At 36.5% G+C, this 57,671-nt stretch carries 49 protein-coding genes and 1 pseudogene; 33 read left to right on the top strand and 17 right to left on the bottom strand.

Translation table 11 applies throughout. From position 1 onward, the window contains the following. The first annotated feature begins 84 nt into the window (after positions 1–84). From ACYIAJ_RS07210 to ACYIAJ_RS07200, 3 genes are read left to right on the top strand one after another with little or no spacing between them, the layout of a single operon-like run. On the top strand, positions 85–873 hold the full coding sequence (locus ACYIAJ_RS07210) for a lysine/arginine/ornithine ABC transporter substrate-binding protein (protein WP_483560645.1): 789 nt from the start codon (positions 85–87) through the stop codon (positions 871–873). A 3-nt stretch (positions 874–876) separates the two neighbouring features. Beyond that, the gene (locus ACYIAJ_RS07205; protein ID WP_483564578.1) at positions 877–1,560 is read left to right on the top strand and encodes an ABC transporter permease; all 684 of its coding nucleotides are present in this window, start codon (positions 877–879) and stop codon (positions 1,558–1,560) included. 6 nt (positions 1,561–1,566) lie between these two features. Then, the gene (locus ACYIAJ_RS07200; RefSeq protein ID WP_483564577.1) at positions 1,567–2,277 is read left to right on the top strand and encodes an ABC transporter permease; all 711 of its coding nucleotides are present in this window, start codon (positions 1,567–1,569) and stop codon (positions 2,275–2,277) included. Between the two features lie 145 nt (positions 2,278–2,422). Here ACYIAJ_RS07200 and ACYIAJ_RS07195 read toward each other — a convergent pair whose 3' ends face one another. Next, complete coding sequence (locus ACYIAJ_RS07195) at positions 2,423–2,812, bottom strand: hypothetical protein (RefSeq protein ID WP_483560648.1); 390 nt, start codon at positions 2,810–2,812, stop codon at positions 2,423–2,425. Between the two features lie 62 nt (positions 2,813–2,874). Next, positions 2,875–3,501: a transcriptional repressor LexA gene (lexA, locus tag ACYIAJ_RS07190; RefSeq protein ID WP_483560649.1), complete on the bottom strand. Its 627-nt coding sequence runs from the start codon at positions 3,499–3,501 to the stop codon at positions 2,875–2,877. A gap of 245 nt (positions 3,502–3,746) precedes the next feature. Here lexA and coaE point away from each other — a divergent pair, with 245 nt between their 5' ends. From coaE to tsaD, 4 genes are read left to right on the top strand one after another with little or no spacing between them, the layout of a single operon-like run. After that, positions 3,747–4,352, top strand: a complete 606-nt coding sequence (gene coaE, locus ACYIAJ_RS07185; protein WP_483564576.1) for a dephospho-CoA kinase — start codon at positions 3,747–3,749, stop codon at positions 4,350–4,352. A gap of 4 nt (positions 4,353–4,356) precedes the next feature. Continuing rightward, positions 4,357–5,094 carry a cell division protein ZapD gene (gene zapD / locus ACYIAJ_RS07180; protein ID WP_483560651.1) on the top strand — a complete coding sequence of 246 codons (738 nt, stop codon included), beginning with the start codon at positions 4,357–4,359 and terminating at the stop codon, positions 5,092–5,094. A gap of 37 nt (positions 5,095–5,131) precedes the next feature. Further along, on the top strand, positions 5,132–5,350 hold the full coding sequence (gene yacG, locus ACYIAJ_RS07175) for a DNA gyrase inhibitor YacG (RefSeq protein WP_483560652.1): 219 nt from the start codon (positions 5,132–5,134) through the stop codon (positions 5,348–5,350). Continuing rightward, positions 5,350–6,375: a tRNA (adenosine(37)-N6)-threonylcarbamoyltransferase complex transferase subunit TsaD gene (gene tsaD, locus ACYIAJ_RS07170; RefSeq protein WP_483564575.1), complete on the top strand. Its 1,026-nt coding sequence runs from the start codon at positions 5,350–5,352 to the stop codon at positions 6,373–6,375. Before yacG ends, tsaD begins: the two co-directional genes overlap by 1 nt. A 95-nt stretch (positions 6,376–6,470) precedes the next feature. On the opposite strand, the gene ACYIAJ_RS07165 is transcribed toward tsaD, so the two are convergent. After that, positions 6,471–6,827, bottom strand: coding sequence for a DUF4282 domain-containing protein (locus tag ACYIAJ_RS07165; RefSeq protein WP_483564574.1), 357 nt, complete (start codon positions 6,825–6,827; stop codon positions 6,471–6,473). A 127-nt stretch (positions 6,828–6,954) separates the two neighbouring features. Between ACYIAJ_RS07165 and ycaO the strand changes: the two genes are divergently transcribed. Beyond that, positions 6,955–8,721, top strand: coding sequence for a 30S ribosomal protein S12 methylthiotransferase accessory factor YcaO (ycaO, locus tag ACYIAJ_RS07160; protein ID WP_483564573.1), 1,767 nt, complete (start codon positions 6,955–6,957; stop codon positions 8,719–8,721). A 51-nt stretch (positions 8,722–8,772) separates the two neighbouring features. On the opposite strand, the gene ACYIAJ_RS07155 is transcribed toward ycaO, so the two are convergent. Then, complete coding sequence (locus tag ACYIAJ_RS07155) at positions 8,773–9,603, bottom strand: shikimate 5-dehydrogenase (RefSeq protein ID WP_483560656.1); 831 nt, start codon at positions 9,601–9,603, stop codon at positions 8,773–8,775. A gap of 71 nt (positions 9,604–9,674) precedes the next feature. On the opposite strand from ACYIAJ_RS07155, the gene ACYIAJ_RS07150 reads away from it, so the two are divergent. From ACYIAJ_RS07150 to mltG, 3 genes are all read left to right on the top strand, one after another. Next, complete coding sequence (locus ACYIAJ_RS07150) at positions 9,675–10,004, top strand: nitrous oxide-stimulated promoter family protein (protein WP_483560657.1); 330 nt, start codon at positions 9,675–9,677, stop codon at positions 10,002–10,004. A 208-nt stretch (positions 10,005–10,212) separates the two neighbouring features. Continuing rightward, positions 10,213–11,298 (top strand): alanine racemase, encoded by a 1,086-nt coding sequence (gene alr / locus ACYIAJ_RS07145; protein WP_483564572.1) that lies wholly within the window; start codon positions 10,213–10,215, stop codon positions 11,296–11,298. Between the two features lie 10 nt (positions 11,299–11,308). Continuing rightward, positions 11,309–12,328, top strand: coding sequence for an endolytic transglycosylase MltG (gene mltG, locus ACYIAJ_RS07140; RefSeq protein WP_483560667.1), 1,020 nt, complete (start codon positions 11,309–11,311; stop codon positions 12,326–12,328). A gap of 122 nt (positions 12,329–12,450) precedes the next feature. On the opposite strand, the gene ACYIAJ_RS07135 is transcribed toward mltG, so the two are convergent. Both ACYIAJ_RS07135 and ampD read right to left on the bottom strand, forming a co-directional pair. Beyond that, positions 12,451–12,774, bottom strand: coding sequence for a YqcC family protein (locus ACYIAJ_RS07135; RefSeq protein ID WP_483564586.1), 324 nt, complete (start codon positions 12,772–12,774; stop codon positions 12,451–12,453). After that, positions 12,757–13,302: pseudogene (gene ampD, locus ACYIAJ_RS07130) on the bottom strand (1,6-anhydro-N-acetylmuramyl-L-alanine amidase AmpD); the annotation flags it as partial. The gene ACYIAJ_RS07135 and the pseudogene ampD, both read right to left, overlap by 18 nt. Positions 13,303–13,502: 200 nt before the next feature. Between ampD and ppdD the strand changes: the two are divergent. The 5 genes from ppdD to ACYIAJ_RS07105 all read left to right on the top strand — a co-directional run bounded on the left by ppdD (position 13,503) and on the right by ACYIAJ_RS07105 (position 18,376). Continuing rightward, entirely contained in the window at positions 13,503–13,934 is a 432-nt protein-coding gene (gene ppdD / locus ACYIAJ_RS07125) for a prepilin peptidase-dependent pilin (protein ID WP_483560659.1), read from the top strand. A gap of 39 nt (positions 13,935–13,973) precedes the next feature. Further along, positions 13,974–15,083, top strand: coding sequence for an ATPase, T2SS/T4P/T4SS family (locus ACYIAJ_RS07120; protein WP_483564571.1), 1,110 nt, complete (start codon positions 13,974–13,976; stop codon positions 15,081–15,083). Continuing rightward, entirely contained in the window at positions 15,080–16,255 is a 1,176-nt protein-coding gene (hofC, locus tag ACYIAJ_RS07115) for a protein transport protein HofC (RefSeq protein ID WP_483564570.1), read from the top strand. Before ACYIAJ_RS07120 ends, hofC begins: the two co-directional genes overlap by 4 nt. After that, positions 16,255–17,004: a prepilin peptidase gene (locus tag ACYIAJ_RS07110; protein ID WP_483564569.1), complete on the top strand. Its 750-nt coding sequence runs from the start codon at positions 16,255–16,257 to the stop codon at positions 17,002–17,004. Before hofC ends, ACYIAJ_RS07110 begins: the two co-directional genes overlap by 1 nt. 214 nt (positions 17,005–17,218) lie before the next feature. Continuing rightward, positions 17,219–18,376 (top strand): M20 aminoacylase family protein, encoded by a 1,158-nt coding sequence (locus ACYIAJ_RS07105; RefSeq protein ID WP_483564568.1) that lies wholly within the window; start codon positions 17,219–17,221, stop codon positions 18,374–18,376. 67 nt (positions 18,377–18,443) lie between these two features. Here ACYIAJ_RS07105 and ygfZ read toward each other — a convergent pair whose 3' ends face one another. Beyond that, positions 18,444–19,319 carry a tRNA-modifying protein YgfZ gene (gene ygfZ, locus ACYIAJ_RS07100; RefSeq protein ID WP_483560663.1) on the bottom strand — a complete coding sequence of 292 codons (876 nt, stop codon included), beginning with the start codon at positions 19,317–19,319 and terminating at the stop codon, positions 18,444–18,446. Between the two features lie 283 nt (positions 19,320–19,602). Here ygfZ and ilvI point away from each other — a divergent pair, with 283 nt between their 5' ends. The 4 genes from ilvI to ACYIAJ_RS07080 all read left to right on the top strand — a co-directional run bounded on the left by ilvI (position 19,603) and on the right by ACYIAJ_RS07080 (position 26,781). Next, entirely contained in the window at positions 19,603–21,321 is a 1,719-nt protein-coding gene (gene ilvI / locus ACYIAJ_RS07095; RefSeq protein WP_483564567.1) for an acetolactate synthase 3 large subunit, read from the top strand. After that, positions 21,321–21,815, top strand: a complete 495-nt coding sequence (gene ilvN / locus ACYIAJ_RS07090) for an acetolactate synthase small subunit (protein WP_065586122.1) — start codon at positions 21,321–21,323, stop codon at positions 21,813–21,815. The genes ilvI and ilvN overlap by 1 nt, the downstream gene beginning before the upstream one ends. 97 nt (positions 21,816–21,912) lie before the next feature. After that, positions 21,913–24,108: an IgaA/UmoB family intracellular growth attenuator gene (locus ACYIAJ_RS07085; RefSeq protein ID WP_483564566.1), complete on the top strand. Its 2,196-nt coding sequence runs from the start codon at positions 21,913–21,915 to the stop codon at positions 24,106–24,108. Between the two features lie 114 nt (positions 24,109–24,222). After that, positions 24,223–26,781 carry an IgaA/UmoB family intracellular growth attenuator gene (locus ACYIAJ_RS07080; RefSeq protein WP_483564565.1) on the top strand — a complete coding sequence of 853 codons (2,559 nt, stop codon included), beginning with the start codon at positions 24,223–24,225 and terminating at the stop codon, positions 26,779–26,781. Positions 26,782–27,044: 263 nt separating this feature from the next. On the opposite strand, the gene ACYIAJ_RS07075 is transcribed toward ACYIAJ_RS07080, so the two are convergent. Next, positions 27,045–27,983, bottom strand: a complete 939-nt coding sequence (locus ACYIAJ_RS07075) for an IS30 family transposase (RefSeq protein WP_483564564.1) — start codon at positions 27,981–27,983, stop codon at positions 27,045–27,047. Between the two features lie 341 nt (positions 27,984–28,324). Between ACYIAJ_RS07075 and ACYIAJ_RS07070 the strand changes: the two genes are divergently transcribed. From ACYIAJ_RS07070 to ACYIAJ_RS07025, 10 genes are all read left to right on the top strand, one after another. Next, positions 28,325–29,980 (top strand): hypothetical protein, encoded by a 1,656-nt coding sequence (locus ACYIAJ_RS07070; protein WP_483564563.1) that lies wholly within the window; start codon positions 28,325–28,327, stop codon positions 29,978–29,980. A 782-nt stretch (positions 29,981–30,762) separates the two neighbouring features. Next, on the top strand, positions 30,763–31,470 hold the full coding sequence (gene deoD / locus ACYIAJ_RS07065; RefSeq protein ID WP_160402446.1) for a purine-nucleoside phosphorylase: 708 nt from the start codon (positions 30,763–30,765) through the stop codon (positions 31,468–31,470). 33 nt (positions 31,471–31,503) lie between these two features. Beyond that, the gene (gene tsgA, locus ACYIAJ_RS07060; RefSeq protein WP_483564562.1) at positions 31,504–32,673 is read left to right on the top strand and encodes an MFS transporter TsgA; all 1,170 of its coding nucleotides are present in this window, start codon (positions 31,504–31,506) and stop codon (positions 32,671–32,673) included. A gap of 50 nt (positions 32,674–32,723) precedes the next feature. Next, the gene (locus ACYIAJ_RS07055) at positions 32,724–33,518 is read left to right on the top strand and encodes a nucleoside-specific channel-forming Tsx family protein (protein WP_370516526.1); all 795 of its coding nucleotides are present in this window, start codon (positions 32,724–32,726) and stop codon (positions 33,516–33,518) included. Positions 33,519–33,587: 69 nt separating this feature from the next. After that, a complete protein-coding gene (locus ACYIAJ_RS07050; RefSeq protein WP_483564561.1) occupies positions 33,588–34,280 on the top strand; it encodes a Crp/Fnr family transcriptional regulator in 693 nt (230 codons plus the stop codon). A gap of 326 nt (positions 34,281–34,606) precedes the next feature. After that, the gene (gene pyrG, locus ACYIAJ_RS07045) at positions 34,607–36,244 is read left to right on the top strand and encodes a glutamine hydrolyzing CTP synthase (protein WP_160402450.1); all 1,638 of its coding nucleotides are present in this window, start codon (positions 34,607–34,609) and stop codon (positions 36,242–36,244) included. 47 nt (positions 36,245–36,291) lie between these two features. Beyond that, on the top strand, positions 36,292–37,593 hold the full coding sequence (eno, locus tag ACYIAJ_RS07040) for a phosphopyruvate hydratase (RefSeq protein WP_160402451.1): 1,302 nt from the start codon (positions 36,292–36,294) through the stop codon (positions 37,591–37,593). Between the two features lie 227 nt (positions 37,594–37,820). After that, positions 37,821–38,765, top strand: coding sequence for a VirK/YbjX family protein (locus ACYIAJ_RS07035; RefSeq protein WP_483560706.1), 945 nt, complete (start codon positions 37,821–37,823; stop codon positions 38,763–38,765). Between the two features lie 80 nt (positions 38,766–38,845). Further along, positions 38,846–39,760: a LysO family transporter gene (locus ACYIAJ_RS07030; protein WP_483560705.1), complete on the top strand. Its 915-nt coding sequence runs from the start codon at positions 38,846–38,848 to the stop codon at positions 39,758–39,760. A 42-nt stretch (positions 39,761–39,802) separates the two neighbouring features. Then, a complete protein-coding gene (locus ACYIAJ_RS07025; protein ID WP_483564560.1) occupies positions 39,803–40,693 on the top strand; it encodes a hypothetical protein in 891 nt (296 codons plus the stop codon). Between the two features lie 24 nt (positions 40,694–40,717). Here the strand turns inward: ACYIAJ_RS07025 and ACYIAJ_RS07020 are convergent, their stop codons facing one another. From ACYIAJ_RS07020 to ACYIAJ_RS06980, 9 genes are all read right to left on the bottom strand, one after another. Continuing rightward, positions 40,718–41,263: a methylated-DNA--[protein]-cysteine S-methyltransferase gene (locus tag ACYIAJ_RS07020; protein WP_483560703.1), complete on the bottom strand. Its 546-nt coding sequence runs from the start codon at positions 41,261–41,263 to the stop codon at positions 40,718–40,720. Positions 41,264–41,406: 143 nt separating this feature from the next. After that, entirely contained in the window at positions 41,407–42,174 is a 768-nt protein-coding gene (locus ACYIAJ_RS07015; RefSeq protein WP_160402456.1) for a histidine phosphatase family protein, read from the bottom strand. Positions 42,175–42,187: 13 nt separating this feature from the next. After that, complete coding sequence (locus ACYIAJ_RS07010) at positions 42,188–43,519, bottom strand: hypothetical protein (protein WP_483564559.1); 1,332 nt, start codon at positions 43,517–43,519, stop codon at positions 42,188–42,190. An 84-nt stretch (positions 43,520–43,603) separates the two neighbouring features. Next, positions 43,604–44,416 carry a histidine phosphatase family protein gene (locus tag ACYIAJ_RS07005; RefSeq protein WP_483560701.1) on the bottom strand — a complete coding sequence of 271 codons (813 nt, stop codon included), beginning with the start codon at positions 44,414–44,416 and terminating at the stop codon, positions 43,604–43,606. A 107-nt stretch (positions 44,417–44,523) separates the two neighbouring features. Beyond that, positions 44,524–45,915, bottom strand: coding sequence for a glycoside hydrolase family 1 protein (locus ACYIAJ_RS07000; RefSeq protein WP_483564558.1), 1,392 nt, complete (start codon positions 45,913–45,915; stop codon positions 44,524–44,526). Between the two features lie 3 nt (positions 45,916–45,918). Beyond that, positions 45,919–47,829, bottom strand: coding sequence for a beta-glucoside-specific PTS transporter subunit IIABC (locus ACYIAJ_RS06995; protein WP_483564557.1), 1,911 nt, complete (start codon positions 47,827–47,829; stop codon positions 45,919–45,921). Positions 47,830–48,013: 184 nt separating this feature from the next. Next, positions 48,014–48,856: a BglG family transcription antiterminator LicT gene (gene licT, locus ACYIAJ_RS06990; protein WP_483564556.1), complete on the bottom strand. Its 843-nt coding sequence runs from the start codon at positions 48,854–48,856 to the stop codon at positions 48,014–48,016. A 182-nt stretch (positions 48,857–49,038) separates the two neighbouring features. Beyond that, positions 49,039–50,913: a molecular chaperone HtpG gene (gene htpG, locus ACYIAJ_RS06985; RefSeq protein ID WP_483564555.1), complete on the bottom strand. Its 1,875-nt coding sequence runs from the start codon at positions 50,911–50,913 to the stop codon at positions 49,039–49,041. A 326-nt stretch (positions 50,914–51,239) separates the two neighbouring features. Beyond that, positions 51,240–52,601: a sodium-dependent transporter gene (locus ACYIAJ_RS06980; protein ID WP_483564554.1), complete on the bottom strand. Its 1,362-nt coding sequence runs from the start codon at positions 52,599–52,601 to the stop codon at positions 51,240–51,242. A 294-nt stretch (positions 52,602–52,895) separates the two neighbouring features. Between ACYIAJ_RS06980 and ubiG the strand changes: the two genes are divergently transcribed. The 3 genes from ubiG (at position 52,896) to ACYIAJ_RS06965 (ending at position 57,365) form a co-directional block, all read left to right on the top strand. After that, complete coding sequence (ubiG, locus tag ACYIAJ_RS06975) at positions 52,896–53,597, top strand: bifunctional 2-polyprenyl-6-hydroxyphenol methylase/3-demethylubiquinol 3-O-methyltransferase UbiG (RefSeq protein ID WP_483560695.1); 702 nt, start codon at positions 52,896–52,898, stop codon at positions 53,595–53,597. Positions 53,598–53,711: 114 nt separating this feature from the next. Then, the gene (guaB, locus tag ACYIAJ_RS06970; RefSeq protein WP_483564553.1) at positions 53,712–55,178 is read left to right on the top strand and encodes an IMP dehydrogenase; all 1,467 of its coding nucleotides are present in this window, start codon (positions 53,712–53,714) and stop codon (positions 55,176–55,178) included. Positions 55,179–55,604: 426 nt separating this feature from the next. Next, complete coding sequence (locus tag ACYIAJ_RS06965) at positions 55,605–57,365, top strand: hypothetical protein (RefSeq protein ID WP_483564552.1); 1,761 nt, start codon at positions 55,605–55,607, stop codon at positions 57,363–57,365. The last annotated feature ends 306 nt before the right edge of the window (positions 57,366–57,671 follow it).

Raw genomic sequence — 57,671 nt, 5'->3', positions numbered from 1 at the left:
AACAATAATAACTTTTTTTTATTATAAAAATACAGCATAACGCGCTATATTATCCCTTTAGCTAAAAACGAAGGAAGATAAATCATGAAGAATTTATTAAAAGTATTAGCCATTTTTGGGTGTTTAAGCTTATCTACAACAAGTTATGCCACGTTGCCTGAATCGATTAAAGTTGGGTCGGATACATCTTATGCACCTTTTGATTTTATTGATGCTAACGGTAATATTACAGGATTTAATATTGAAATTACTAAGGCTTTATGTGAAAAAGCTAACATTAAATGCACCTTCCAATCTACCGATTTTGATGCGTTAATTCCTTCGTTATTATCAAGAAAGATCGATATGATTTCCTCTTCGCTTATGATGACTGAAAAACGTAAAAAGCAGATTGCGTTTTCTGATGAAATCTTTATGACTTATTCGCGTTTGATTGTTAAGGAAGGTGCAAATTTAATGCCTAATGCCGAATCGCTAAAGGGTAAGCGTGTTGGTGTTGAGCAGGGGACATCGCAAGAACATTTTGCCAACGAGGTGTGGCGCCCTAATGGAGTGGTGATTGTTCCTTACCAAAATCAGTTGCAGGTGTTTTCGGATTTAGTGGCTGGTCGTTTAGATGCGGCATTGCAAGACGAAGTTACTGGTAGTTATGCCTTTTTAAAACAGCCACAAGGTAAAGGTTTTGTTTTTGCAGGCGATGAATTGAAAGATGCTAACTATTTTGATGTGGGGGTGGGGCTTGGTTTTCGTAAAAATGATAATGAATTACGCGAAGCCTTTAATCAAGCGTTAAAAGCGATTTTAGCTGATGGCACTTACCAAAAAATCAATGATAAGTACTTTGATTTTAATGTGTATGGTAATAAAAAATAAACCATGCAAGGTTATATTTCGTTAATTTGCCAAGGGGCATGGCTAACCATTATTTTAGCACTAGCATCGTTGCTGTTAGCTATGCTACTTGGCATTGTTTGTGCGCTGGGCAAGTTGGCTGATTCTAAAGTGTGTAATCTGCTTTGTCAGGCTTATACGTCGTTAATTCGTGGTGTGCCTGATTTAGTGCTGATGATGCTGATATTTTTTGGTTTGCAGTTTTTGGTTAATAATATTACCGATTATTTTAACGCCTCTTTTATTGAAGTGAATCCATTAATGGCCGGTATTTTTACCTTAGGCTTTATTTACGGCGCCTATTTTACCGAGACCTTTCGAGGGGCTTATCTTGCTGTGTCTAAAAATACGTTGGCGGCAGCAACGGCTCTTGGGCTTAGTAAAGTCCAAGTGTTTCGTTATGTGATGTTTCCTTTAATGATGCGGTTTGCCTTGCCGGGCATTGCGAATAATTGGTTAGTGGTATTAAAGGCCACGGCATTGGTGTCGTTACTGGGGTTATCGGATTTAGTTAAAGCCACGAAAAACGCAGGTGAAGCCTTGTATCAACCTTTATTATTTGCCTTAATCGCAGGGGCATTCTATCTGCTTTTTACGTCAATATCGAATATCGTGTTATGGTGGCTGGAACGGCGTTATTCCATTGGCACAATCAAAACTAAGTTATAAGAACTCATGCTAGAAATTATTCAACAATATTGGCAATCACTATTATGGACCGATGGTTATAATATTACTGGTCTGGCGATGACGCTGTGGATTTTGATTTTATCCGTTGTAATAGGTGGTGTTTTGTCTCTAGGGTTAGCAGTAGGGCGAAATTCGCAAAATAAGCTGATTAAATTACCCATTTGGCTGTTTACTTATATTTTTCGTGGCACGCCTTTATATGTGCAGTTGCTGATTATTTATACTGGCATTTATACATTGAGTGTGGTTAAAAATCATGCTTGGCTGGGTGACTTTTTTCAAAGTGGTTTAAATTGCACGGTGTTAGCCTTTACTTTAAATACCTGCGCTTATACCACTGAAGTTTTTGCTGGTGCCATGCGCAATGTTCCTAATGGCGAAGTTCAAGCCGCAACTGCACTTGGGCTTAACCGTTTTCAGTTATATCGTTATATTATTTTGCCAAGAGCGTTTCGTATTGCTCTGCCGGCTTATAGTAACGAGGTGATTTTTATGCTGCATTCAACGGCGCTTGCTTTTACGGTCACTGTGCCCGATGTAATGAAGATTGCACGCGATATTTATGCAGAAACGTATCAACCCTTTCATGCCTTTGGCATTGCGGCGGTGATTTATCTTTGTGTGAGCTTTACATTAATTTTTGGTTTTAAAAAGTTAGAACAGCGCTGTTTGGCTTTTCAGAAAGTTAATGAGTAACACAATGAATAACTTTTGGTTATTTGCTGATTTATCCACTTTCAATTCATCATTTAGGTTTTTATTTATCAATCAAAAAAATTAAAATCCGACAATTGTGATAACATTTGCCGGATTTTGATTGTTCTATTTATTTTTAAATACGTTAATTTACAGGATAGAATTCACTTGTAGTGCCGGAGTCACTGTTGCCATCATCATGATCATGGTTACTTGAACCTGGTAATGCTCTAGCTCGTTCAATAGGAACATAACTGCCGCTAGGCGTTTCAACTTGGCACTCACCTAAAAAGATAGAATATTTGGTGTTTGCATGCATACTTTCACCTCTAAAATAGCAGTGAGCAGCGTTATATAAGTCAACTCGACAAAGAATTGCAATGGCTAACCACACAATAAGCACAGCTAAAGAGAACCATTTTAAATATTTCCAAATGAGGGACCAAAAACCAACTCCCCTAAAACGGCAATATCCAAAAACGAGCAATATGATTGCAACAAATGCTAAACCTTCGTATAACCAAAATAGCCACATAGTAATCTCCTACTTTTTAGTGTTTACTATTCTATACCATCTTTGTTTATACATCTACATTATTACATCCAAGAACCGTTACGAATAATGCCAACGGCAAGCCCTTCAATAGCAAAATTTTGTTGTTCTAAATCGACTTCAATGGGAGAAAACTCGCTGTTTTCTGCAAGCAGGTGAACATGTTTACCTTTGCGCGATAAACGTTTGACGGTAACTTCGTCGTCAATACGGGCAACAACAACTTGACCATTTTTAACGTCTTGGGTTTTATGTACTGCTAATAGGTCGCCGTCTAATATACCAATGTCTTTCATTGACATACCATGTACTCTTAGTAAAAAATCGGCATGGGGTTTAAATAGTGACGGATCAACTTGATAATGACTTTCGATGTGTTCTTGCGCTAAGATTGGCGATCCAGCAGCGACTTGTCCAATTAGGGGTAAACCTTCAAGCTCGTTTTGCTCAGTTTGGTTTTCAAGTAAAAGACGAATCCCGCGAGACGAGCCGGCGATCATTTCGATTGCGCCTTTTTTGGCAAGCGCTTTAAGATGTTCTTCAGCCGCATTGGCAGAGCGAAATCCTAACTTTTTGGCAATTTCAGCCCGTGTCGGCGGCATGCCAGTGGTTTGTATATTGTCTTTAATTAAGTCATAAATCTGTTGTTGACGTTCGGTTAACGGTTTCATTACTTTGTCCTGTTTTTATATACATATATATGTGATTATATACAGCTAATGATATAAAACAACTGTTTTGTTCTATTTATTTGGCTGTAGCCGATAAATTTTCCTTTGGCGTGAGTAAGTTTGCTAATTTACTGCCAATAAATATCCCATTAATTGTTAAGTTTTTGTCTGTATTTTGCGTTATATGATCAATCCACTTATATGTTATAATGATGTCCTATTTTTGTTGAATTGGAATTTGCCTTATGCCTTATGTTGTTGCACTAAGTGGCGGTATTGCCAGTGGTAAAAGTACTATCGCCAATTTGTTTGCCAAATTGGGTGTACCTATTATTGATGCAGACCTTATTGCAAGGCAAGTTGTACAAGTCGGTAGCGATGCGTTTAACCAAATTGTTAAGCACTTTAGCCAAGAAATTTTGCTTGCTAATGGCGAACTTGATCGCAGTCAGCTGCGCGAGATTATTTTTAATAATGACCATGAACGACTTTGGATTAATCATCTGTTGCATCCCATTATTCAACAAGAAACCCAAAAACAAATTGCTATGCAAAGCACAACTTATGTAATTTGGGTTGTGCCGTTATTGATTGAAAACAATTTGCATAATTTGGCTGATCGCGTGCTGATCATCGATGCTCCTGAGTCGCTACAATTGGCGCGATTAGTAAAAAGAGATAATATTAGTGAATCATTAGCGAAAAAGATGATGTTGTCGCAAGTGTCTTTAAAAAAGCGTTTATCTTATGCGGATGATATTATTGTCAATGATGACAATTTGGAGTCGCTAATTGCACAGGTTAATTTATTGCATCAACAATATTTAGATAACTTTAATGGTAAGATTTAGATAGATGAGTAATATTATTTTTGAACATCCATTGAACGAAAAAATGCGCACTTGGCTTCGTATTGAATTTTTATTAAATCAATTAAATACGCATTGCCATTTAGATCAAAATAATGCGTTGATTTTTTTTCATGCATTATCCGAGTTGTTAGAAATTATTGAACGTAACGATGTAAAAGGTGATTTGATTAAAGAACTTGAATCACAAAAGCAAAAGTTAATTTTATGGTTAACTTTTGATGGTGTGGACTATGATTTGCTTAATGACTTAATCCGCCAATTTGATGATTTTTTAGCTCAATTTAATGTGATAGCGCGCTTAGGACAACCATTGAAAGATGACCGTTTTATTACTGCTATTCGTCAACGCTTAACTATTCCTGGTGGGTGTTGTAGTTTTGATTTGCCATCGTTCCATTTATGGCTAAAAATTCCGCAAGAAAGGCGAAACATTCAAGTTGGAAATTGGTTACAACACCTGTCAATTCTAGATAAATCTCTAACATGCTATATGCAGTTAATTAGACAAATGGGTGAATTTAAACCATTTATTTGTTCTAATAATTTTTTCCAAGAAACCAATGGTGATGTTAATTTAATTCGTATTCGGATTTCATTAGATAAAAATGTCTATCCCCAAGTGTCTGGCCATATGTCGCGCTATAGCATTCGCTTTTTACCGCTTGATGCTTGTAATAACGTGAATACCGATGATATTGAATTTGAATTAGCGTGTTGTTAGTACTGTTAAATGCTAATTATTTAAAAAAAGAGTCACAATGAATAAAGAAACCGTTACATATGTCAATTGCCCAACTTGTCAAAAGCAAGTTCTATGGAGTAAAGATAGCTTATACCGCCCATTTTGCAGCAAACGTTGCCAGCTTATTGATTTAGGCGATTGGGCAACCGAAGAGCATCGCATTGCCGATAAAGACATCACCGAACAAGATCTTTGGAGCGAAGAAGACCTTAGCGATTTTGCAGGTAAACATTAATGAAGATTTTAGGTATTGAAACTTCATGCGACGAAACAGGTGTTGCTATTTATGATGATGCCAATGGTTTGCTTGCCAATCAACTTTATTCGCAAATTAAATTACATGCTGATTATGGTGGTGTAGTGCCTGAGCTCGCATCACGCGATCATATTCGTAAAACCGTACCCTTAATTCAAGTAGCATTAAAAGAAGCAAATTTGCTGCCAGCAGATATTGATGGTGTGGCTTATACCGCAGGTCCAGGCTTAATAGGTGCTTTAATGGTTGGTGCATCGATTGGTCGTTCGCTGGCTTATGCTTGGGATGTCCCCGCAGTTGCAGTCCATCATATGGAGGGGCATTTGTTAGCTCCTATGCTTGAAGATAATCCGCCCGAATTTCCCTTTATTGCATTATTGGTTTCGGGAGGACATACACAGCTTATTAGTGTAACAGGTATTGGTCAATATGAACTTATCGGTGAATCCATTGACGATGCAGCAGGCGAAGCTTTTGATAAAACTGCAAAATTACTTGGTTTAGATTATCCCGGTGGAGCTAAATTGTCGAAATTAGCTGAGCAGGGTAATGGCGCTCGGTTCCATTTTCCTAGGCCTATGACGGATCGTCCTGGACTGGATTTTAGTTTTTCAGGTCTTAAAACAGCCGCTGCCAATATCATTCATCAACATAGTGATAATCATATGATTGATACGCAGACTCAAGCCGATATTGCTAGAGCTTTTGAAGATGCTTTGGTTGATACGTTAGTGATTAAATCGCGGCGAGCTCTTGATCAAACTGGATTTAAAAATTTAGTGATAGCTGGTGGAGTAAGCGCCAATCAAACACTGCGTAATAGGTTAACTGAGCTGATGCGTCAGCGTAAAGGACAGGTTTATTATCCACGACTCGAATTTTGTACCGATAATGGTGCCATGATTGCTTACGCTGGGATGATTCATTTAAAAGCAAAACAGTATTCAGATTTAGCAATTAATGTTAGGCCAAGGTGGCCACTTAGCGAGCTTAATGCTGGTTAATAGATTATTTTGATTTAAAGATATGTAGATTAAAACGAAAGAAAAAAGCGGGAATCAGTTCCCGCTTTTTTGCCTATATAGTTGAATCAACACTATTAATTAATAGTATCGGTGCTAGACGATTCTTCCGTTTTTTCAGAATCTGTTTTTTCGTTAGCTAATTTTTGGATATTGTGATTAATATTAAATAGCACACAAATCAATTCAAAACCAATACGAGTTGAAACAAATCCTACAACAAAGGTAATAATACCAGTAAAAAAGGTAAATAAACCCATAGTAAAACTATAAGCAAATAAAGCAAAACTACCTAGTATCATAGTCAATGCACTAAAGCCAATAAGAACTAATGTGATCCAATACACGATAGTAATAAATGAAGGTGTTAACATTTTATTAAAGAAGAAAAAATCTTTAATGGTAAGATCTTTAAAATCTATTTTTTTGTTCATTTTATTTCCTTATTTAGGTGGATTAATTTTATTACTTCTATTTTTTTATATTTGCGTATAAAGTGATAAATTCTTGAAAGCGGTAAAGCGCAACAATTATAACATGAAATTATTTTGAGATTAACTTATGAAAACTTATATTCCAGGCAAAGATGCTGCCCTTGAAGATTCCATTAACTATTTTCAGCAACAATTAGCAAAATATGATTTAGAAGTGAAAGAAGCTTCTTGGCTCAACCCTGTGCCTAATGTGTGGTCAGTGCATATTCAAAATACAAAGTGTCCACTCTGTTTTGCTAATGGTAAAGGTGCAAGCAAAAAAGCGGCGTTAGCATCGGCCTTGGGAGAGTATTTTGAGCGATTATCAACCAATTACTTTTTTTCAGATTTTCATTTAGGTAAAAAGGCTGCAAATGCTGATTTTGTGCATTATCCGTCCGAAAAATGGTTTTCTATTCCTGAAGATAATTCCCTCCCTAAAGGGTTATTATCTCAAAAACTACTTAAATTTTATGATCCCGATCATGAGTTAAGTGCAACTGATTTAATTGATTTACAATCAAGTAATGGCGAGCGAGGCATTTGCGCATTACCGTTTGAGCAACAGTCTGACAAGCAAACGGTCTATGTGCCTGTTAATTTAATTGCTAATTTATATGCATCTAATGGTATGTCAGCAGGAAATACCCGTAATGAAGCGCGAGTACAAGGGTTATCGGAAATTTTTGAACGTTATACCAAAAATAAAATTATTGCCGAGGCTATTAGCTTACCGATTATTCCAACCGAGGTTATTTATCGCTATCCAGCGGTTTTGGCAGCCATTGATGCGCTTGAAAGCGAAGGCTTTCCACTTTATTGTTTTGATGCTTCATTAGGCGGTGAGTTTCCGGTTATTTGTGTGGTGTTGTTTAATCCGCAAAATGGAACATGTTATGCCTCGTTTGGTGCACATCCAAATTTTGGCGTTGCACTTGAACGAACTGTGACAGAATTATTGCAAGGGCGTAGTTTAAAAGATTTGGATGTATTTTCACCACCAAGTTTTGATAATGATGATATTGCTGATCTTAGCAATTTAGAAACACATTTTATTGATTCAAGCGGTTTGATTTCATGGGATCTATTTAATGAGAAAGCTGATTATGAATTTGTCGATTGGGATTTTTCGGGCACGACTGAGCAAGAATTTGCTAATTTAATGGCTATTTTTACCCGTCACAACACCGAAGTGTTAATTATGGACTATGAGCATCTTGGAGTTTATGCTTGTCGAATTTTGGCCGTTGGCATGTCGGAAATTTATCCCCCTGAAGATCTTTTAATTGCCAATAGCAATATGGCAATTGGTCTGCGTGATCTTATTTTGTCATTACCTTATCAAAAACGCACTGCCAAACAGTACCTAGCCATTATTGAACAGCTTGATGATGAAGGTCTTGATGATTATGCACGCGTTCGCGAACTACTTGGCATTGCAACCGGTAACGATAATGCTTGGCTTACACTGCGCGTTGGTGAATTAAAAGCAATGTTGGCATTGGCAGGTAAAGACTTAGTGCAAGCACAACAGTGGATTGATTGGACGGTTGAAATGAATGAGTCTATATTTACCCCAGAACGCAATCATGCTTATCGTTGCTTGCAAACGCTAGTTAACTTTATTTTGCAACGTGACAAAAAACAGTTTAACAACTATCAAACTGCATTTAATAAAATGTATGGTCAAGCTTGTGTTGACGATATGTGGCAATACGCCAATGGCGAAAAAACATTTTTTGGCTTGGCAGATTCTGCTACAGCCGATAAAGCGAATAATGATAATTTAGCGCAATTTGCTATGCATCAAAAATTATTAGCTGTATATAACAAATTACATCAGGTGATGCAATAACCTATTTGTTATTCATTCCACCGATATACTCGGTGGAATGAATAACACTATTTAGCCTTGCCTTGCAAATTCACCTGCTTGTTTCACCAATTCTTCGCTGGGTGTTACACCCGTATATAACACAAATTGTTCAAGAGCTTGAATCACCGCGACATCGGCACCTGAAATAATGGTTTTGTTTAGCTTTTGGGCATATTTTATCATTGGTGTTTCAACGGGTAATGCAACCACATCAAACACAATATCAGCATTTTCTATCATGGTTGAGGGGAATGCGAGCTCTTCTGCTTCAATGCCTCCATGCATACCAATTGGGGTCACATTAATAATTAGTTTGGCTTGCTTTGGCAATATGTCTTGTTCATCTTTGACCCATTTGTAACCGTAGCGTTTGGCTAACGCTTCGCCTTTTGCTTGGTTACGTGCGGCAATAATGCCATTTTTAAATCCTGCATCATAAAAAGCACCAATCACCGCATTAGCCATACCGCCGCTGCCTTTTAACACAAATGGCGTTGTATTATCGATTTTATTTTCTGTAATGAGCTTAGCAACTGCAATATAATCAGTATTATAGGCTTTTAAATGATGATTGGTGTTAACAATAGTATTGACTGATTGAATAGATTTTACCGAGTCATCTAATTCATCAATAAATTCTATACAAGCTTCTTTATAAGGCATTGAAATGGCGCAACCTCGAATCGCTAAGGCTTTAATGCCATAAATTGCATCTTTTAAATTATTGGTAGTAAAGGCTTTATATAAGTAATTAAGATCGAGTTTTTCATACAGGTAATTATGAAATCGAGTACCGAAATTGCTTGGTCGGGCCGAAAGGGACATACAAACCGTCGTATCTTTATTGATAATTCTTGTCATGACAACAAATCCTTGTGGTATAGTGGAATATATTTTATTTTACCACTTTCTTTATTAACTTGTATGTGATTATGGTTGCAAACAATACTGGTCCTAAAATACAGCAAGAAAAAGCAACAGTGAGTGCAATGATCTATTTATATTGCAACCAAAATCATCACACCTCAGGCCACCAGTTATGTAATGAATGCAATGATCTATTGCAATATGCTATGCAACGTCTAACAATGTGTCGTTTTGGTGAAGCCAAAACGACGTGTGAGCGTTGTCCAAAACATTGTTATCGTAAGGATTATAAACAAAAAATAAAACAAGTTATGCGCTATGCCGGTCCAAGGATGATCATCTATCATCCATTGATGGCCTTTAGGCATCTTTATAAGAATTTGGTGAACAAATAACTTATTGTTAACGATTTTTATGTGGTAAAGCACAAAATTTATGATCAATTACCATAAAGTTGATATTACAATTTAGTTAATTTATTTCATTAAAATACTTATGTTTAAAATTGTATAAAATTTCAACTGATTTGTATACTAAGAAAAATTTGTTATTATTGAAAACAGAATTTAAAATAATCTTTTGATAAGAGTTTGGATCCAAGAAATGTCTATCGCAGTTGTTGAAGTCAATCGTCAAGCAGTTATTCATAATCTTGAATACCTCAAAAAAATAGCCCCTGACAGTCAGCTGGTTGCAATTATTAAAGCCAATGCTTATTCCCATGGTATTGAGCAAATTGCACAGCTATTAGCCGATAAGGTGGATTATTTTGGCGTTTCGCGGCTTGCCGAGGCAATACAATTGCGAAATATAGGTATTAATACGCCTATTGTGGCTTTGGAAGGATTCTTTCCGCATGATGATATGTGGGATTTGATTAATTTTAATGTTCAACCTGCTATTCATAGCAAATGGCAAATCGATGTGCTGCAATCATCACCGCTTGAAAATCAAATTATTACATGGTTTAAAATCGATACTGGTATGCATAGGTTAGGTTTTTGTCTTGATGAAGCTAAAGATGAGTTTTATCGTTTAGCTAACTGTTCTGTCGTTTGTAAACCGATTAATATTATGAGTCATTTTAGTTCGGCTGACGATCTCACTTCAAAGCAAACGTTAAAGCAAATTGAATGCTTTGATCAGTTTATTGCTTCAATTGACGATAAATCACTAATAGGCAAATGTTCGATTGCCGCATCGGGTGGCACTTTGGCTTGGCCGCTGGCTCAGCGTGATGTTGTGCGTTCAGGCATTGCTTTGTATGGTGTTTCGCCTTTTGATGCACCAATTGCCGAGCTACAGCCCGCCATGACATTTAAATCCGAATTAATCGCAGTGCGAAAGCATAAACAAGGCGAATCGGTTGGTTATGGTCAGACTTGGTGTAGTTTGCAAGAGACTCAATTAGGTGTCGTTGCGATGGGCTATGGTGACGGCTATCCACGCAACATTCCGCAAAATACCCCCGTTTTGATTAATGGCCGCAAAGTGCCCATTGTTGGCCGAGTTTCAATGGATATGATTGTGGTTGATTTGGGCATCAACAGCCTTGAAAAACCCGGTGACGAAGTCATATTTTGGGGACCAGAACTCCCCGTTGAAGAAATCGCTAAGCACACAGGTATTAGTGCTTACGAATTAATAACGCGCTTAACTTCACGCGCAAAAATTCATTATATTAGATAAATAAGTTATGATTAAAAAGATATTTTTATACACTCTATTCACCCTGATCTTAATTGTGGGTGGTTCGTTCAGTATTGGTTATTATTTTTTACAGCAGTTTTCCACACAGCAAATGCAAGTCACTGCCGAAAATCAAATGTTTGTTTTGAAAAAAGGCACATCTATGCATCAATTAGTTGAGCAAGTTAAAGAAAGCAAATTAGTCGAAAGCGCATATTTGCTCCCTTATTTGTGTAAATTAAATCCATCGTTAAGATCCATTAAAGCAGGAACTTATCAATTGCATCCACATATGACTGTTGAAGAATTTTTGCAATTGTTGGTATCAGGCAAAGAGAGCAATTTTTCGATCCAATTTGTCGAAGGTAAACGCGCTAAAGATTGGTTAAATGTTATTCAAACTACCCCGTATATTCAACAAACCTTAGCTGGTAAAACAGAGGACGAAATTGCTAAGTTATTAGGTATTGAAGGATCGATTGAAGGGTGGTTATCGCCGGACACTTACCTTTATACTGCAGACACTTTAGATATTAATATATTAAAACGTGCGCATATGATCATGAAAAGTAACTTGCAAAAAATCTGGGATAACCGTGATAACAATCTTCCATATCAATCTCCTTATGAGTTACTTATTATTGCATCAATAATTGAAAAAGAAACCGGCATTAGTTCTGAACGGGCAAATGTGGCTTCGGTATTTGTTAATCGTCTAAAAAACAAAATGAAGTTACAAACTGACCCAACTATTATTTACGGTTTAGGTGATAACTATAAAGGTACCATTAGAAAGGTTGATTTAACCGATACCCAAAACCCTTATAATACCTATGTCATTGAGGGGCTTCCGCCAACACCAATTGCAATGCCGAGCCTAGCATCACTCGAAGCAGCTGCGCATCCGGCTAAAACTAATTATCTGTTTTTTGTTGCGAATGGAACAGGTGGGCATACCTTTTCAACTACTTATAGCAACCATCAACAAGCGGTAAATGAGTATCGACAGTTATCGAGTGGTGGAAATTAGCTTTAAAAACTTAAATAAAATCAATACCTTTTCTGACCGATTTTTATTCGATTTTTTTGACTTTAACCATTGTTACACATTAATGTGCCGTATATTAATACGGTACATTTTATCTTGTTAATTTACGATAATTCATCAAGTTGCTTAATAAGATGTAGCAGATGATTAACATCTTGTTCTTGCTCTTTTAGCGCTTCCTCAAAATAAGGATGCAAAGCAAATTTAGGCAGATTACCTTTGGCATCAATGAGTGCTTGTATTCGCGGAATAAAAATCCATTGCAACCATTCGTGTGCTTGCATGGTGTCAAGCGCAAAGGGTTGTTGACTTAAAAAGGCATCAGGTTTTGGTGGTGTGATTTGCCATAAATTGATTTTTTGTAACTCTGCAATAATTTGCTTAATTTGATTGAGTAGCTTTTGTTCTTGTGATTTTTGCGCTAACAAACTTCGATAATATTGCCAATCAAAACAGGGGCCGGGATCCGTTTTACGATCTGGAGCAATATCTCTGTGACCAGTAATGTTTTGGATCGCATAAGTTTGCTGTAATAATAATGTCACGTTCGTTAATTGTTGATATTGTTGTTCGGTAAAGCTGTCGCTATCGCATCCTTCCATTTCAATACCAATTGAAAAATCGTTACAATTATCTTGTCCTGTAAATACGGATTTCCCCGCATGCCAAGCGCGTTTATCAAATGGTACAAATTGAATGATTTCGCCATCACGTCGAATAAACAGATGGCTTGAGACTTCAAGTTGATAAATTGAAGCAAAGTACGGATGCTTGTTAGGATTGAGTTGACCTGTAAATAATTGTTCAACATAAGGCCCCCCATATTGATTGGGCGGTAGGCTGATATTATGGATAACAAGTAATGATATCGGTTTATTGGCTGGTCGTTCATTATAAAAAGGTGAAACGACGTGTTTTATACCTTGCAACCAACCGTTAACAATTTTTAGGGACATATTGACTCCAACTTATTTAATAAACCGATGTATAGATTTGTGTGTTTTGCGATCTGCTTCGCGAAAATTGAGCATACAACGTAATAATGAATTGCGTAATGAATTTTTCTTTCCAAACTTACTACTTCGCTATTATTCCATTTTTTTGTTTTGCTATAAAGGTTCTTCTATTAAATCATTGACGAAAAATCGAGGTATTTATGTCTAATCAATCTGGCTTTACATTATTTGAACTTATGATTGCCATTATCATCATTGCTATCTTAACGGCTATCGGCGTACCTGCTTATCAAGGATATGTAAAAAAAGCGGCGCTGACCGATATGCTGCAAATCATGACATCGTATAAAACTGCTGTCGAAATTTGTGCTGTCGAGCAAGGTAGTTTAGCCAATTGTAGCAATGGTAATAATGGGGTACCAGCAAGCCGAACGTCTAACTATGTAACTTCAATTACGGTCAATAACGGCGTGATTACCTTAGTTGGAACCAGTGCTTTAGCGGGGTTAACCACCACACTGACACCAACAATTAATGCCACGCATGGTAATTTAGATTGGAATCGCGTTTGCACCACATCGCCAGTCGATGCCAGTTTAACCAGTGCTTGTGAAGATATCTTTAAATTTTAACGTTCGTATTTGACGATTAATAAATAAGGAAGTGATTTTATGCAAGAAGAACAGCTAATTGAAAGTATCGACAAATTGCTGCTTGAAGCATTAGATAAGCGCGCTTCAGATATTCATTTTGAACCTTATCAACACAGTTACCGTATTCGTATGCGCATTGATGGAGTTTTGCATGATATGTTATCGCCACCGCTTGCATTGGCTAAACAGATAACAGCAAGGCTAAAAATAATGTCTAAGTTAAATATCGCTGAGCACCGATTACCTCAAGATGGTCAACTTGTGATTGACCGTTACACCATGCGCATTTCCACTTTACCGGTTATGCATGGTGAAAAGATTGTTTTAAGAGTGATGGATAACCATGACTCTGAACTAACAATCAATGACTTGGGGTTAACCGAAGCTGATCTATTAAAGTTCAAACAAATTCTAGATTATCCCCAAGGGTTAATTTTAGTTACTGGACCAACTGGTAGTGGTAAGACAGTAACGTTATATAGTGGATTAAAATGGTTAAATAAGATTGAACGTAATATTTGTAGTGTTGAAGATCCTATTGAAATTCCTCTAGAAGGCGTTAACCAAACAGCTATTAATCTTAAGGTTGGATTAACGTTCGCTATCGTATTACGGGCCTTACTACGGCAAGATCCTGATGTAATGATGGTTGGTGAAATTCGCGATCGTGAAACTGCCGAAATTGCTATTCAAGCCGCGCAAACGGGGCATTTAGTCCTCTCAACTTTGCATACTAATTCCAGTGTCGAGGCAATAACACGCTTAAAGCAAATGGGCATTGAAAATTATCTGCTTTCATCAAGCCTACAATTAATTGTTGCCCAACGGTTAGTTCGGAAGCTGTGTCCACATTGCAAAGTAGTGGCGAGTGATTTGGTTAGGTTGGGAAATGAACTCGAACCACATTATTTGGCCACAGGTTGTCCTCATTGTATTGGTGGTTATAAAGGACGAATTGGACTATACGAACTTTTAGTTATCACCCCTGACATTCAACAGCAAATATTAGCAAATCAAACTATTTTTCCTTCAAACATGTTTTCGTTAAAAATGGCAGGGCAAAAATTAGTGAAGCAGGGTATGACAACGTTAGATGAATTAAATCGCGTGTTGGGTGATACGGCATGAAGCGGCTCTATTATTGGTATGATGTAGATTTTAATGAACACAAAATTATCGCTAAATCGTCACAAGCCGTTAAACGTCAGTTATTGTTGCAAGGTAAAATTGCCATTAAGATTAAAGCAGGCAGTATTATTACCGCTCGCAGTTTTAATCGTGCTGACCTGCTGATCATTACCAAACAATTAGCGACTATGTTAAAGGCGGGGTTATCCATCATTGATACATTACAGTTGCTAGCCCAAGAACAAACCAAACCACACTGGCAATATCTGCTACTTGATATTCAGCAACAAGTAGCCAAAGGTGAATTTTTATCTCAAGTGTTACAGCAACATCACTCAGTGTTTTCTGCGCTGTATTGCGAAATCATTGCAACTGGTGAACTTACAGGACAGCTTGACGAAAGCTTTGAGCAGTTAGCATTATTACTTGAAAAATCAATCAAATTGCAAAAAAAACTGAAAAAGGCAATGCGTTATCCACTGTTTTTATTATTAGTTGCGGTAATTGTAAGTTTAGTGATGTTGTTATTTGTTTTACCAAAATTTTCGGATATTTATCAAGATTTCGATGCCGAGTTACCTGCTTTCACACAAGCAGTTATCGATTTTTCAAACTATTTACAACAAAGTTGGTTAATTTTGTGCGTGGCGTTTTTCATCAGTTATTTTTGCTATCAGCGCTATTTAAAAGTGCGCTATCGCCATAAAATAGAGATGATGGTAATTAAATGTCCCTTTATTGGTCAGGTGATTAAAACCAGTTGCTTAGCCCAAATTTTTCAAACTATTGCTATCACCCAAAAAGCAGGCATACCTTTATTAGCTGGTTTAGCCGCAGCGGCTAATACCACTTATTATTGTCTTTATCGTGATAGTCTTTCACAAATCATTACCGGCATTGAACAAGGGCATTCATTTAGCCATGTATTGCATCGGCAACTACATTTTCCCCATTTATGTGCGCAACTCATTTTTGTGGGAGAAGAGTCAGGTACATTAGATTTAATGCTTGATAAGCTAGCCTTCTATTATCAAGAACAAAATCAAACCTTAACTGATAATTTATCACAAGCATTTGAGCCGTTATTAATGTTTGTATTGGCCTTAATTATTGGCAGCTTAATTGTGGCTATGTATTTACCGATATTTCAAATGGGCGAGGTGATTCACTAATGTTAGCGTTTATGATTATCTGTTTAGGCCTTTGCTTTGGTAGCTTTGTCCATGTTGCTTATTGCCGTTATTTGCCAACACTGACACCTTGCCAATATTTATACCGCATTAGTTTTTACCGATCTGCTTGCCCACATTGTCATCATCAACTCAATGCTTGGCAATTGGTACCAGTTGTTGCTTGGCTAATACTAAAAGGGCACTGCCATTACTGTAAAGCTAAGATTTCATATCGTTATCTTATTGTCGAATTATTCGTTTCGACTTTATTTGCTATTATCTATTTTGATAAAGGTATTGACTATCAAAGTTGGATTTTAATGTTTCTTGGTTGTTATTTTTTACTTTTGACCTTACTGGATTTTAAATACTATTTGTTACCTGATCTGTTTACGCAACCGTTAATGTGGTTTGGGCTAATACTTGCTTATTTTAATATGACTAACATCACCTTAACCGATGCGCTATTAGGTATTTTTTGGGGATATCTATTATTAAAAGTTCCAGCCACTTTCTTTTATTTAGTATCTAAAAAACAGGGCTTAGGTGGGGGGGACATTAAATTACTAGCGGCATTAGGCTGTTGGGTGCCTTATACTAAGCTACCTATGTTATTATTTTCTTCCTCGTTACTGGGGATAGTGTATTATCTTTTTTTGCGGTATATCCTTAATAAAAACACCTTAAAAGGTATTGCATTTGGTCCTTTTTTATTAATTTCTGGTTATGTGCTCTATTATTATTGTTAAAAATTTTTAGGGACCATTTAATTTTAATAAATTATTTAATCAATAATGTGTTAAAGGTGCATAAAGTAATTATGCTGTTCAATATATTCACCATATAACTAAAATTGATATTCATAGTAAAAATAGTTATTTTTATAAAAGTGAAAATCGCGTTATAGTGCTAACTAAATCAGCGTGTTGTGCTGTAATTCAGTCACTAATTAAGGAATCATTCATGATATCAAATACTATTAACCAACTGAAAAGCGAAATGATCGCATGGCGCCATCATATTCATGCTCATCCTGAAACTGCTTTCGAAGAAGTCAATACCACCAAATTTATCATCGAAAAACTGCAATCATTTGGCATTACCGAGTTCTATACTGATTTTGCACCCACTGGCGTTGTTGGTATTATTAAAGGTAATCAAGACGGGCGGTGGATTGCACTTCGAGCTGATATTGATGCATTAGATATTATTGAAGAAAATACTATCGATTATTGCTCAACCACGCATGGCAAAATGCATGCATGTGGTCATGATGGGCATACTGCTATGTTGCTCGGCACGGCTAAGTATTTGAGTGAACACCGTGATTTTGCGGGTACTGTTGTGGTTATTTTTCAACCGGCTGAAGAAAACGAGGGTGGGGCACGCGTTATGGTTGAAAATGGTTTATTTGAACGATTCCCGATTGAAGCGGTGTATGGTATTCATAATCAGCCTAATATGAAATTAAATCACTTTTATATTAATCATGGCCCAATGATGGCTTCGTATGATGTTTTTGAAATCAAAATAACCGGTGTTGGTGCTCATGCAGCTGCTCCTCATTTAGGTAAAGATACGATACTAACTGCTACACAAATCGTTAATGGTTTACAAAGCATTGTCAGTCGTAATGCTGATCCTTTAAGTTCGTTAGTCGTTAGCGTAACGCAAATTCACAGCGGTGATACTTGGAATGTGTTACCTCAAACAGCGGTGATTCGAGGTACAGTTAGAACATTTAGTGCACAAGTGCAAGATATGGCCGAAAGTCGCATTAAACAAATAGCAACAGGTATTGCCGCAACATTTGAAGCCAAGGCTGAAGTGGATTATCAACGCCGTTACCCAGCTACTATTAATTACGCCAAACAAGCCGATATCGCTATTGAAGCGGCTAAAAAAGCCGTCGGACAAGATAATTTAATTATTGATCCTCTTCCTTCAATGGGATCAGAAGATTTTGCCTTTATGCTACAAAAAATACCGGGTGTATACGTTTGGCTAGGCGCAGGTAAAGGTGCCAACTTACATAATCCAGCCTTTAACTTCAATGATGAAGTGTTAACAACTGGAGTAAGCTATTTTATTGAAATTGTTAACCAAGAACTTGCGAACTAAGTTAAAACGATAGGCAAAGACGGCTGGAATAAATGTGATGTTATTCCAGCTTGTTGATCAAAAACAATTAAAACGTCATTCGGCTGTTATCGTTTCCAAAAACTCTAAATGGCGTATTTAAATCAATTCCATTATTAAGAACGACTTGAACACAAATGCCGTCTTTATCATCAAGTTTTGCCGCGGCTAATACCAGCCCACCTTCTCGCCAACCACCAGCAAGTTTATATTCAAGCGTATTGCCAATTTTAGGAAGAACGTCACTGGTGCCTTTTATTACATACATTCCACGAGTGTTAGCACCACGAAACTGCGCTCTGGCGACCATTTCTTGACCACAGTAGCAGCCTTTTTCAAAGCTAATTGCGTCATAAGATTGTAAATTACAAGCTTGCGGTAATAAAATTGCCATATTGCTATCATCAATAATAGGATAGCCTGCTTGCAAATCAAGTTTTAACCACTCACTGCATGGATTTAAATCACCCGCAATGGGTTCTGGTGTGACCATAATAACCCGCATTTCTGGTAAAGGTACTTTGATATAGGTGATGTTATTTTCAGTTAAACAGCTTATATCGCTTAATTTCGTAGCGATTTCTGTGGGAATTGCATCACCGACCAAACCTATCATATTTAAATCTTGAACTGGTTCGATGGTCACTTTAGAAAAAACGGCATATTTTGCTAGTTCGGCAATCTGTTTTTTCACAACGCTTTTACGCTCAATGTAGTAAATATCATTACCGCGTTGAAACAACAATAAAGTACTCCACATTCTGCCTTTATTGTCGCAATGAGCGGCATAGAGCGTTGATTGTTCTGAAAGTCGGTTAATGTCGTTGGTTATTTGTCCTTGCAGAAAAACACGGTTATCCTCGCCAGTAACTTTAACTAATTGCCAGTCAGCAAGTGAGGTTGGTTTAGATGAAATATTGCTCATATTGATACCCTTGAGTAATGAAGAATTCTAGTACTGTTATGACTAGAAATACTTAGTTTCTGAGTGTATATAAAAAATAAAAAAATAACAATGAAATCAATCAGCAATATTTAAATAAAATTGATAGATTATGGATATTATTCATAATATTTTAAAAATTAATATTGTGAGTGCTTAATTTTATTTGTAATGAACTTAGCTAATTGACTTTATTGATTTTGCTTACAAGTTGATGCAAAATGATTCACAAAATGACAAATCAGTTACATTGGAGGCAACAACCATGGCAAAACTGTCAGGCGCAGAGATGGTTATTCAATCATTGATTGACCAAGGAGTAAAACAGATATTTGGTTATCCCGGTGGTAGTGTTCTTGATATTTATGATGCCATTCACACATTAGGTGGCATTGAACATATTTTAGTTCGTCATGAACAAGCTGCCGTGCATATGGCTGATGGTTATGCCAGAGCAACAGGTGATGTTGGTGTTGTTTTAGTTACATCTGGTCCTGGAGCAACGAATACCATTACCGGAATTGCAACCGCATACATGGATTCTGTACCGCTAGTAATATTGTCTGGGCAGGTTGCTAGCAATTTAATTGGTAACGATGCATTCCAAGAATGTGACATGATAGGCATTTCTCGCCCAATTGTTAAACACAGTTTTTTAGTTAAAGACAGTAAAGATATTCCAGAAACCATCAAAAAAGCGTTTTATATTGCCTCGACAGGTAGACCAGGACCTGTAGTGATTGATTTGCCAAAAGATATTGTCAATCCTGCTAACAAATATAATTATCACTACCCAAAATCTGTTGTAATGCGATCTTATAACCCAACTATTCAAGGCCATAAAAAACAGATCAAAAAGGCCCTAACCACGTTATTATCCGCTAAGAAACCAGTATTATTTATTGGTGGGGGGGTAATTGCTGCTGACGCAAGTAGCGAAATTAAAACACTTGCAGAAAAACTCAATCTACCAGTTGCTTCAACGTTGATGGGCATTAGCGCCTTTCCGGGGACCGACAAACATTACCTTGGCATGATTGGTATGCATGGGGTTTATGAAGCCAATATGGCTATGCATAATGCTGATGTGATTTTTGCAATTGGTGCGCGCTTTGATGATCGAACCACCAACAATGTTGAAAAATATTGCCCAAAAGCCAAAATTATTCATGTAGATATTGACCCAACTTCAATTTCTAAAACCATTTTGGCTTCAATTCCAGTGGTGGGTGATGCCAAAGTCGTACTTGATACCATATTGTCAATGTTAGATGAGTCCTCTACCGAACGTGATCTTGATGCGCTGATCGATTGGTGGAAGCAGATCGAACATTGGCGAGCTCGTCACTGTTTGGCTTATCGTCATGATGGTGAAAGCATCAAACCGCAAGAAGCCATTGAAGTATTATACAAATTGACCAAAGGGAATGCTTTTGTGGCAACCGATGTGGGACAACATCAAATGTTCACGGCACTTTATTACCCATTTGACAAACCGCGTCACTTTATTACCTCGGGTGGACTCGGCACCATGGGATTTGGCTTACCAGCAGCGCTTGGAGTTAAATTGGCATTTCCTAAAAAAACCGTTGTGTGCGTAACAGGCGATGGCAGTATTCAAATGAATATTCAAGAGCTATCAACCGCATTGCAATATGGCTTGCCCGTACTAGTGTTAAATTTAAACAACCGTTTTTTAGGCATGGTTAAGCAGTGGCAAGATATGATTTATGCAGGCCGGCATTCCAGTTCTTATATGGAATCTTTACCTGATTTTGCCAAAATTGCAGAAGCTTATGGCCATGTTGGAATGGTCATAACCAAGCGTGAAGAACTTGAACCAAAACTAAAACAAGCATTAGCCATTAAAAATCGTTTGGTTTTTGTTGATGTCATGACTGATGCTACTGAACATGTGTACCCAATGCAAGTGCGAGGTGGCGCAATGAACGAAATGTGGCTTAGTAAAACGGAGAGAACCTAATGCGTTATATATTATCAATTTTAACCGAAAACGAACCCGGCGCATTATCAAGAATAATTGGCTTATTTTCACAACGTGGTTTTAATATTGAAACAATTACCACTGCGCAAACTGAAGACCCAACTATGCATCGTATGACAATACAAACGACGGGTGATGAGCATGTGCTTGAACAGATTCAAAAACAGTTGCATAAATTGGTTAATGTTTATCGCGTGCATGATTTAACCGAAGGGCCACATGTAGAGCGTGAAATCATGCTAGTAAAAGTTGCCGCAAAAGGTTCGGATGCGCGTGACGAAGTAAAACGTTGTGCCGATATATTTAGGGGATCGATTGTCGATGTGACTGCGACACATTACATCGTACAATTATCGGGTACGAGTGAAAAACTAGACTCATTCTTAGCTTCAATTCGCGAAACTTGTAATATTGTCGAAACTGTACGCTCTGGGATTATTGGTTTATCACGTAGTGAGAAAACAGTTAAATAGTGATATTCATTGTTAGCACCTTTAGTTAAGGCGTATTGTGCGCCTTAATGTTATTAAAAATATTAGAATAAAAAAATAATATAAGGAAAATAGTGAAATGGAGTTTTATTGGTTAATTAAGATTTTTTTGATAGGCCTTGCTATATTTTCTTGGATTAATTATAGCTCAAAAAGACATACAAATAAGCAAAATTTAAAGAATGTTATTAATGATCGCATATCAATAAGAAAATTAACCGAAAACGAATTTGAACTTTTAGAACCTTATCTGAATAATAAATGGCTAGTGTTTCCGTATAAATATCAATCATCATTAATTGATTTAGAAGTATCAAAGATATCAGGGAATTGTGTCCGTCATAGTTTATATACGAATACTGAAGAAACCTCTTTTTATTATGAGATTGATGGGATTGAACTCTTTTTCCCTTATAACATGTACCTCCATATTTCAGATTTTAACGTTGCAGAAGTCGTTTTTACCGAGAAATATGCATTTGTGGTTAAAATCAATGATTATGATCTAAAGACTGCCGCAGAATCTCAAGGCGGAATCATATGCTCAGAATTAGATGAACCTTGGATGTATGAGCAATCTTTTGATTCTAAAATGCCAGAAGATGAACAAACAAGTAATGATACTGTAGTGAGCGTAAAACCGAACCCTGACAAAAAAATAGATTTTGTAAAATTGTTGGAACGTGAAGAAACTCCATTAGAATCAAGAAATAGAAATAAAAAAGGTAACGGTCTATTATCAGCTATTTTTTTAACTTTGATGACTGTGTTTTTCCTTATCTATTGGTATTCCAGTAATTCTACCATTCTTATTTTAGTTATTTTTAGTACGATACTTTCCATTGTCTTTTATTGGTATCAGCCTAGATCTAAATACGATTTAAACAACGTAATTTGCGTTAAAGGCTTAATTAAAAATAAAAACGTTTCTAAAAAAGAAGTTATCATTGGTGAAGATTATATTTTAAACATTCCCCGCCATTGGCTGCCTTTTCTTCCTGAGAAGTCGTCTTTGCCTGCAAACATGGACATATCAGTGAGTGATAGAAAGTTAATTCGTTATGAAAATACACTTTCAATTAACCAAGAAATCGAACAATTTGGAGCACCAAAATTTGCTAAGCATAATTTAATACTCTTAATTACTGGAACTATTTTATCTGCTGTTGTCTATTTTCAAACAAGTTTAGTTGATAATGCAATATTAGCTTATCAATTTTTCAACGGCAATATAACCACTAGAAATTTACAGGATGAATCAACCTTAAAAAATAGTCCAATTCAAAAAGGTGATTTAGTTAATATAAAAATGAGTGGTGCATCATGCGATGTAAATAAAAAGAAAAATGAAAATAGGTGTCATACATTATTCATCAATAATCAACCTATTAATATCGAAACGAATTACATAGTATCAATAGCTGAACCAATAAAAAATTTATTTAAAGATAATTTTATAAATACTCGTGTTGATCAAGATGTTATTGCAGCTCAGCAATATCAAGACCGATTGATTGAATTGTATAAATCCTTTGATAGGATAACATCTCAATATCAACGATATATCAAAGAATCATTTACAAAACTAATAGATATTAGAAAAATCGTAATTACTGTGGATAAAGTATGCAAAGTTTCTGAAATCGATTGTCTAAGCGTCAAGAAAGAGTTGACTGCCTTGTTTGATATACAGGTTTCAGATGATTTATCTGATTGGGAAAAAGTTGTTAATGAATCTGAAATTAATCCAAATCATGATGAGATTGTTGCCGTCAGAAATGTTTCTAAGCTTGATAGTTCAATCTCAAGATTGAAGGCAGATGTAATCACAAGATTAAAGAGTGTTGTTTCAGATTATCAGCATAATAAATCAAGTTTTAGGATTGATTTATCCGAAAATAGTTACTTAGAAATGGGCAAACTAGAACATATAAATAATGAGAAATCAGGACCTGTTTCATTATTAAATGTAGAGTACTATTATGATGTGCTATTTGCAAAAGCGGAGAATATTGACATTGTTGGACGGGTTAGCGATATTTATTATCGAGATGATAATTCAATATCGGGTTTGAAGATTAAGGCAAACTCTCATTACAGTACGAACTTAGATGAACTATTTTCATTCGTATCCCCAATTTTGGTTAGTCTTGCTGTTTTTATGATTACGGCTTTAGTCTCGATTTTAAATGGCGTTGCAATTTGTTATAAATTGTTGGCTAATCATCGACGCAAGAATAAAATTTTAGCTATATATAAAAATCGAATAATATAATTATTATATAACATATTGTTATATAGAAAATTAAATGTAATCGTATTGGTTTTCTACATTGTTAAACATAAAGAAAATAGAAATACACCGAAATAAAAAGGAAAACGCCAAACAATGGATACTATTTTTACTTTAAAAATCATTTTACTCCTAATCATGTTATTTAGTGCCTTAATCGGATTTGCGAAGTGGAGTGATTTTAAATATGAACGTCGACAAAACAGAAGAAACCTAGAAGAGCGTATAAATAATCGCCAAACAACAAGAAGATTAACATCAGAAGAACTTGAGCTGATAACCCCTTATCTCACCAATAAAAAATTGGTTAAGCCTTATAAATTGCAATCTTCATTAGTGAATTCTGAAGTATCTATTATTGAGGGAGACTGCGTTCGCCATAGTCTTTATACCGATTCAAAAGAAACCGAATTTTATTACAAAATTGATGGTATCGAAGTCCTATTTCCTTATCATTTACAACTATTTGCTTCAGATTATAATGTTGTGGAAGTCGTTTTCACATCGCGCTATGCGATTGCCGTTAGTTTTAACGGCTATGGTTTAGACACGTTAGCTGATTTTAGTGATAATTCCAATGATGAAAATAACAAATATGGTTTATCATTTTTCTCTAACTTAAGTCGAACAATAAAAGAAGAAGAATACCAACTACTTGAACCTTATCTTAACGACCCCTCTATGGTAGGGCCTTATGAACATGGGCCTTCATTAGTTAGTCCAACTGTTTCAGTTATCGTTGGCTCTTGTATTGCTATTAACCAGTCTAATAAGCGTAATGATCCTATCTACACTTATCGAATTGGTGATACCGCTGTATTTTTTCCTTATGACATGGAACAATACGTTGAAGATATCAACATCGTACAAGTCGTATTTACCGAACACTATGCAATAGTGGTCAAACTCAATCAATATGACCTAAAAACAGCACAACAAAATCAAAAGCAACCAAACCTAAAACCACATTTTGCGAAGCCTTGGGAAAGTCAAAAAGCAGAAGTCGAATTTGAACAAAACCTAACTGACGCAAATGACAGCATAATTAAAATTGATAAAGATACTGAATTAAAAAGCAAGTTTACTTGTGAAATAGTCGAACAACGTGAGGAAACACCTCTAGAATCGGCGAATCGAAGTAAAAAAAACAATGGTATATTTGCCGCCGTTTTTTTAGTGGTAGCAGCGATGTTATTTGCTAAGTACTGGTACTCTTTTGATAGTTTTTTACCTATATTTATCGTGCTTAGTTTATCTGCTACTGCTTTCTTTTACTTTCGTAAAGCTGAATCTTATACATTAGATGTTAACCACATAAAAACGAAAATTCGACACAAAAATGAAATAAAAAACCAAATGATCGTTGGTGATGATCTAACTTTAAAATACCCCGCTTATTGGGCTCCATTTCTGCCTGATAAAACGAATGAAAATATCGACATGGATATCGTTGCAAATAGCAAAAAACTGCTTCGTTATGGCAATTCATTATCCATCAGTCGTGAAATAGAAGAATTTGGGCCACCAAAATTTATAATGCGCAATCTAATCCTATTTGTTACAGCGCTTTTTTTATCTATTAGTATCTTTAAATTAGTTAATATCACCGATAATTTGACACTGGCTAGTTATCCTTTTAATGACCATGTCAGTATTTGGAATATTAAAGATGCTGAATCTTTAAAAAACAGCCCAATCAAAAAGGGCGACTTGGTTAATATAAAACTCGATGGCGCATCATGTAATGCGGAAAGCAACATGTATTTAGAACATTGCGATAAAGTGTTTATTAACGAGCAAACCGCAAACAATGCCGAAGATGCCTCATTTGAGAACGATTTGTTAAACGCATTTTTTGGCGATAAATTAATTGAAACAGCACGAGATAATGACGTAACAGAGCTTGAAAAACAGCTAAACAACAGAAAAAACACAGACTACAACGAGGATTACCAATTTGGCGCAATATTAACCAAACTATTACATATTGATCGCTTAATTTTAACCGTTGACGAAAGCTGCCAATTGTTAGATGAGGACAAATGTAGACGAGCCAAGCAGATTTTACTCCAAACCATTAAACCAACCGCCAGCACACTCGACCAATGGCCTCAACTTGTTGAATATAGCAAACAGCACCCAAACTACGAAAAGATTATCGTTGCCGGTATGCTTGAACACCTAGAACCACAAATCAATAACTTAAAAAGAAGTGTGTTATCTTACTACCTAGAAAAAGCAAACACAGCTCTAACTGATTATCAACACTCAGCACAAAGTGTCGGCTTAGCATTAGCAAATACACAAGAGATAAAAATCAGCTATCCCGATGACGAAGATATAAGTCTGACAGAAACATACTATAATGCGTTACTAGGAAAGGGCGGAAAAGTAAAGGTTTCAGGGCTAGTGACGGGGGTTAATTATCAAAGTGATAACACAATTTTAGATCTAACTATTAATGATGATTTTTTATATAGATTCCATCAAGAACAGTTATTGTCATTTAACTCGCCTATATTTATCGGCATCTCTATTTTTATTATCACTGCTTTAATAGCGTTGCTTCATGGCATAACCATTTGCTATAAATTAATTGCGAATCGGCAGCGAAAAAATAAAATAATTAAATCATATGAAAATAAAATAACATAATGACTATTTATAACTGATTTACAGCAAAAAACGAAGGCTTTATCGAAGAACGATAACTAAACTATTTGTATAGGAATGATTTAGGCAATGTTATTTGATAAAGCCGTAACAATTTTGGTTTTTATATTTTATTTATTGTTTTTAGCGCATAACTAATTGGATTATAGGAACAAATTTACATTTAAAAATTGGTCAGAAAAGGTATTGATTTTATTAAAGTTTTTGTTTGTTGGTTCCTAGATTACACCATGAAGTGCAATTCGTCATAGCTCCTTAGAATAAAAGGAGGCAGGGCTTTTAAACTTATGCCGTTTTCTTGGGCGCGAGTTCAATAAATATTGTATTTTCTTTATCTGTTCGTCGTCAATGAATGAAATGGCCGATGACTTAGGTATAAACTGACGTATTAAGCCATTGGTGTTTTCATTTGTGCCTCTTTGCCAGCTTTTATAAGGCTCCGCAAAGTATACGGTAGTATTTAAATAATACTCAATAGCATGATGATAATTAAATTCGGCCCCATTATCAAAGGTAATGCTTTTAACCATTTTTTTAAACGGCGTTAGTAATTTTATTATCATATCTCTCGCTTCGGAGGCAGTACGTTGATTGATGCGTCCAATTAATACTAGCCCGGTTTTGCGTTCAACTAATGTCACCAATGCTTGCTTGTCTTTACGGCTAATTATCGTATCTCCCTCCCAATGTCCTCGCGTTTTCCGGCTTTCTACATAACTTGGACGTTGTTTAATTGGCCGTTTATAGCGGCGCTCTCCTTCTTTAATACTCGGTGCCTTACAATGCCTATAGGCTTTGCCTTTTCGCCTTAGATAAGGTTTAAATTGTTCATAGCGCGCTTTATTTTGATAAAGGTAGTTATAGATTGATTGAACACTGACTTTCTTTAAACGTGCGGCAATCTGCTCTGGGCTGTAATAATGCATGAGGTATTTTTCAACTTGACGCCATACCGAAGACTCTATTGGCCTACCATTACCGCTGTTTTTTCGCCTTTTACGAGATAGCGTTACCGCTTCATGTGCTTGATAGGCTTGATTAGGTTTTGAATTTCTTTTTATCTCACGACTTATTGTCGAAGGATGTCTATTGAGTAGCTGGGCTATCTCTTTTTTATTCTTTCCAGCTTGTAATAATACGAAAATCTGGTATCTTTCCTTCCTAGAAAGGTGATTATAATGCATAGCAATCTCCAAACTGTGGTGGTGCGAAGGTGCTAGTATAAATCACCTTTCTACTTTCTTCACTCCACCGTGTTTAAAATTGCACTTCATATTTGAATCCAGGGTTTTTAACCAAAAAACACCACTCAAAACTATTTCCCAAAGCACACAAACATAAGCTGACTCTGTCTTTAACAAAACTTTACAAATTTTTAACAAAAAAGGTAGCGAATTATTACTCAGGCGGTTATAATTTAAGCGCTTTCAAAGCAAGGGAGTGCTCGTTAGACGAGCAGTTAATTATAAAAATGTAAATAAAACAAAAATTTACTTGACAGGATGAGCAAAATGCGTTATCATTTATGGCATCTGGCATCTGGCATCTGGCCTGCCAAACCTATGCCCAAAATCTTTTTCAATTTCACCGTAGTTTAAAACAGACACAGTTCTTATTTTCATCAGCGAGGTCATTTCGCGTAGCGAAATCGGCGAGCTTATCGGCGATATTATCGCTAGTTTTACTTCCAAGGTCGAGGCGTTTACCTCTTCTATCAAAATTTTCAGTTTTACCAAACTTACCAAGCTCACTTAGATTATTTAGATTCCTTAAATCGGCGTTGTTCTTCGTGGCATTGTTGTTGTCGTATACACAGAGTTCTGTGGCATTAACGCCTTGTTCACAGCCATTCATGGCGTGTACTTCAAGGGTAATAGAGGGTAGTGCGCCGTATTTAGCTTTCAACTATGGTCTAACAAAGGCAACAGATACAGACAGTCTGTTGTCTATAAGGTTGGAAGATGGTCGGGTAATCACGCCATCTAGTAATACATCAAGCGTATCAAATCCAATAAGCTTACCTCGTGCAAATAGTAGATTGGGAGATATAGGAATGATATTCCCACCATTAACAGCTAGTTCAGTGAGTTTAAGTGATTTAGCCACAAGGTTTGGTTATTGGCGTGATGATGATGGAGATGAGCCGGCAGCAAATGGTATATCAGGGAGTATATCGGCATCATTTACAGATAAGGATGGCAATGATATTAGTATTAACGAAGCATTAGATAAATGTAAGGCTCCTTATAGGGTAACCTTAAGTAGCACAGAGGGATATTTACAGACACAGTACGGGGTTCCTAATAGAACCAATTTTAGCAGTCAGGCGGTGACATATTATATCAATCCGTATGGCAGTGATGTTTGTTACTTTGTGAGTCACGCAAGGCCGAATCTTAGTTATGGCGGAGGCTATTATGCCGGCCCATCTAGCATATGGTCTTCTACAAAGGGTTTTTTAACTCAGTCTAACGATTCTGCATCTTACGACCAAAACTTTCCAACTACAGGTGCTGATGGGTTGTATTTTGATTTGCTCATAGATGGGGGGGATGCAAGTCAGTTGACGTGGTCTGTTGTCACGAATGGTGATATAACAGCTACGGTGACAAATGTAGCAGCTAATGATAGTTGGATTCCTGATGTTGATAGGGGAAAAGTTGTCGCACGAGTTAAGTTAAGCGGTCCTAGGGCTGATGATACTCAGAAAAATTCAAGGAATCCTAGTCCTCTAGATGTACCAACTTTGCCACAGAAGTTTGAGTTGGTGGGTAGGGATAGTCGTGGTAATGAAGTGAGGTATGGGTTTGTCTTAAAACAGTGGTTCGTTCATCGGAGTAATAGAACTGCTTCTCAGTCTAACCAATCCACTTGGTGTAGAAATTTGGGTTATCATCTTGCTAGTGTCAGAGATTTAACCAATGCAGTCAAAAATTATGCTTGGTCTATTTCTGGCGCTACGCCTAGTTCATCTGGTAATTATTATATGCGTCACATAGGTGCAGGTTTTTTCACGGAGTGGGGCAACATGCCCGGCTACTACTATGCAGGCTTCGTCAGCAGCAAAGACTACTGGACGAGAGACCTCATTGTCGCTAACTTTACTGTCAGCTCGCGCGACGGCAACATTCTCAACGACGGTGGTTACTACCAGGGTTTCGCTGTTTGCACCGCACCTTAGTTTTTAGCGTTTAGTCCTTAATCCTTGGGCCGCGGGGGCGGTTATGGTGCCTGAGATGACAATCTAACAAAGAATAACGCCTCCGCGGAAGTTGGGGCATTTTCCCTTAGGGTTGCGCTGTTGCGGTTTAAATTTGTGGTCTATTTATAGTACGGCAAGGTTTCGGACGTTTTGACCTTTGGTGAATAAAATAGCTACAGTGACCACGTCCGAGCAAAGGGAATTAAAGCGAATTCCCTTTGTAATCCCGCGCTTTGGCTGCAGAATGTGGCCTTCGGCACTACTCGTATGATCCTGATACTCGCCTCTACGAGGCCATCTTCGCTGTGCTCAAATGTTCAAATTTGTTCCAGACAAATTTGTCCGACGCCGGCACTCGGTCTTAACGCACCGTTTGTGGACGCGCTCCCGGCGCACCACAAACTCGCCAAACGTACTGTTTGGCGTGCTAACCTCACTCTGTTGTCGGCACATTCTGACGCCGGAATAGGACAACAACATAATCTTAGGTGTTTTTGGGTGAGTTGTTTTTGTATTAAAAAGCAATGAAATTACATTCAAAAAGTGATCAGAAAAGGTATTGATTTTATTAAAGTTTTTTTTGGTGGTTTTTTAGCCAAAACCACCACCACCACCAATTTAATTCATCTAACGACACGTTAACCATCAAGCAATTTTGTAAAAATGTGGCATAGAACATAGAGTTAGGACTTATGTCCTAGCTGAAAGAGAAAAAACATTACTATACTTAAGGTCATTTTTTCAAACAGTTAAGAAATATTATGACAGCACATATTAATGCAAAGAAAAATGATTTTGCTCAAACCGTTATTATGCCTGGTGATCCTTTGCGAGCAAAATTTATTTCCGAAACTTATTTAACAGATGCAAAGCAAGTTTGTAATGTACGTAACATGTTAGGTTATACCGGAACATATAACGGTATTCCTGTTTCTGTTATGGGACACGGTATGGGGATTCCGTCAATTACGCTTTATGCCCATGAATTAATCAATGATTTTAATGTAAAGCGTATTATTCGTATCGGTAGTTTAGGTGCAACGCAGCACAACGTAAAAATGCGTGATGTGATTTTAGCCGTTGCCGCTGGGACTGATTCAATGACTAATCAAAAAAGAGCAAATGGTTATAACATTGCTACTTCTGCTACTTTTTCTTTATTACATAGTGCTTATGAAACTGCCAAAGTTATGAATATCCCCGTTAAGGCTGGCAATGTCTTTAGTGGTGATCTTTATTATGATCCTGATGAATCGTTAATTAGTACTTTAGAAAAATCAGGCGTTCTAGGTATCGATATGGAGGTGGCCGGTTTATATGGTATTGCTCAACAATTCAATATTGAGTCTTTAGCTATTTTAACTGTTTCTGATCATTGCCTAACTGGCGAGGAAACCTCTGCAGAAGAAAGACAGCTGACATTTAACAATATGATTAAGCTAGCCTTACAAGTTGCTATTAAACCTTAAATTACCATGCTAAATCATTTTTAGGATAATGTTATGAAACATAAGCTGTTACTCACCCTAATTAGTTTTTTGGCTAATTTTATTATGGCGGGTTTTGCCAGCCAATTTGGTATGTTAATCGAACCGATTGCACAATGTTTTCATGCTGATGTCAGTACGATTGCTTTTATCTTTTCTTTACTTAATGGTGGGGCGTTAGTTGGTACTATTTTAGCTTTTTTCTTGATTGATATTATTGGTATCAAACGCATCACTTTATTAAGTTACACACTTATTGTTGTATGTACATTGATGTTGTATTTCACTAATTCATTGATAGTGTTAGATATTTGTATGTCATTAATCGGTTTGTGTGGTGGTGTTGGGCTATGTATTGCTGGAACAATAGTCGTTTCTATTTGGCAAAATAGAGTTCAAAGTACTATGTTGGTTGTGCAAGATGCAACGTTTAATATTGCTGGTGTTATCTTTCCGCTTATTACCACTTATGCTTTAACCCATTCTTTGTCATGGGCGAGTAGCTATTTAACTGTGGGTCTTATTGCGGTATTGACGCTAGTGATTATTTTAGTTACCAATTTTGATTTGATGATAGCTTCTAAAGAAATTGAAAAACAAAATAATAATCAAAAATCAGAATGGAATTTTGGCATTTTATCGGCTGGCATAGGGTTGTTTTTGGCTATGTTGGCTTTATACACTTTTCTAACTTGGGCACCACTTTTTGTTAGTCAAAAATTTACGATTAGCTTTGAAGAGGCCGGAAATATCATTACGCAATATTGGGCTGCTGCATTAATTGGGGCGTTAGTTTCAACCGCTATTGTTTCACGAGTTAAAATTCATCATTTTTTTATAACAATCATTTTGTTAGCCTTTGTTATAACAATTGCGATTGTTAATACTCAAGATCTTAATCACATTAGTTATTTCACTTATGGCTATGGATTTGTTTGTTCTGCATTATATAACTCTTTTGTTGCCTATGGGGTTACATTTGTTAAAAATGCATCAAGTAAAAATGTGTCTTTTATTCTTGTTAGCGGTAGTGCTGGGGCAATGTTTAGTCCTGCAATTAGTTCTTTATTCCAAGAATATTTTGGTACGCAAATTATTATGAATGCAATTCCAGTTTTTTATGCGGTTATTATTGTAATGTTGGTTATTTCTCAGTTGTTGAAACGGAAAAATAACCTGAAGTGAAGGGAAATATCATGAGGAATTATTATAAATTATCAAAATTAACATTAAGCATGCTTTTGATTTGGTTTGGTGTTGCTAACGTTAATGCTGCTGATTATAAAGATGGTAACTTACATAAAAATGATTATGGTTGGTTGCAGTTAAATTTGATGCAAAGTGTTGATGCTAAAATACCATATGATATAAAAAATGATACTTATCTTGAGACGGAGTTTGGTGCTCGGTATGGTGTTTTGGATCTATATGGCTATGTCGATATCTTTGACATTTTTGATCGTAAACATGATGATCGATATGGTGGTGATAATTTCTTTGCCAAAATTTCACCAAGAATTTCACTTGATGGTTTATTCCAATCGGATTTTTCGTTTGGAGCAGTTAAAGAGTTGTATATTGCTAGTGTAAATAATATTGGTGATCGAGAGTTGTTTGAACAATATTTAGGAATAGGCGCCGATGTGGATGTGCCGTGGTTTGGTATGATGGGTATGAACGTTTATGCGCGCTATGTTCGTGAAAACTATAATGAACCTAATGAAGGTAAGTGGGATGGTTATATGTATTCAACAAGTTGGTCAAAACCCATTTATCAATTTACTAATCAAAGTACAATCAATTATCAAGGCTATTTTGATTATCAATTTGGCGCCAATAAAATAACCAATAACTCACTTTATAGTAATAATGCTATTGAATGGTATAATGGATTTTATTGGCATACTGATCATATGGCACTTGGTTATGGATTAAAGTATTTCCGTAATATGTCATTGATTAAAAATAAATCTGGAGCAGGGAAAACCAGCGGTATCGGTCATTATTTTAGTCTTAGTTATAAATTTTAATTAAAATAATGTTATATTTAAAAAATTTTGAATAAAAACGATAAGTTATACGGTGGTGGCTAAAATTATATGCAGCTAAAGTCTTTAAATAAAGGTCGTTTTAGTACATATTGGCAAAATAACAATAATCTGATTGAATCCGTTATTAAACAATGTGTTGTTGAAACTAAAATTGTCGATGAAAAATCGATTTTGTTCCGTCAGGGGTGTAAAGTTAATGATTTAGTTCTAATTTATAATGGAACGATTTCTATCCGTTACGAAGCCGCTAATGGACGTCGTTTTCATCTTGGTACGCTTGATTGTGATGAACACGTTCTTGGTGAAATGGAATTCTTTACAGGATATCTATGCCAATTTGATATCATTGCTGAGGAAGCGTTAACATTGTCAATTGTTAGCGCCGATAAATTATATCAATCGTTGATTGAACACCCTAAATTAGCACTGTTTTTTGCTAGTGCAATTGCTTTTGATTATCAAGATACCTTAGATATTTTCTTAAAGAGAACTTTATATTCAATTTGTTATAATATTGCGTTCGATCTTTATCAGCATCATTTAAATATAAATCCAGTAAGTAGTTTCCAAAAAAACTACCTAGAAGCTGAACGTTTTGGTACCACAGATCGTGTTTATCGTCGAGCTGTAAGTGAGTTAGTTAAATTAGATATCGTTGAAAAAAACGAAGGAAAACTAGAAATCAAAAGTATCGAAAAGCTTAAAGAATTTATTAAATGCAAGGATAATATTCCAGATTAGGACATTGTTGAATATTGTATATTCAACAATGAATAGATAAAAACGCGCCACTATGCAATATAATATTACGGCTATAAATGGCCTATGCAATGTGGCTATTTTACCTATTAATCTAAACACCTTATGTTGAGCTATTAACAAATAAAACAGACAAAATTTTACAAATCCATACAATGAAAACATCAATTAAAACTCATTATTCAATTGTGAGGTAAGGCGGATTCTGTTATACTGCATTCCCGTCTGATTCTTGTATGTTGTATTGGTTTTGATGTCTAAAAATCGATGCAATATTGTTCTAATAAATTAATAATGGTCTAATATTAATGGTCACGAATTATATTTTTGTTACAGGCGGTGTCGTTTCTTCTCTTGGTAAAGGCATTGCCGCAGCATCTCTCGCTGCAATTTTAGAAGCCCGCAATTTAAAAGTCACCATGCTCAAGCTTGATCCCTACATTAATGTCGATCCGGGCACAATGAGTCCTATTCAACATGGTGAAGTGTTTGTGACTGAAGATGGTGCTGAAACCGATCTTGATTTGGGTCATTATGAACGTTTTATTCGCACTAAAATGACGCGAAAAAATAATTTCACTACAGGTCGTATTTATTCTGATGTGTTACGCAAAGAGCGCCGTGGCGATTATTTAGGGGCAACGGTTCAAGTTATACCACATATCACTAATGCAATTAAATCACGCGTGATTGATGGGGCAAAAGGTTTTGATGTTGCCATTGTTGAAATTGGTGGTACAGTAGGTGATATTGAATCTCTACCATTTTTAGAAGCCATCCGTCAATTAGCCGTGGATGTGGGTCGTGAACACACGTTATTTATGCACTTAACGTTAGTACCTTATCTAGCATCTGCTGGTGAAGTTAAAACCAAACCAACACAGCATTCAGTAAAAGAATTACTGTCAATTGGTATTCAACCGGATGTGTTAATCTGCCGTTCTGATCGCATTATTCCTGCCCATGAACGGGCTAAGATTGCACTATTTTGTAATGTGCCTGAGCGTGCTGTTATTTCGCTTAAAGATGTTGATTCTATTTACAAAATACCTGCGTTATTAAAATCGCAAAACTTAGATACCTTCGTTTGCAAACGATTTAATCTTGAATGTAAAGAAGCTGATTTATCGCAATGGGAACAAGTGATTTATGAAGAAGCCAACCCAGTGGGTGAAGTAACCATTGGTATGGTGGGTAAATATATCGCTTTACCCGATGCTTATAAATCAGTGAATGAAGCGTTAAAACACGGGGGATTAAAAAATCGTTTAACGGTGCATATTCGTTATATTGATTCAGAAGATCTTGAATCGCGTGGTGTAGAATTACTTCAAGGCTTGGATGCGATCTTAATTCCTGGTGGATTTGGTTATCGTGGTGTTGAAGGTAAAATTATGGCAGCTCGTTATGCGCGTGAGAACAAAATCCCATATTTAGGTATTTGCCTTGGTTTACAAGTGGCTATGATCGAATATGCACGTAATGTTGCAGGTATTAAAGATGCTAACTCAACCGAATTTGTTAAAGATTGTGCAAGCCCAATTATTGCTTTAATCACAGAGTGGAGCGATGAATCTGGCAATGTAGTACAACGTAATGAAAATAGTGATTTAGGTGGCACAATGCGTTTAGGTTCGCAAATTTGCCATTTGGAGCCTAATTCATTAGTATACGATATGTATAAAAATGAGTCGATTACTGAGCGTCATCGTCATCGTTATGAAGTAAATAATAATTTATTACCTGAAGTGGTTAAAGCTGGGTTAAAAGTGACTGGTCTTTCAACGGATAGAAAGCTGGTTGAGATCATTGAAGTTCCAGATCATCCATGGTTTGTTGCGTGTCAGTTCCATCCGGAATTCACCTCTACACCACGTGATGGACACCCACTGTTTAGTAGTTTTATTAAAGCTGCCAAAGCTTATCAAGAGCAGCAACAAAAATAGTTTTGAATTAATATTTTTAATATATCTGTCATATAGAGGAAAATAACATGGCAAAAATCGTTAAAGTACATGGTCGTGAAGTCATCGACTCTCGTGGTAATCCAACTGTTGAAGCCGAAGTTCATTTAGAAGGTGGTTTTGTTGGCCTTGCAATTGTTCCATCAGGTGCATCAACGGGTTCACGTGAAGCGTTAGAACTTCGTGATGGTGACAAATCTCGCTTTTTAGGTAAAGGCGTATTAAAAGCAGTTGAAAACGTAAATGGACCAATCGCTAAAGCAGTTGTTGGTAAAGATGCATTAGATCAAGCTGCTATCGACCAAATCATGCTTGACTTAGATGGTACTGATTTCAAATCTAATTTAGGTGCTAACTCAATTCTTGCTGTATCTTTAGCAACCGCTAAAGCTGCCGCAGCTGCTAAAGGTGTTCCACTTTATCAACACATTGCAGACCTTAATGGCACTCCGGGTCAATACTCAATGCCATTACCAATGATGAACATCATCAACGGTGGTGAGCACGCGGATAACAATATTGACTTACAAGAATTTATGATTCAACCAGTTGGTGCTAAAACAGTACGTGAAGCAATTCGCATGGGTTCTGAAGTGTTCCACAACTTAGCTAAAGTATTACATGCTAAAGGCATGAACACTGCTGTTGGTGATGAAGGTGGTTTTGCGCCTAACTTAGATTCAAATGCTGAAGCGTTAGCTTGCATTAAAGAAGCAGTAGAAAAAGCAGGTTATGTATTAGGTAAAGACATTACTTTAGCGATGGACTGTGCAGCTTCTGAATTCTATAACAAAGAAACCGGTAAATATGTATTAAAAGGTGAAGGTAATAAAGAGTTCACTGCGCAAGAATTTACTCATTATTTAGAAGGTTTAACAGAACAATATCCAATCGTATCAATCGAAGATGGTTTAGATGAAAGCGATTGGGAAGGTTGGGCATACCAAACTAAAGCATTAGGTCACAAAATTCAATTAGTGGGCGATGATTTATTTGTAACTAATACTAAAATCTTCAAACAAGGTATTGAAAAAGGTATCGCTAACTCTATCTTAGTTAAAGTTAACCAAATCGGTACATTAACTGAGTCTATTGCAGCGGTTAAAATGGCGAAAGAGGCGGGTTATACTGCTGTTATTTCTCACCGTAGTGGTGAAACAGAAGATTCAACAATCGCTGATTTAGCAGTTGGTTTAGCTGCTGGTCAAATTAAAACTGGTTCAATGAGCCGTTCTGACCGTGTTGCTAAATATAACCAATTAATCCGTATTGAAGAAGCTTTAGGTTCAAAAGCATCATTCAATGGTTTAAAAGAAGTTAAAGGTCAATAATTAGTTTTTATAAACTAAATTATCACTTAAAAAAACGGTGACCAGTTCACCGTTTTTTATTTTCATATAATTTAGACCTACTTAATGTAGGAATAGTTGCACCAACTAAAGTTGTGTTGTACTCTTATCGTTTGATTTTTTTATGACTTATTAATAACTAATCCGTATTGATTAATTTAGTCGCCCTATAATTGTTAAAATAACTAACTCGATTTAAAGTTCTACTTATGAATAATATTACGAATATGTCTCAGCCAAAAAGTAAATGGCAACTCTTTAACTGGCTCTATACCGGTAAATTATCGCTAAACGAATTATGGCTTAACCCGACCTATCGTTATAAGTTTTTTTTAAGAACCTTGTTCTTAAGCCCAATTACTTTCAAATGGCTTGATAAATTAAGACAGTATCCATTGCTTGGCTATTATTTTTCGTGCCAAACTAATTTACCATGTAAATTACAGCGACCGTATTTGGCATCTTGTTTGAGCCAAAAAGCACGTTATGATGCATTGGCCTATCATTATGATTTTTTAGCAAAACAACCCGATAGCGTAACTAAAGCTTTTTATAATCCGCAATCACCTTTTGTATTGGCGAATGTTACTGTTAAAAATGAAACAAATATCCAAATTGCCATTCAAGCTCGTAACAAATTTGCCAGAGAAGGCGAAGTGAGCCTTTATTTTTATGATAGCGATGGGATTGATTTAGCTACATTAACGTTTTCAATTGTTGAATATCAAAGCAAGCCAACGCTCTTTATTGCTGGATTACAAGGCACAGGACACGATGACGCACGTGCTCGTGTACAAAAAGCGACTAAAGCCTGCTATGGGTTATTCCCTAAACGCGTTGCAGTTGAAGCTGCATTAACTATTGCCCGTTACTATCAATTAACGCAAATTGTTGCTGTGGGTAACAAAACTCATATCTATAACAATTGGCGCTATAATAGCCGTCAAGAACGCATTTTGTCTGATTATGACGATTTTTGGTTAACCCTTGATGGAAAACAAGATGCTAATGGCTTATTTATACTGCCAAACCAAATTAATCGAAAATCAATTGAAGAAATTGCCAGTAAAAAACGTTCAGAATACCGTAATCGTTATGCTTTATTGGATGAGCTTCAACTTAATATTGAGCAAACGTTAGCATCATTAACATAATGATTAGTGGTAATAGATTAAAACGTATATTTGACTCTCTAGTTTAACAATAAAAGCAAGGAATAGTTAAGGAATAAAATATGTATTTTGGTCTTCTTATTGCGCTAGTACCGTTGGGTTTAGGTTATTTAATTAAAATTAAAAACAACAGATGGATGTCCAAAATTAATCTAACTTTGAGTTGGATGATCTACCTTATTTTGTTCATTATGGGTGCTGAACTTGCTCATTTAGATAATTTGACCACTAATTTGCAAATTATTTTATATTATGCAATTGTTCTTTTTATTTGTACGTTTGGCGGGAATTTTGTTGTTTTAATGATGTTTGATTTTTTTTCTACTTCCAAAACTGATAATGTAAATCAAACTTATACGTCACATTTTAAGATGATCTTTGAATCATTACGTGTCTGTATTGCATTAATTATTGGGTTTATTTGTGGGTTATTGCCATTATTTATTTGGCAATATGCTGAAAGTGTAACTCAAATTGTACTGGTGTTTTTATTATTTCTAGTCGGAATTCAATTACGCAGTAATAATATTTCGATTAAACAAATTTTACTCAATAAAGTTGGGATGACCACATCCATATTGGTTGTGATGAGCGTTTTATTGGGCGGGATTGTTGCCTCGTTTATTTTAAACTTGCCTGTTCGTGTTGGTCTTGCCATGTCATCTGGCTTTGGATGGTATTCATTATCAGGAATTTTAATGACTGAGGCGCATGGCCCAATTATTGGAAGTGCCACGTTTTTAAATGATATGTTACGAGAATTGTGTGCGATTATTTTAATTCCAACGTTGATTAAGCGTCATCAATTAACAACACTAGGGTTATGTGGTGCAACATCAATGGATTTTACACTACCCATGCTACAAAAAGGTGGTGGAATAGCCATTGTACCTGCTGCTATTGCTCAAGGTTTTTTGTTAACACTTATAATGCCGATATTTATCACGCTATTTAACTATGGATGGTTTGGGCTTTAGCTTAAAAAAAGCAAAGCCTATTTAAATGGAGTAAAAAAGGTAATGGGAAAGTATAGTTTATTAAAAGGTAAAGTAAGACGTTTAAAAATATTGAAAGTAGATCAAAAAAAGGATCAAAATAAAAAAACTGAAGACTGTGGTTTTATTGAGTCAATTCTGGGGCTATTTATTATCGAGATGATCGGTGGATTTGTTCTAATAACCGTAGCTATATGTAAGTTTGTTTATGAATTTGTGCTTAGTTTATTAACTTTTGGGTTACTACAAACCAAACTATTAAAAGGCACACCATTTGTTTGTTATATCGGTAATGTCAAAGTTAAAGGTAAGCTAGAAAATGTCGCTTTTAACAATGGTGATTACGTCGAAATGGTCGTCAAACAAATTGATAAGAACAAATATCAAGCTTATGCCGTCCGCTTTCCTAAATATCATGCTTTATTTTTTCCTAAAGGAGTTGGTCTTTCGACGTTGCAATTGCTGAAGTATTGTATGTTTGGTGTTGGATCGATAATATTATGTACCGATATTTTGATTTTCATTAGTATATTATTCAATTATGAGTGGGGTTCTTCAGACGTGATAGAAATTACCACAACAAGCTGTATTGGCTTTGTTGCTTTTGTTTTCTTTTTCTTCTTCATTTTTGGTGGGCGGTCAACTTTTATTTGTAACCGTATTTATGCCACTTTAGGTTATCCAAAACCGTGGTTACACAACAGTTGGTATGAAGAATTCTTATTTTTCAAAATGAATCGTCGTCGGGATCCTGAGCTATTTGATGATCCTCAAACGCCAGAATTTCAAAAAATTAGAAATAAAGATATACAGTCTTCAGCTAATTATTACTGTCGAACACCCATTATACCAAGTTGGGTAAATATTATAGATGAAAGTAAATATGATGTACAAATAACCAATCACCTAAAATAAACAAATTAAAAAGATTTCGTTTTTTTAGATTGTGTTTAAATGACCATGTTTAGGCACAAAAAATAGTGTGGTATCGACCCCTTCGTGTTGTAGCAATTGAATTTTTTTATCTATCCCCCCTGCATAACCCGTTAAATTACCGTTTGCGCCAATAACGCGGTGGCAAGGGATGATAATGGATATTGGATTATGCCCAACCGCGCCGCCTACTGCTTGGCTAGCCATGCTTGTTTTGTTTGTTTTAAGGGCAATCTGTTTTGCAATATCGCCGTAAGTTGTGACTTTGCCATACGGGATATTACATAAAATTTCCCATACTAGCTGTCGAAAAGGGGAGCCATTTGGTGCAAGCTTAAGTTGAGATAGATTCGGTTTCTTTCCTGAAAAATAATCATCAAGCCATTTTTTGGTCGAGTTAAAAATAGCTAAATTAGGTTTTTCTTCTGTTTGAGTATTAATTGTATGACCAAAATATTTTTCGCCTTCAATCCAAGCTCCAACTAACTTATTTTGTTGGCTGGCTAGAGTAATTAATCCCATTGGGGATGAATAGTTGCATAAATAAAACATCTTGTCTTTTAACTCTATTCGATAAAAACGATGTTAAATTATGCTTGTTTATGATGATAATTACTACCAATTTATTTATCAATATTGTTTGAATAGTAAATTAAGAGGGAATATGGCTCATCAATGAGCCATATTTTTTATGGTTATTTAGCTTTATTTTTGCCTTTTTCAATGTAGCTCATATCGCCTAAGCTTTCGACAATAAATTTTCCATCATCAGTATAACGAATTTTAGTGACACTTGCGTTACCAAGTCCCTCTGTCACTGGTTTATCTAACCATTCTTCAGCCATAGCCATGATAGCCATACCGTGAGATACCACTAAAACGTTACCACCACCTTGTGCTTTAGCTGATTCGGCAATGGCTTTTAACGAGGCTTGCATACGTGTTTTTACTTTATTGTAATCTTCTGCTTCACCAGATTTTTCGACAGCGGCAATGGCATCCATCATTTTTTTAAGGGTGATGTTTCCTTTTGCGAAATCCGCCATTAAATCTTTATCCGTTGCATAACCTAAATGCTGTGCAGCAGGGGTCCACATGTTTGGATCAAGATCGCCTTCGAATTCACCAAAACAGGTTTCGCGTAGACCTTCCATTTCGTTGATATTAATGGTTGTATCGCCTTTAGATTCTAAAACCACACGAGCTGTTTGACGTGCACGTCCCAAGTCGCTTGAATAAGTAGCAATAAATTTGACATCTTTTAAACCACGGCCAAGTTGCTCGGCAACTTCAACACCGGGTTTTATTAGTGGTGTATCTGACCAACCTTGAGCACGATGTACGTTATTGAACATGGTTTTGCCATGCCGAGTGACGTAAAGGTAAACATCATCAGCAAAAGCTTGTGATATAGTTGAAATAGCAATGATTAATGAGCTGATTAATATAATAAATTTTTTCATGTTTTGTCCTTATTTATAACAAGTTAAATCGGTAATCAATAACAGTTTCTGCAGAAAGTGTTGGTGAGCGTTGGGCTTTGCCATGTTTATCGAGTTTTGGTGTAATATCTGACCCGCTAGTGGTTTTGTAAGACCATCCATAACCTACTTTAGATAAAATAGATAGGTTTTTAAATGCACCACTGGTTGGTTTCCATATGTCGAAAATATTTATTTCGCCATTTTTTAGTGTGTCATGTTTGTAATTAAATTCACCATAGTTCATATATAATCCAGTGCTGTTATCTTTGACAAAGTCGTAAGTTAACACACTGGTCAAGACTAGTTCTCCATCGCGCATATAGTCAGCACCTGCCGCGGCTAACCCATTAAAGCGACCCCGGGTGTTTTTACCTAAATGTCGGTTATAATATCCAATCGCATTGTGTTTGTTAGCATCAGTGTAAGCTAAGCCAATTTTGACGCTCCAGTCATCTTCTTTCCATTCGACATCAGTTGCATAATGCCATGCATGATCTTCAAACTCTTTTTTGTTTTGTTTCATGGCGTCATAATTGTCAAGTGCATAGCTTCCATAGAATTGTCCGCCTAAAATCAATTTTTGCATTGGTTTATAGGATAACTCAACTACGTGGCGCCTTAGGTAATCTTTCGCAACACCATAAGAATAATCCAAAGTTAGATCTTTATCTTTATAAGCGATTTCAGCAGTTGAAATATTATCAATGACTTTTTTACGGTCGGCTGTTAAAAAATGTAATTTTTTAGCAGATTCTCGAGGGAGGGTACTATCGATATATGCTAATGAAAAGTAGATGTTATCATATTTTAGTGTACCACTATAACCAAGATAGCTATGACGAGTAAGATGTTTAGATGAACTTATTATTCCAAAGTCTTTCAAACTATGCCAGCCCGCTTTACCCTTTAAATTAAAGTCGTCGTTTCCTAGTTTAATTTTTGCATAACGTTGGGTAAATTTATTAAAACCTTGAGCGTTGTGTTTGTTATAGCCTTTACCATCATTATAAAGTAAGTTACGGGATGCAAAGTAATCACTGGCTCCCAATTTTATTACGTTATCATAGGTAATATCAAATCCAATAGTATCAAATAGATAGCCAGACTTATAATCAAAACTAAATACTTGCCCCCAAGCACTGTGTACTTCTTTGGGTTGGGATGCATTTTCTTTTAAATATTTCCAATGATTACGTGTAGAAAAATCAAATTTAGAATCTGTGAAAAAAGTATTATATAAGGCTGAATCATTATTCACTTCAGCCGCTAGAGCCGAACAAGTTGACAGACTCAGCAATGCAAGTGTGAGATATTTTACTTTCATTATTGTATTTCCTAACTTATGTTTAAATAAAAAATTAAAATTAATTTTTTATCTAGTGAATTCCATTATGTATGGATTATATTTTTATTTGTTTAATGTAGCTTTGCCTTTATTGACATATGCCATGTTGCCAATTTCGCTCACGTTATATTGACCATTTTTATAGGTAATTTTGACAACTGTTGCATTTGATAGCGGTTTATTTTTATCTTTGTTGTCAGTAAGATCATAAATCATCGCCTGCATTGACATTCCAGATGAAATAGCAAGAATGGTTTTTTCATGATTATGTTGTGCATTTTGGATGATGGTTTTTAACGCATCTTGTGTTCTTGCCTTCACTTGTTGGTAACTTTCAGCTTGGTGTTTAGGATCTGTTTTGGCAATTGAATTTATCATTACATCTATAGTTAGGTTGCCAATTTGGTAATTTTTATAAAACGCATCGACAGAGTTATATCCTGCTAGTTTCATGCTATCACGAACCATTTTTTTATTTGGTCCACCTTCAAAACCGCCAAAAAATACTTCACGTAATCCTTTAAGTTCGCGAATGTTATAATCCTTAACACCTTTTTGTTTAAGAAGCTCTTGCATGGTTTCGCGTTGTCGTCCTGCATCACTTGTATAATAAGCATCAAACTGGATATCTTTTAATCCTTCGCCAAGATAGTGTGCAAGTTCAATGCCTTGTTCTGTAAGCGGCGAATCAGCCCAACCTTGTACTAAATCATAGGTATTAAATAAGGTTTTACCATGGCGAGCAAAGTAGATTGTTATATCACCATCAGTATTGTTATCTTTTTCCTTAGGTGAGTGCTGAGCACAACTGGTTAGTAGAGCTGTAATAATAATTAACGTACTGGTTAGTAACGTTTTTATTGTTTTTTTCTTCATGCTATATTCCTTGAGAGGCTAACGATTAGTAGGGCACACTCATTTTGCAAATTTTATTTTAGGATAATAGGGGAATTAGTTATCATCATTCCCCTTAAATTATCTGACTATTTTAAATTCTCACCCCTAGATGAAATTACTGATTGATACCAGTAAAAACTCTGTTTTTTATAGCGTTTTAATGTGCCAGAACCATCTTGGTTTAGGTCAACATAAATAAAGCCGTAACGTTTAGTTACCTCTGCTTTTGAGGCACTGATAAGATCGATTGGTCCCCAACTGGTGTAGCCCATGACTTCAACGCCGTCGTTAATAGCTTCTCGGATTTGTACTAAGTGATCATTCATATAATTGATACGGTAATCATCATTGATAGTACCATCAGCTTCGAGTGTATCTTTGGCACCAAGGCCGTTTTCGACAATAAATAATGGTTTTTGATAACGTTCATAAAGTAAGTTAAGTAGATAGCGAATACCAACCGGATCGATTTGCCATCCCCATTCTGAGGCTTTAAGGTAAGGGTTTGGTACCATATCTAAGATATTACCTTTGGTTTTTTGCGACTCGTCAGCGGTTGCACAGCAGCTCATGTAATAACTGAACGAAACAAAATCGACGGTTTCTTTTAGATCTTGTTTGTCTTGTTCAGTAATATCGAGCTTGATGTTATGTTCTTTAAAGAATCGATTCATATAGGTTGGGTAATAACCTCTAACTTGAATATCACCAAAGAACAACCAACCGTGGTTTTCTTGATGTGTAGCCCAAACATCTTCTGGTTTTGGTGTTAATGGGTAGGCAACAGCACCTAGTAGCATATTACCGATTTTAGCATCAGGGATGATGTCATGACATAATTTAACGGCTCGGCTGCTGGCAACAAGCTGGTGGTGAATAGCTTGGTAGATTTGTTGTTTTGTGCTGTTTCTATCTAATCCTACACCTGTAAATGGTTCGTGTAATGACATGTTGATTTCGTTAAATGTTAACCAATATTTGACTTTATTTTTGTAACGTTCAAAGACGACTTTGGCATAACGCGTAAAAAATTCAATCACTTGTCGATTACCCCAGCCACCGTATTCAGTGACAAGATAATAGGGCATTTCGTAATGTGATAGGGTGACAAGTGGTGTGATATTGTGTTTTGCCATTTCGTCAAATAGTTTATCATAAAATGCTAAACCATCTTCGTTTGGTTGCTTTTCGTCACCATTGGGAAAAATTCGCGTCCAAGCAATAGATGTGCGTAGGCAAGTAAAGCCCATTTCAGCAAATAGGGCGATATCCTCTGGGTAGCGGTGATAAAAATCAATCGCGTTGTCTTTTATACTGCTAATATCGTGTTTGTTTCGATCAATAATATCGCCAAACAGTCCATTAGGTGTGCAGTCTGATGTTGATAATCCTTTACCTGCCTTGCGATATGCGCCTTCAACTTGATTGGCGGCAATAGCACCACCCCATAAAAAATCACTAGGAAATTGTGTTGACATGTTTTACTCCTTATTTGCTGATAGCGATAATAATGCATCACCATTTTTGGTAATATCTTGTTTAAAAATACACTCTATATCTTGATAATTATCAGTATTAGTTATAATTATCGGTGTGGTTACTTCAAATCCTGCTTGTTTAATTGCGTCGATATCAAAACTAACTAATAGATCGCCTTTTTTCACTTTACTTCCTGCTTCGATATGCGCTTGAAAGTGTTGCCCGTCTAATTTTACGGTATCAATACCAATATGAATTAATATTTCGGCACCGGAATTCGTTTGGAAACCAATAGCGTGTTTTGTTCTAAATAGTGATACTACTTCGCCATCATCAGGTGCTACGGCTTGACCAATAGTTGGAATGATGGCAATACCTTTACCCATCAATTCATTGGCAAAAGTAGGATCGTTAACTTCGCTTAGTGGAATAACTTTACCTGTCATTGGGCTGAAAATAGTGACGTTATCGCTATTGGTTTGGTTAGTGTTGTCTTGGTTATTTGCTTCGTCTTTTTGAGTATCATTTTTGGATATCATGCTAATTTTATCTTGTGAAATACCAAATAGATAAGTAGCGATTAAGGCAACGATAAATGAAATAATACAACCAAATACAACTGCATAGAATTTTTCATCAATACCGTGTTCAGGTGAAATTAATTGTAAAAATGAAAAGACATTAATAAAGCTGAAAGAATAAATCACACTATGGTAATAACCAACAATTGCACCACCAATAATTGCCGATAAGCAACCAATAATAAATGGTCTTTTAAGTGGTAAGTTAACACCGTAAATAGCCGGCTCAGTAACACCAAAAATACCAGATAATACCGAAGAGCTTGCTAGCGCTTTAAATTCTGGATCTTTTGCTCTTAGCATTACAGCAAATACTGCACCAACTTGTGCAAATACTGCTGGAAATAATATTGGTAATAGAAAATCTTGATGAACAGCTGCTATATTGTTTAAACAAAGCGGAACAAGACCCCAGTGAATACCAAAAATCACCAATACTTGCCAAAGTGGTGCTAAAATCATCGATGCAATAATTGGGTTAAGTGCATACAAATATTCAATACCGGCAGCTATACAAGCACTACCATAAGTTACAGCAGGTCCAATAAGCGCAAAGGTCAATGGCACTGTGATAATGAAGCCAAGTAATGGTGCAATGAATTTTTTGAATGAATCATGCATGATTTTATATAAATTTCGTTCTAATAACGAATAAAACCACGCAGCTAAAATAACAGGGAATACCGATGAGCCATAAGGAATTAAGTCAATCGGAATGCCAAATAGTTCAGTTTTTAGCAAAAGTTTGCCTGCCGGTATCATGTTGCTTACACTTGGGTGAAGCAATGCACCGCCAATAGCTAACCCCATATAAGGGTTACCACCAAACTTTTTAACGGCAGAAAAGCCTAAAATCATCGGTAAATAGTAGAGTGGAGCGTCGGATATTGCATCTAGAAACTTAAAAGTTGGTGTGTCTTTTTGGACAATATCTACTGTTTGTAATAGTGCAAATACTCCTTTTAAAATACCACCTGCCACCATGACGACTAACACAGGAATAAAAATATTTGATACTAAATCGATTAGTTTCGACAATAACCCCGATTTTTTATTTGATTGAGTTTTTTTGTTGTCGGTCTCGTTGAGATGAGTTAACTGCATAATGTCACTATAAACATCAGCAACATTATTACCAATTACCACTTGAAATTGCCCACTATTTTGTACAACGGTTATTACACCTTTTTGTTTTTTTAGCACTTCGGCATCAGCTTTTGTTTCATCCTTTAGGACGAATCGTAAACGAGTTGCGCAGTGCACTAGGCTGATGATGTTATCTTTACCACCTATATTATTAATTATTGATTCGGCAAGCTCTTTGTTTTTCATACCTTGTCCTTATTTTTGACAAAAAAAAACCTAGACCCCAAGCTTTGGGTCTAGGTTTTGCTTGCAAAGTAAATGTTTTTTAACTTTGCAGTAACAATCCAATTAGTGTTTTTAGATTAGCACAAATTTACAAAACAGATAAGACTTCTATAATAATGATCACAAAAGTGTGATTTACTTCACATTATGAATTTTTAAGTTCCGTACGCAGTCGTTCAATATGAATGGTTAAATATAGACTTTCATCATCAGAAAGTGGATGTTGATATTGTTGTATCAAATGCAGATCAATTTGCTTAGTACATAAATAGGCTTTTTTGTATTTTTGGCGGATAATTTCATACAACGAAGCATCTTGTTGTGGTTGGGATTGTTGATTTAGTATGCGGTGTGCAAAAAATTTTAAATGAGTGACAAAGCGCTGGTAAGATAGGCAGTTTTCATCATATTCAAAGTTAAAATGGTATTTTACGATATTGAGTATTTCGCGCATGATTTTTGTCATATTAACAATATTAGGCATAGTGCCATTAAGTTGCGCATTAATTATATGGAATGTGATGTAACCTGCTTCGTCTTCTGGCAGTTCTACGTTTAGGCGTTCTTTAATTACTGATAGAGCATATAAACCAATTTTAAACTCTTTAGGATAGAATTTTTTGATTTCCCATAAAAAACCATTAGGAATATCAAAACCATGCTTATGGCGTTCAATAGCCGAATGAATATGATCGGTTAACGAAATATAGATACTATCTTGTAATTTACCTTCAATAAATTGTTTCGCATGATTAATAATAATTTCAGACGTGGTTAATATTTCAAGAGGGATCTGAGACAGTAGTTCGGTAAATTTGGGCAAAGTGTCTTTGTTGTCTAACGAAAATTGCTTTTCAATAAGATTGGGATCTATTAAATCGCCTTCGCGTTTTTTAAAACCGATGCCACGGCCAGTAAGAATAAGCTCTTTCCCTTTTTCATCGATTGTTACAACAACGTTATTGTTTAGTATTTTATGAACTTTCATTATATTTAATCTAACTTTTTAGATAAGCTATTATCAATCGCACTCAAAAAATAGAAAGCAGAAATATAAAAAAGTGTGATAAGTATCATATTTTTGCTAGATCAGTTATTGACAAATACTTAATATTATAAAAAAACCCGATCGACTAAGCGTATCGGGTAATGTTTTGTTATTTAGCTGAATTATTGCGCTAATAATTTATTCATAGTTTGAATAAATTTGCTTGGATCGCTAAGCGAGCCTTTTTCAGCAAGTAAAGCTTGATCAAGTAATAGTTCAACCCAATCGTTAAATGCGCTTTCGTCTTGCGTATCGGCAATACGTTTAACCAATTTATGATCTGGATTTATTTCAAACGTGTATTTGATTTCTGGCGCTTTCTGACCTGCTGCTGCAAACAATTTAGCCATTTGTGTACTCATTTCGTCAGCGGCTGTGGTGACAATTGCTGGTGTATCAGTTAACCGATGAGTTAATTTAACATCTTTTACTTTATCGCCTAATGCAGTTTTGACTCGTTCAATAAATGGTTCAAGTTCTTTTTCAACTTGTTTTTGATCTTCACTGTTTTGATCGGCAAGTTTTTCGATTGATTCGTCTGATTTACTAATAGATTGGAACTGTTTGCCATCAAATTCAGTTAAATTGCTCATCATCCATTCATCAATACGATCGGACAACAATAATACTTCAATGCCTTTTTTACGGAATAGCTCAAGATGAGGACTATTTTTAGCAGCACCATAACTGTCAGCGGTAATATAGTAGATCTTTTCTTGATTTTCTTGCATACGGCTAATGTAATCATCTAACGCAACAGTTTGCGCATCGCTATCAGTGTGAGTTGACGCAAAACGAAGTAATTTAGCAATTGCTTCACGGTTGGCAAAGTCTTCACCAGTACCTTCTTTTAATACTAAACCAAACTCACTCCAGAACTGTTGATATTGTTCTTTATCGTCTTTGGCAAGTTTTTCAAGCATTTGTAACACACGTTTAGTACACGCATTACGCAAGTTTTGGGTGATTTTGTTGTCTTGCAAAATTTCGCGCGATACATTTAATGGTAGATCATTTGAATCAATTAAGCCTTTAACAAAACGTAAATAGTTTGGCATAAATTGTTCTGCATCATCCATAATAAACACGCGTTGTACATACAGTTTTAGACCGTGTTTATTATCGCGATTCCACATATCCCAAGGTGCTTTTGCTGGGATATAAAGTAGACTAGTATATTCTTGCTTACCTTCTACACGATTATGGCTCCAGCTTAATGGGTCAGCAAAATCGTGTGACAGGTGTTTATAAAATTCTTTGTATTCTTCATCAGTGACTTCTGATTTGCTACGTGTCCAAAGTGCTTGGGCTTTGTTAACTTTTTCCCACTTAACTTCTTTGCTTTCTTCGTCAGTGGTTTGTACTTCAACAGGAAGTGAAATGTGATCAGAATATTTGCTAATGATAGAACGCAAACGCCAATCATCTAAAAACTCTTTTTCGTCTTCTTTTAAGTGTAAAGTGATTTCGGTACCACGAGTTTCTTTATTATCGTCAGATATTGTATATTCACCTTCACCGGCTGACTCCCACATAACTGCTTCGTCAGCTTTTGCAGTGGCTGCGCGTGTTCTAACAGTGACTTTATCGGCAACAATAAATGCTGAATAAAAACCTACACCAAACTGACCAATTAATTGACTATCTTTAGCCTGATCACTACCAATCGACTCTAAAAACGCTTTAGTGCCTGATTTAGCAATTGTACCCAAGTTTTCAATCACCTCATCACGTGTCATACCAATACCGTTATCGGCAATCGTTAAAGTGCCGGCTTCTTTATTGGTCGAAATACGCACACCAAGTTCACCATCACCCGCATATAGATCTGGATTTTCAAGTGCTTTAAAACGGAGTTTATCGGCCGCATCAGATGCGTTAGAAATAAGCTCTCTTAAAAAAATCTCTTTATTTGAATATAAAGAGTGAATCATTAAATGTAGAATTTGTTTAACTTCGGATTGAAATCCGCGCGTTTCAGTGCCTTGCTTACTCATTGACTAGTACCTCTATTATATTTAGCTATTTCAATTAATTCTAACGACAATAACAACTTTTATTATTTTTCGCTGCCTACTTAGTACATTGTCAGTTAGTATTAATCGAATAAAATTAACATAATGATTTGATTTATTGATGTATTGCTATATGGGAATAAAAAAAAAGATTTCAATAGAAATAGGAAAATTAATTTATCTCTTACACATTGTTTGGTTATTTTTTGTTAATAAACTTAACTAAAACTGCCGCAAAAATAGGGCAAAAAAAAGCCTTGAATGAATCAAGGCTTTAAACTAAAAAAACACGTTACACTAAATTACAATTACATTAACCCGTAAACAAGAATAAAAATCACCGCAACAGGAATTACGAATCGTGATAATAAAGTCCAAACACTAAACCAGAAAGGACTTAAATTTAACTCTGAGCGGATGCGTTTTTGATTCATCATCCATGCACCAAATATCACAGTGCCTAATCCAGTCACTGGTAACATGATTTTACTTGTTAAATAGTCTAATAAATCAAAAATGTGTTTATCAAAGAGTTTAACATCGGACCATAAGTTAAAGGATAACAAACAAGCAATACCTAAAGCCCAAATGACAATACTACTTGTAATGGTTGCTGCTTTTCTGCCTAGTGGAGTTTTTTCTTCTAATAATTCAACGGTTGGTTCAAGTAACGAAATAGAAGACGTTAATGCTGCAAAAGTTAAGAAGATAAAGAACAATATACCTAAAATCGCACCACCAGCCATGTTACCAAATGCAATTGGTAGTGTAACGAAAATAAGGCCTTCGCCTACTGCTGGAGGTAAACCGTTAGCAAAAACTAAAGGGAAAATAGCTAAACCAGATAATACGGCAACAATAACGTCTAATATTACAACTGTACGCGCAGTTGACAATAAGTTGACGTCTTGTCCTAGGTATGAACCATATGCCATCATAATACCCATACCTAACGATAAACTAAAGAATGCATGACCTAATGCCGCTAAAATAGCCGTGCCATTTAACGCTGACCAATTAGGTGAAAATAAAAATTCACATGCAACACCAAAAGATGGACCGCTAGCATAGGCCGCATAGCCAACAAGAATTAATAATAAAATACCTAATCCTGGCATCATCAGCTTACAAGCACGCTCTAAACCAGCACCAACACCTAACGCAACGATAAGTGCAGTGATGGCCATAAATATGGTATGCCAAGTTAATAAATGGCTTACGTTACCACGGAAATCATCAAAAATTTGTTGAGTAACTGCACCACTTGCTCCATCAAATGAGCCTTTAGCTGCTATAAAAATATAATCGGTCGCCCAACCGCCAATAACACTATAAAATGATAGGATTAAAAAAGAACCTACTACACCAATAATACCGACCCAGCGCCAAGATTTTGAACGGCCTTCTGAAACAGCGACATCTTCCATTGTATGGATTGGGTTTTTTTGCCCGCGACGGCCAATTAGCCATTCTAAAACTAAAATCGGCAAGCCGATAAGAAACATAAATAGTAAATAGGTAAGTACAAATGCAGAACCGCCCATTTGACCTGCCATATATGGAAATTTCCAAATATTACCCAACCCAACAGCAGAACCTGCCGCAGCAAGCATAAATCCCATGCGCGAGCTCCATTGTGAGTGGTTTTTTTTCATAGTACCAGTACTCATTAATATTTTTCCTTTAGTCTTATTAATTTAATTCAGCGTTGTGAATAGCGTTTTTTTTGTTAATAAACCTTTGATCATGCCATGAAATAAACCTATAAACAAGATATTATTCAGGTTATTAGTTAAATCTGTATGAAAATTTAGCAGGTCAAATAGACAGGTATCATATTCAATTTTAAGATGATTGCAATGGGTTGCTATCTTACAAAGAAGAATAATTTGGGCCATTTATTGATAATCACAAACACATAGCATATAGTTGATATTAGATTTTATTGATATTAAAGAGCCATCATGTCACAAAATATAGACCAAAACGAAATTGACAAATTTTCACAACTTGCTGCTGATTGGTGGAACCCAAATGGCAAATGCAAACCACTACATATAATCAACCCATTGCGAGTGGATTATGTACAACAAAAATGCGGATCGTTAACTAACAAAACCGTACTTGATGTAGGATGTGGTGGTGGGATTTTGTCTGAAAGCTTAGCCAAATTAGGGGCAAATGTGACCGCCATTGATCTTGCAGATGAATCGCTTAGCGTTGCCAAAATTCATGCCGAACAAAATAGCCTTACGATCAATTATCAAAAACAAACGGTTGAAGATCATGCACAACAATACCCTGGGCATTATGATGTGATTACCTGCATGGAGTTATTAGAACACGTGCCTGATCCGTTTTCGATTATTCAAGCTTGTGCAACATTACTTAAACCCGAAGGCAAACTGTTTTTATCGACCATCAATCGTAATCATAAAGCCAAATTATTATTAATTTATGGGGCAGAATATATTGCTCGCTTAGTACCCAAAGGTACGCACGACTTTAATCGTTTTATTCGCCCATCAGAATTAATGACACTTGTTGAACAAGCTGAGCTAATTGTTGGTGATGTAATAGGAATGGAATACCATTTATTAAAAAACCAATTTCAATTAGGACCAAATATCGATGTTAACTATATTTTAATGGCCAATCGTAAATAGCTTGCGATAATAAATCGCATCTAACACTAAATATCGCTGGTTTTTTATAGTAAAAGTGAGTAAAATGCTTCGGCAATATTTTATCAACAATCCAACCCAATGGTGAATATTGTCATGTCTCGCATAATTAAAGAAGCCCTCACGTTTGACGACGTATTGTTAGTTCCAGCTCATTCAACGGTATTACCTAACACAGCCGATATTAGCACTCAACTAACCCGAACAATAAAGCTCAATATTCCAATGCTATCTGCCGCAATGGACACAGTTACTGAAGCTGATCTTGCTATTGCGCTAGCACAAGAAGGCGGAATTGGTTTTATACACAAAAATATGTCCATCGAAAATCAAGCTAATCACGTAAGACGTGTTAAGAAGCATGAAAGTGGTATTGTGCAAGATCCTGTATCTGTCTTACCTACTTCCACTATAAGACAAGTAATTGAATTGGCAAAAGAATATGGTTTTGCAGGGTTTCCAGTTGTAACTGAAAGCCAAGAGTTAGTCGGAATTATTACTGCACGCGATGTCCGGTTTGCAACTGATTTATCTTTACCCGTTACAGCTGTTATGACGCCAAAAGAACGTTTAGTTACTGTAAAAGAAGGTGAGCAACGCGAAATCGTATTGCAAAAAATGCATGAACACCGTGTTGAAAAAGTTCTTGTTGTTGATTCACGATTCCACCTAAAAGGCATGATCACCGTCAAAGACTATAATAAAGCGGAACAAAAACCTAATGCTTGTAAAGACGAAAAAGGCCGCCTACGTGTAGGTGCTGCTGTTGGTGCTGCAGCCGGAAATGAAGAGCGCATTGCTGCATTAGTTGAGGCGGGTGTTGATGTATTATTAATTGATTCATCACACGGCCATTCAGAAGGTGTACTAGAGCGTATTTGCCAAGCAAGAAAGGCTTATCCTGATCTACAAATTATTGGTGGCAATATTGCAACAGCCGAAGGCGCCAAAGCCTTAATTGATGCCGGTGTTAGCGCGGTTAAAGTTGGCATTGGGCCAGGATCTATTTGTACAACTCGCATTGTCACGGGTGTTGGCGTACCACAAATTAGCGCTATTATGGATGCGGTCGAAGTGGCACAAAAACACAACATCCCAGTTATTGCTGATGGTGGAATTCGCTTTTCTGGTGATATCGCTAAAGCGATCGCAGCAGGTGCTTCTTGTGTAATGGTGGGTTCAATGTTTGCCGGTACCGAAGAAGCCCCTGGTGAAATCGAGTTATTCCAAGGTAGAGCTTATAAATCATACCGTGGAATGGGATCACTAGGTGCAATGGCAAAAGGGTCTTCTGACCGCTATTTCCAGACCGATAACGCTGCCGACAAGCTTGTGCCAGAAGGCATAGAAGGGCGCATTGCCTATAAAGGTCCACTAAAAGAAATTATTCACCAACAAATGGGGGGGTTAAGATCTTGCATGGGGCTAACTGGTTGCGCAACAATTAATGACTTACGGACAAAGTCGACATTCTACCGTATTACTGGCGCAGGCATGAAAGAAAGCCATGTCCATGACGTCCTTATTACCAAAGAGCCACCTAATTATCGCGCCGGCTCATAAAAAAAGAGGGATGTCCCTCTTTTTTATTATCTTAAATACTATTTAAAAATAGCAAAATCAATTGATGCACAATCTTGGCAAGATATTGAATCTAGCGAATCAACAAAACCACGAATTAAGTGTCCTAATAACAGCCATTTAACCACTCAAAAATCGGTCAGGAAAGGTATTGATTTTATTAATGTTTTTTATTCAAAAAAAACTCACCAAAACCATTCCCCAAAACACGCCAACAAAAGCTTAACCGCCCGCAATTAACAAAACCTTACAAATTTTTAACAAAAAAACTAGCGCATTATTAATCAACCGGTTATAATTTAAGCGCTTTTAAAGCAAGGGAAAGCTCATTAGTCGAGCGGATAATTATAAAAAGTGCAAATAAAACAAAAAATTACTTGACAGGATAAGCAAAATGCGTTACCATTTATGGCATCTGGCATCTGGCATCTGGCCTGCCAAACCTACGCCCAAAATCTTTTTCAATATCACCGTAGTCTAAAACAGACACAGTTCTTATTTTCATCAGCGAGGTCATTTCGCGTAGCGAAATGGACGCCGTCATCGAGGTTTTTACTGGCGATGTTTTCGGCGGGTACTTCGGTAACATCTTTGGAAACATCGTCGGAAACCGCTTTGGTCAGGTCATCGGCCACATGTTCGGCAAAATTATCGTCGATATCCAAGTGGTTATTAGGGCCGTCATTACTATTCAAACCGAGGTTATTGTTTAAACCTTCATTGTTATCTAAATCGGCGTTGTTCTTCGTGGTGTTGTTGTTGTCGTATTCACAGGGTTCTGTGGCATTAACGGCACATACATCAAGAGTCATTGAAGGTACTCCGCCATATTTAACGTTTGATGGGGGACAGACAAAGGCAACTAATACGGATACTTTTTTGGCAATCGAGTTGCCAGATGGAAGACGTATCAGTCGGTCAACTAACACATCAAGTGCTGCCAATCCGATAATGTTACCTAGAGGTAATTATACATTTAATGATATTCATATGGTAATACCGTCGGGTGCAACCTCTATTAGTTTAAATAGTCTAATCAGCCAAGGGAAGTGGGGAGATGATGATGGGGATGGTCAGGGTACAAATGGTGTTACAGCATCAGGGCGTATAGATTTAACAATAAAGGATAAAAATGGCACTATCGTTAATCGTAGTGATACATTAAATCTATGTAAAGCGCCTTATAAGGTCACTTTAGATAGTACAGGGGGAAGTTTAACTACACAGTATGGAGTGCCAAGGACAAGTCGGTTTTACGGAGGGACGGCGGATTATTATATCACTTTGTCGTCACAGCCTGTTATTTGTTCGGTCAGGCCAAATACTTCTATTGGCACAGGCAATTACGCCGGCCCATCTAACATATGGAGTCCTACAAAGGGTTTTTTAACTCAGTCAACGAGTTCATCATCTTACGACCAAAATTTTCCTACAACGGGTGCTGATGGGTTGTATTTTGATTTGGAGTTGCCAGCAGGTATCGATGGAAGTCAGTTGAATTGGACAGTTAACACAAGTGGCAGTCTAGGTGCGACGGTGAGTTGGATAAGGCCGCGTTCTGGTACATTCACAGACCCTTTGGGAAATACTGTCCAAGCCGATCAATGGATTACTGATAAATCCAAGAATGTAACACGGGTAATGTTAAGTGGTCCTAGGGCAACTGATGCTCAAATAAACTCAAGTAATCCTAGTCGGCTTACTCCGTCGCTATCTTTGCCACAGAGATTTGAGTTGGTCGGTAGGGATGGTCGAGGTAATGAGGTTCGTTATGGATTTGTGTTGAGGCAGTGGTTCGTCAATCGGGGTGGTAAATACGCTAGTCAGTCTGAGCAAATATCTTGGTGTCGTGGTTTGGGTTATCGTATGCCACGGGTAAGGGATTTAACTAATGCGACTTGTTCTGGTTTTAATTCAGGTTCACATTGTCAAGGTGCAGTAGGCGCCGTGCCGTCGTCTAGTAATAATGTTTACATGCGTCACATAGGTGCAGGATTTTTCACGGAGTGGGGCCGCCCGTACCGCTACGCTGATGCGGGCTTCGTCGATCGCGACTACTGGTCGAGTGACGCCACAGGTAGCTACCAGTTCTCTGTCTACTCGGGCAACGGCGGCGTCTACGGCTACAGTGCCTACAACTCCCGCTCTGGCCTTTGCACCGCACCTTAGTTTTTAGCGTTTAGTCCTTAATCCTTGGGCCGCGGGGGCGGTTATGGTGCCTGAGAGGACAATCTAACAAAGAATAACGCCCCCGCGTCAGTTGGGGCATATTCCCTTAGGGTTGCGCTGTTGCGGCGAAGCCACAATCGCGCCGCCCCCCGCCGGCGACGCTGGAAGTGTCGATGGCGGGTGGCTCAGGGGTAAAATCAAATAAATAAAGAGAAGTCATGTAATGGAAATAGAACAAAAATTAGCATTAAGTGAAAATCCGATACATTTTTTGAAAGAAGGTCTTTTTTTAAAGGCTTATAACCA

It is taken from the genome of Gilliamella sp. X-46 (assembly GCF_057063525.1).
Note: the sequence above shows the minus strand (reverse complement) of the source record. Positions and strands in the feature narration are given on the sequence as shown.

Bases quoted from the DNA above. Each gene is read 5' to 3' on its own strand.
- ACYIAJ_RS07210 (WP_483560645.1), top strand. From the start codon at position 85: ATGAAGAATTTATTAAAAGTATTAGCCATTTTTGGGTGTTTAAGCTTA.
- ACYIAJ_RS07205 (WP_483564578.1), top strand. From the start codon at position 877: ATGCAAGGTTATATTTCGTTAATTTGCCAAGGGGCATGGCTAACCATT.
- ACYIAJ_RS07200 (WP_483564577.1), top strand. From the start codon at position 1,567: ATGCTAGAAATTATTCAACAATATTGGCAATCACTATTATGGACCGAT.
- ACYIAJ_RS07195 (WP_483560648.1), bottom strand. From the start codon at position 2,812: ATGTGGCTATTTTGGTTATACGAAGGTTTAGCATTTGTTGCAATCATA.
- lexA (WP_483560649.1), bottom strand. From the start codon at position 3,501: ATGAAACCGTTAACCGAACGTCAACAACAGATTTATGACTTAATTAAA.
- coaE (WP_483564576.1), top strand. From the start codon at position 3,747: ATGCCTTATGTTGTTGCACTAAGTGGCGGTATTGCCAGTGGTAAAAGT.
- zapD (WP_483560651.1), top strand. From the start codon at position 4,357: ATGAGTAATATTATTTTTGAACATCCATTGAACGAAAAAATGCGCACT.
- yacG (WP_483560652.1), top strand. From the start codon at position 5,132: ATGAATAAAGAAACCGTTACATATGTCAATTGCCCAACTTGTCAAAAG.
- tsaD (WP_483564575.1), top strand. From the start codon at position 5,350: ATGAAGATTTTAGGTATTGAAACTTCATGCGACGAAACAGGTGTTGCT.
- ACYIAJ_RS07165 (WP_483564574.1), bottom strand. From the start codon at position 6,827: ATGAACAAAAAAATAGATTTTAAAGATCTTACCATTAAAGATTTTTTC.
- ycaO (WP_483564573.1), top strand. From the start codon at position 6,955: ATGAAAACTTATATTCCAGGCAAAGATGCTGCCCTTGAAGATTCCATT.
- ACYIAJ_RS07155 (WP_483560656.1), bottom strand. From the start codon at position 9,603: ATGACAAGAATTATCAATAAAGATACGACGGTTTGTATGTCCCTTTCG.
- ACYIAJ_RS07150 (WP_483560657.1), top strand. From the start codon at position 9,675: ATGGTTGCAAACAATACTGGTCCTAAAATACAGCAAGAAAAAGCAACA.
- alr (WP_483564572.1), top strand. From the start codon at position 10,213: ATGTCTATCGCAGTTGTTGAAGTCAATCGTCAAGCAGTTATTCATAAT.
- ppdD (WP_483560659.1), top strand. From the start codon at position 13,503: ATGTCTAATCAATCTGGCTTTACATTATTTGAACTTATGATTGCCATT.
- ACYIAJ_RS07120 (WP_483564571.1), top strand. From the start codon at position 13,974: ATGCAAGAAGAACAGCTAATTGAAAGTATCGACAAATTGCTGCTTGAA.
- hofC (WP_483564570.1), top strand. From the start codon at position 15,080: ATGAAGCGGCTCTATTATTGGTATGATGTAGATTTTAATGAACACAAA.
- ACYIAJ_RS07110 (WP_483564569.1), top strand. From the start codon at position 16,255: ATGTTAGCGTTTATGATTATCTGTTTAGGCCTTTGCTTTGGTAGCTTT.
- ACYIAJ_RS07105 (WP_483564568.1), top strand. From the start codon at position 17,219: ATGATATCAAATACTATTAACCAACTGAAAAGCGAAATGATCGCATGG.
- ygfZ (WP_483560663.1), bottom strand. From the start codon at position 19,319: ATGAGCAATATTTCATCTAAACCAACCTCACTTGCTGACTGGCAATTA.
- ilvI (WP_483564567.1), top strand. From the start codon at position 19,603: ATGGCAAAACTGTCAGGCGCAGAGATGGTTATTCAATCATTGATTGAC.
- ilvN (WP_065586122.1), top strand. From the start codon at position 21,321: ATGCGTTATATATTATCAATTTTAACCGAAAACGAACCCGGCGCATTA.
- ACYIAJ_RS07085 (WP_483564566.1), top strand. From the start codon at position 21,913: ATGGAGTTTTATTGGTTAATTAAGATTTTTTTGATAGGCCTTGCTATA.
- ACYIAJ_RS07080 (WP_483564565.1), top strand. From the start codon at position 24,223: ATGGATACTATTTTTACTTTAAAAATCATTTTACTCCTAATCATGTTA.
- ACYIAJ_RS07075 (WP_483564564.1), bottom strand. From the start codon at position 27,983: ATGCATTATAATCACCTTTCTAGGAAGGAAAGATACCAGATTTTCGTA.
- ACYIAJ_RS07070 (WP_483564563.1), top strand. From the start codon at position 28,325: ATGGCATCTGGCATCTGGCATCTGGCCTGCCAAACCTATGCCCAAAAT.
- deoD (WP_160402446.1), top strand. From the start codon at position 30,763: ATGACAGCACATATTAATGCAAAGAAAAATGATTTTGCTCAAACCGTT.
- tsgA (WP_483564562.1), top strand. From the start codon at position 31,504: ATGAAACATAAGCTGTTACTCACCCTAATTAGTTTTTTGGCTAATTTT.
- ACYIAJ_RS07055 (WP_370516526.1), top strand. From the start codon at position 32,724: ATGCTTTTGATTTGGTTTGGTGTTGCTAACGTTAATGCTGCTGATTAT.
- ACYIAJ_RS07050 (WP_483564561.1), top strand. From the start codon at position 33,588: ATGCAGCTAAAGTCTTTAAATAAAGGTCGTTTTAGTACATATTGGCAA.
- pyrG (WP_160402450.1), top strand. From the start codon at position 34,607: ATGGTCACGAATTATATTTTTGTTACAGGCGGTGTCGTTTCTTCTCTT.
- eno (WP_160402451.1), top strand. From the start codon at position 36,292: ATGGCAAAAATCGTTAAAGTACATGGTCGTGAAGTCATCGACTCTCGT.
- ACYIAJ_RS07035 (WP_483560706.1), top strand. From the start codon at position 37,821: ATGAATAATATTACGAATATGTCTCAGCCAAAAAGTAAATGGCAACTC.
- ACYIAJ_RS07030 (WP_483560705.1), top strand. From the start codon at position 38,846: ATGTATTTTGGTCTTCTTATTGCGCTAGTACCGTTGGGTTTAGGTTAT.
- ACYIAJ_RS07025 (WP_483564560.1), top strand. From the start codon at position 39,803: ATGGGAAAGTATAGTTTATTAAAAGGTAAAGTAAGACGTTTAAAAATA.
- ACYIAJ_RS07020 (WP_483560703.1), bottom strand. From the start codon at position 41,263: ATGTTTTATTTATGCAACTATTCATCCCCAATGGGATTAATTACTCTA.
- ACYIAJ_RS07015 (WP_160402456.1), bottom strand. From the start codon at position 42,174: ATGAAAAAATTTATTATATTAATCAGCTCATTAATCATTGCTATTTCA.
- ACYIAJ_RS07010 (WP_483564559.1), bottom strand. From the start codon at position 43,519: ATGAAAGTAAAATATCTCACACTTGCATTGCTGAGTCTGTCAACTTGT.
- ACYIAJ_RS07005 (WP_483560701.1), bottom strand. From the start codon at position 44,416: ATGAAGAAAAAAACAATAAAAACGTTACTAACCAGTACGTTAATTATT.
- ACYIAJ_RS07000 (WP_483564558.1), bottom strand. From the start codon at position 45,915: ATGTCAACACAATTTCCTAGTGATTTTTTATGGGGTGGTGCTATTGCC.
- ACYIAJ_RS06995 (WP_483564557.1), bottom strand. From the start codon at position 47,829: ATGAAAAACAAAGAGCTTGCCGAATCAATAATTAATAATATAGGTGGT.
- licT (WP_483564556.1), bottom strand. From the start codon at position 48,856: ATGAAAGTTCATAAAATACTAAACAATAACGTTGTTGTAACAATCGAT.
- htpG (WP_483564555.1), bottom strand. From the start codon at position 50,913: ATGAGTAAGCAAGGCACTGAAACGCGCGGATTTCAATCCGAAGTTAAA.
- ACYIAJ_RS06980 (WP_483564554.1), bottom strand. From the start codon at position 52,601: ATGAGTACTGGTACTATGAAAAAAAACCACTCACAATGGAGCTCGCGC.
- ubiG (WP_483560695.1), top strand. From the start codon at position 52,896: ATGTCACAAAATATAGACCAAAACGAAATTGACAAATTTTCACAACTT.
- guaB (WP_483564553.1), top strand. From the start codon at position 53,712: ATGTCTCGCATAATTAAAGAAGCCCTCACGTTTGACGACGTATTGTTA.
- ACYIAJ_RS06965 (WP_483564552.1), top strand. From the start codon at position 55,605: ATGGCATCTGGCATCTGGCATCTGGCCTGCCAAACCTACGCCCAAAAT.